Raw genomic sequence first — 53,243 nt, forward strand, 5'->3', positions numbered from 1 at the left:
CGTCGGCCAGCTCCGCCATGCCCACCCGCTCGGCGCCGGCCAGCCGGTGCCCCTCGGGGACCAGCCCGACGAGCCGGTCGGTGAGCAGCGGCCGCACCACGAGGTCCTCCCACTCCGCGCTGGATCCGGAGGCCCCGCCGTAGCGGAAGGCCAGCGCGAGGTCGCAGTCGCCCTCGCGCAGCATCTCCACCGAGCGCGGCGGTTCGGCCTCGACCAGCGAGATACGGGTCCCCGGGTGCTCGGCGCGCATCGCCGCGAGGGCGGTGGGCACCAGGGTGGAGCTGCCGCTGGGGAAGGACACCAGCCGGACCCGTCCCGCACGCAGCCCGGCGATGGCCGCGACCTCCTCCTCCGCGGCGGTCAGCCCGGCCAGGATCCCCGCGGCGTGCCGGACCAGGGCCTCGCCGGCCTGGGTCAGCCGCATCTCCCGGCCGGTGCGGATGAGCAGCGGGGTGCCGGCCGACTGTTCGAGGGCCTTCATCTGCTGGGAGACGGCGGGCTGGGTGCAGCCGAGCTCGCGGGCGGCGGCGGAGAAGGAGCCGGTCCCGGCGACGGCGCGCAGAACCCGGAGATGACGTGCTTCGATCACCCTTTGAGCATAAGCCCTGCTTTGATCACAGCACGAATACTCCGATGACACTTTGGGATCGGTCGGGCTAGCGTGCTCCCATGGGCCCCATTCATGTGACCTCCGTGAACCTCGGCCGCGCCACGGCCGTCGACTACACCGACGCCGAGGACGGGATGACCGGCCACGGCAAGCGCCCCGTCCCCGGGCCGGTCCGCGTCTTCGCCCCCGGCCCCAAGGCCACCGGCCTCGGCAGCGGCCTGGAGGGCGACGCCGTCTGCGACCGCCGCCACCACGGCGGCGACCACCAAGCCGTCTACGCGTACGCCCGCGAGGACCTCGACTGGTGGGAGGGCGAGCTGCGCCGCGAACTGCCCGCCGGGATCTTCGGCGAGAACTTCACCACCTCCGGCATCGACCTGAACACCGCGCGCCTCGGCGACCGCTGGCGGGTCGGCGCCGACCTGGTCCTCGAAGTGGCCTCGGCCCGCATCCCCTGCCGGACCTTCCAGGGCGCCCTCGGCGAGAGCTCCTGGGTCAGGCGGTTCACCCGGGCCGCCCGGCCGGGCGCGTACCTGCGGGTGATCGAGGAGGGCCGGGTCTCCCCCGGCGACACCGTCGAGGTCGTCCACCGCGCGGACCACGACGTGACGGTGGAACTGTGGTTCCGCGCCTTCACCACCGAGCGCGCCCTGCTGCCGCGCACCCTGGCGGCGGGCGCGGCGATGGAGCCGGCGGCCCATGAGACCGTGCGCCACTACCTGGAGAAGTACGGGGCCGGGGCAGGGGCGTAGGAGGACCGCCACCCGGGGCGGCTAGGTTGCGCCTATGACGACTGCGTTGATTACGGGATCCACGGCGGGCATCGGCGCCGCCTTCGCGCGGCGGCTCGCCGCCCAGGGGCACAACCTGGTGCTGGTGGCACGCGACACCAAGCGGCTCGGGGAGCAGGCCACCGAACTCCACGACCGGCACGGCATCGAGGCCGACGTCCTGGTCGCCGACCTCTCCACCGAGGAGGGCATCGCGGCGGTCGAGCAGCGCCTCGGCGACCGTACGCACCCGGTGGACCTGCTGGTGAACAACGCGGGCTTCGGCAACAAGGGCCGCTACCTCGAAGTGTCGATGGCCGACGAGCTGACCATGCTGAAGGTGCACATCGAGGCGGTGCTGCGGCTCACCTCGGCGGCCGGCGAGTCGATGCGCTCGCGCGGCCGGGGCGGCGTGATCAACGTGGCCTCGGTGGCCGCCTTCGTACCGCGCGGCACCTACGGGGCCAGCAAGGCCTGGGTCGTGCAGTTCACCCAGGGCGCGGCGAGGGACCTGGCCGGATCCGGGGTGCGGCTGATGGCGCTGTGCCCCGGCTTCGTACGGACGGAGTTCCACCAGCGCGCCGGCATGGGCACCGACAACATCCCCGGCTGGATGTGGCTCGACGCCGACAAGCTGGTGGCGGCGGCCCTGGCCGACCTGGCGCGGGGCAAGACGGTGTCCATCCCAGACCCGCGGTACAAGGCGCTGATGGGCGTGGTGAAGCTGACGCCGCGCGGGCTGCTGGGCGGGATGTCCTCGCGTACGGGCCGCAAGTACGGGCCCCAGTAGCGCCGGCAACGCGCCGCTGAACCGGCCAATCGGGCGAAACCTCCCTAAACTGGACGTGCCCCATCGAGCCCGGGAGACCACCATGACATTCGTACAGATAATCGATTACAAGACCAGTCGGCAGGCTGACCTCGATCAGCTGCTCGACCGGTACGTCTCGCAGAGCCAGGGCAAGCGCACGGTCACCCACAGCATCGTGGGCAAGGACCGTGACGACGAGAACCACTTCGTGGACGTGGTCGAATTCCCCTCGTACGAAGAGGCCATGAAGAACTCTCACCTCCCGGAGACGGACAAGATGTTCCAGGAGATGGTGGCGCTCTGCGACGGGATGCCCAGCTTCACCAACCTGGACGTCGTGCGGGACGAGCACCTCAACACGATGCTGGTGAACCGGATGTTCGACGAGCTCGCGATGAAGGGCGACATGTCCGTCATCCCGGAGATCTTCGCGGAGGACTACCACGACCACGACATCAAGAACCCCGAGGACAAGATGGGCCACGCGGGGATGCGCGAGGACGTGGAGGAGTGGCGGAACGCCTTCGACTTCAGCTTCACGAAGGACGCCCAGGTGGCACAGGACGACTACGTCACCACCCTGTGGACCTGGACCGGCAAGCACAAGGGCGAGATCATGGGCATCGCCCCGACCGGCAAGACCTGCACGATGACCGGCACGACGGTCTTCCGATGTCAGGACGGAATGATCAAGGAAGGCTGGTGGCACTACGACACCATGGGCCTGATGCGCCAACTGGGCGCCATGTAGCCCCCGCGCACACGGGAAGGCCCCGCTCCGCAGATGCGGAACGGGGCCTTCCTTCAGCGTGGGACGCGATCAGTGGCTGTGGCCGTGACCGTGACCGTGACCCGCGTCGGCCTCTTCCTCCGCCGGCTTCTCGACGACCAGGGTCTCGGTCGTGAGCAGCAGGGAGGCGATGGAAGCGGCGTTCTCCAGCGCGGAGCGGGTGACCTTCACCGGGTCGATGACGCCGGCCTTGACCAGGTCGCCGTACTCGCCGGTGGCGGCGTTGAAGCCCTGGCCCTTGTCGAGCTCGGCGACCTTCGAGGTGATGACGTAACCCTCGAGACCGGCGTTCTCGGCGATCCAGCGCAGCGGCTCGACGGCGGCGCGGCGCACGACCGCGACACCGGTGGCCTCGTCGCCCGACAGGCCGAGGTTGCCCTCGAGGACCTTGACGGCGTGGACGAGCGCGGAGCCACCGCCGGAGACGATGCCCTCCTCGACCGCGGCGCGGGTCGCCGAGATGGCGTCCTCGAGGCGGTGCTTCTTCTCCTTGAGCTCCACCTCGGTGGCGGCGCCGACCTTGATGACGCAGACGCCGCCGGCGAGCTTCGCCAGGCGCTCCTGCAGCTTCTCGCGGTCCCAGTCCGAGTCGGTGGACTCGATCTCGGCCTTGATCTGGTTGACACGGCCGACGACGTCCTCGTGGCTGCCGCCACCGTCGACGATGGTCGTGTCGTCCTTGGAGATCGTGACGCGGCGGGCGGTGCCCAGCACGTCCAGACCGGCCTGGTCGAGCTTGAGGCCGACCTCCTCGGCGATGACGGTGGCACCGGTGAGGGTGGCCATGTCCTGCAGCATCGCCTTGCGGCGGTCACCGAAGCCGGGGGCCTTGACGGCGACCGCGTTGAAGGTGCCGCGGATCTTGTTGACGACGAGGGTGGAGAGCGCCTCGCCCTCGACGTCCTCGGCGATGATCAGCAGCGGCTTCGAGGCGCCGGCCTGGATGACCTTTTCCAGCAGCGGCAGGAGGTCCTGGATGGAGGAGATCTTGCCCTGGTTGATCAGGATGTACGGGTCGTCGAGGACGGCCTCCATACGCTCCTGGTCGGAGACCATGTACGGGGAGAGGTAGCCCTTGTCGAAGGCCATGCCCTCGGTGAACTCCAGCTCCAGGCCGAAGGCGTTGGACTCCTCGACGGTGATGACACCGTCCTTGCCGACCTTGTCCATCGCCTCGGCGATGAGCTCGCCGACCTGCGAGTCCTGCGCGGAGAGCGCGGCCACGGCGGCGATGTCGGACTTGTCCTCGATCGGACGGGCGGTCGCGAGGAGCTCCTCGGACACGGCCTTGACCGCGGCGTCGATGCCCTTCTTCAGGGCGGCCGGGGAAGCGCCCGCGGCGACGTTGCGCAGACCCTCGCGGACCAGCGCCTGCGCCAGCACGGTGGCGGTGGTGGTGCCGTCACCCGCGATGTCGTTGGTCTTGGTCGCCACCTCCTTCACGAGCTGGGCGCCCAGGTTCTCGTACGGGTCGTCCAGCTCGACCTCGCGGGCGATGGTGACACCGTCGTTGGTGATGGTGGGCGCACCGAACTTCTTGTCGATGACGACGTTGCGGCCCTTGGGGCCGATCGTCACCTTGACCGTGTCGGCAAGCTTGTTGACGCCGCGCTCGAGGGCGCGACGGGCGTCCTCGTCAAACTTAAGAATCTTCGGCATGGGAGCGGTTCAGCCCTCTCGTTGCGATCCCCGGCCGCTCACCGCGACCGCCTAGCTAGAACGAACTACGCCCCTCGCCGCCCGGCATCAGCAGGGGTGACCAGGGGCGTAGCTCAAAGCAAAACTTGAGAAGTGAATTACTTCTCGACGATCGCGAGCACGTCGCGAGCCGAGAGGACGAGGTACTCCTCGCCGTTGTACTTCACCTCGGTGCCGCCGTACTTGGAGTACAGGACGACGTCGCCGACGGTGACGTCCAGCGGGAGACGCTGGCCGTCCTCGAAGCGACCCGGGCCCACGGCGAGGACGACGCCCTCCTGGGGCTTCTCCTTCGCGGTGTCCGGGATGACCAGGCCAGAGGCCGTGGTCTGCTCGGCGTCGAGCGGCTGGACCACAATGCGGTCCTCGAGCGGCTTGATGGCAACCTTGGAGCTGGTGGTCGTCACGATCCGACCTCCCCCTTCGGAGATCCGGGGTTAACTGTCTGAGGTGGCGACCAGGTCGATCCGTCGTCGCGGGTGCCGGATCTGCCTGTCGCTGTGTTGGCACTCACCAGGGGCGAGTGCCAAGTGCGACACTATTCCGGCGATTAGCACTCGGTCAAGCGGAGTGCCAATTCTCCGCCACGGGCGTTGCGCGGACCGGCTCCCCGAACCGGCAAATCCCCGGCGCACGGGCGTTCGATCTCACTACTCTTCCCGTCATGACCAGGACAAACTCCGGTGTGCGGTGGCGACATGGCATCCCGATCGTGATCGGCCTCGCGGCCGGGATCTACATGCTGTGGGCCGCCGTGCCGCGGCTGGCGGCCCAGGTGGCCGGGGTGGAGGGTGCCTTCACCGCCACGCGGTGCGCGGAGGAGCGGGACTCGGACGGGGACCGGCACTGGATGTGCGAGGGCTCCTTCGCCGCCGGCGACGGATCGTTCACGATCCCCCGGGTCGAGGTCGACACTTCTTTCGACACCCGTCCGGTCGGGCCGGTGACCACCTTCGCCCTCGGGCCGTCCGCCGACACAGCCGTGCAGCCCGGCGTCCTCGTCTGGCTGGGGCCCGGGGCGGTGGGCGTGCTCTCCCTCGCCTTTCCCGTGTGGGCCGTCGGCTCGGCCTCCCGGAACGCCCTCGCCCGGCGCCGGAGCCTCGCCGGACAAGCCGGGTAGGTACGGGTAGGTACGGGTAGGTACGGGTAGGTACGGGTACCCGGGCGGGGCGCCACCGGGTCGGGACACCGGCCGGAGGGAGGCCCGAGACAGGGCGCATCACCCGATATGTGACGCTTGAGCGGTGCGCATCCTCGTGGTCGAAGACGAAGAAGGCCTCGCCGGGTCCCTGCGGCGCGGCCTGTCCGCCGACGGGCACCTGGTCGAGGTCGCGCACGACGGCCACCGCGGCCTGGACCTCGCCCTCGCCGGCGGCCCGTACGACGTGGTCCTCCTCGACCTGATGCTCCCCGGGCTGAGCGGCCACGAGATCTGCACCCGCATGCGCGCCCACGGCGACACCACCCCGGTGCTGATGCTCACCGCCCGCGACGGCGACGACGACGAAGCCGAGGGCCTGGACGCCGGCGCCGATGACTACCTCACCAAGCCCTTCTCCTTCGTGGTCCTCGCCGCCCGCATCCGGGCGCTCGCCCGCCGCGCCGGCGCCCCCGACCGCACCACCCTCCAGGCCGGCGACCTCCTCCTCGACCCACAGGGCCGCCGCTGCCGCCGCGGCGCCCACGACATCGAGCTCACCGCCCGCGAACTGGGCGTACTGGCCTGCCTGATGGAGCAGCCCGGCCGGGCCGTCGCCAAACAGGACATCCTCGACGAGGTCTGGGACACCCCGTACGGCATCGACCCGAACATCGTCGAGGTGTACGTCTCCTCGCTGCGCAAGAAGATCGACGCGCCGTTCGGCCGCCGCTCGATCCGCACCGTCCACGGCACCGGCTACCGGATGGCCCCCGACGGTGGCTAGTACGGTCCGCGCGCGTGCGGCGGTGGCCGCCGCCCTCGCGATGGCCGCAGTCCTGGCCACCGGCGGGCTGTGGCTCCACACCCTCCTGCGGGGCAACCTGCTGGACAACACCACGGGCCGCACCGAACTCGCCGCCCGCAAGGCCGCCGCCCAGACCGAAGGCCGGATCCCGCCGCCCGGCGGCCGGCTGCCCGCGCCCGAGGGCGGGGTGGACCTGGTCCTCGTACGGGACGCGCGGGGGCGGACCGTGGCCACCAGCGGGGAACCCGAGGCCGTCCCCGGGCCGGACCTCGCCGGTCTGCGCCCCGGGGCCGACGGCGACTCCCGCTCGGCCGTGCTGCCGCCCGCGCGCCCCGGCGCGCAACGGCGCGTGGTGGTCGCCGTCGAAGCGCCCGGCGCGCACACCGTGTACGCCATGACCGTGCTCGGCGACGTGGACGACGCGACCCGGGCGGTCGCCATCGGGCTGCTGGCCGGCGCGCCCCCGCTCATCGGCTTCGCCGCGGCCCTGGCCTGGTGGGTGACGGGCCACGCGCTGCGGCCGGTGACCGCGATCAGGACCGAGCTGGCGGCCGTCACCGCGAGCGAGCTGGACCGGCGGGTCCCGGACCCGGGCGGCGCGGACGAGATCGCGCAGCTGGCCCGGACCGTCAACGACACGCTGGACCGGCTGGAGCGTTCCGACGCCCGGCAGCGCCAGTTCACCGCGGACGCCTCGCACGAGCTGCGCAATCCGCTGGCCGCCGTCCGGTCCCGGCTGGAGGTGGCGCTGGCCATGGGCCGCCCCGACCGGGAGTCGGTCGAGGCCGCGCTGGCCGACACCGAGCGGCTCCAGCGGATCGCGGCGGACCTGCTCCTGCTGGCCCGGCTGGACGGCGGCCCGGGACCGCGGACCGAGCCGGTGGACCTGGCCCTGCTGGCCGCGGAGGACGTGGCCCGCCGGGGCGGCTCCCGGGTGGCGATACGGCTGGACGCGCGGGCACCCGTACCGGCGGCCGGGGACCCGGCGCGGCTGGAGCGGGCCCTGGCCAACCTCGTGGACAACGCCCTGCGGTACGCCCGCGAGGAGGTCGTGGTGCGGGCCGGCGCGGCGGACGGCTGGGCGCTGCTGGAGGTAGCGGACGACGGCGCGGGCATCCCGGAGGCGGACCGGGACCGGGTGTTCGAGCGGTTCGTACGGCTGGACGCGGCCCGGGGGCGGGCAGGCGGCGGGACGGGGCTTGGCCTGGCCATCACGCGGGAGATCGCGCGGGCGCACGGGGGCGACGTACGCGCGCTCCCGGCACCCGCCGGGGGCGCGCGGCTGGTGCTGCGCATCCCGTCACCGTGACCGGGGCGACTTCCTCCGCGGGATTTCCCCTCGGGCTTCCTCCTCGGGCTTCCCCTCAGAGTGCCTCCTCAGGATTCCTTCAGCGCCCCTCCCCCACCATCGACAGGCATGAGCGCGCACCGGAGGAAGACGACCGCCCCGGGCCACCGGCCCTCCCGCCGACGCCGGCTCGGCCGCACCCTGCTGATCACGGGCTGCGCGCTGGCGGTCATGGCGGGCGGCGGCGCCTGGTACCTGTACCGGGACCTGGCCGCCGGCATCGGCAGTTCCAAGGCGCTGGAGGGCGCCGAGAAGTCGAGGTTCGGCGATGTGAACATCCTGCTCATGGGGCTGGACAGCCGAAAGGACCAGAACGGCGAGGACCTGCCGGACGACATCCTGGAGAAGCTGCACGCCGGCAGCTCGGACATCGGCGGCTACAACGCGAACACCCTGATCCTGCTGCACGTGCCCGGCGACGGCGGCCAGGCGAAGGCCTTCTCGGTCCCGCGCGACGACTTCGTCGACATATCGGGCGGCCACGGCAAGGACAAGATCAAGAAGGCGTACGGGCTGGCCAAGGAGAAGGAGCAGGAGCGGCTCGTCGCCCAGGGGGTCAAGGACCGCCGGCAGCTGGAGCGGGAGGGCCGGGAGGCCGGGCGCAAGGCGCAGATCGCCACGGTGCGGAACTTCCTGGGGGTCCCGATCGATCACTTCGCCGAGCTGAACCTGGCCGGTTTCTACCACCTCGCCGACGCGCTGGGCGGCGTACCGGTGTGTCTGAACAAGGCGGTGAAGGACAAGTACTCCGGCGCCGACTTCCCGGCGGGACCGCAGACCCTCGACGGCCGGCAGTCGCTGGCCTTCGTGCGCCAGCGGCACGGCCTGGACATGGGGGACCTGGACCGGACGAAGCGGCAGCAGGCCTTCCTCGCGGGCGCGACGAAGAAGCTGAACTCGGCCGGGACCTTCACGGACCCGGTGAAGCTGATCAAGCTGATCGACGCCGCGAAGCAGGACGTGGTGACGGACGAGGGATGGGATCTGCTGTCGTTCGTGCGGCAGGCGAAGAACCTGTCCGGCGGCAAAGTGCAATTCACGACACTCCCCGTCGAGCGCTTCGGAAGGAACCATGGGGAGGACATCAACGTCGTAGATGATATGAAGATAAAGCGCCTCATTGCCGAGCAGATCGGGCCCAAGGCCACCGCGAGCCCGAGCGCACCGGGCGCCGCTTCCGCCTCACCCTCACCCTCACCTTCGCAGGGGGCGCCGTCGACGCCCGCCGCGTCACGCGAGGCGTCCCCCTCGCCCGCCCCCACGTCCACGGACGGCGGCGGCATCCCGTGCGTGGACTGAAACCCCTGACGGCGGCGGGCGCCCGCCGCCGCACCGAGGCGCTGCTCCTGGTCTTCGTCGTCACCATCGCCGTCTTCGGCCACACCTGCGCCGGCCTCGCCATGAACGGCGAGCTGCCGCCCAACCTCACCGGCTTCACGATCAGCATGTCGCTGCTCTCGCTGGTGGGACACCTGGGCATCCGCCGGTTCGCGGCGTATGCGGATCCGCTGATCTTCCCGCTCGCCATGCTGCTGACCGGGCTCGGACTGGTGCTGATCCACCGGCTCGACCAGGGGTACATCGAGCGGTACAACTCCGACGCCAACGCGCCCGGCCAGCTGATGTGGACGGTGGTCGGGGTCGCCGCCTGCATCCTGGTGGTGGCGCTGCTGCGCGACCACCGGCTGCTGCAACGCTTCATCTACATCACGATGGCCGTCGCGCTGGTGCTGCTGATCGCACCGGCGTTCTTCGGCGCGGACACGTACGGCGCGAAGCGCTGGATCATCCTCTTCGGCTTCTCGCTGCAGCCCGGCGAGTTCGTGAAGATCATGATCGCGATCTTCTTCGCGGGGTATCTGGTCATCCACCGGGATTCCCTGGCCCTGACGGGCCGGAAGTTCCTCGGCATGCGGCTGCCCCCGATGCGCCAGCTCGGTCCGATCATCACGGTGTGGATCGTCTCCATGCTGGTGCTGGTCTTCGAGCGCGACCTCGGGACCTCGCTGATCTTCTTCGGCGTCTTCGTGGTGATGCTCTACGTGGCCACCGAGCGCACCAGCTGGATCGTGTGCGGCCTGTTCATGGCGGCGGTGGGCGCCTTCGCGGTGGGCTCGACGGAACCGCACGTCAAGGCGCGCGTGGCGGCATGGCTGGAGCCGCTGTCCTATTACTGGGAGAACCGCCCGGCGGGGGTCACCTCGGACCAGTCGGCCCAGGCCCTGTTCAGCTTCGGCACGGGCGGCATGTCCGGGACGGGGCTGGGGATGGGCCACCCGGAGCTGATCAAGTTCGCGGGCCGCAGCGACTTCATCCTCACGACGGTCGGCGAGGAACTGGGCCTGGCCGGGGTCATGGCTGTCCTGATCCTCTACGCACTCCTCGTGCAGCGGGGCCTGCGCATGGCACTCGGCGCCCGCGACCCCTTCGGCAAACTCCTGGCGGTGGGCCTGGCCTCGGCCCTGGCCCTCCAGGTCTTCGTGGTCGCGGGCGGCGTCACGGGCCTGATCCCCCTGACGGGCAAGGCCCTGCCCTTCCTGGCCAAGGGCGGCTCGTCCCTCCTGGCCAACTGGATCATGATCGCCCTCCTCCTCCGCATCAGCGACAGCGCGGAACGCCAACGCGAGGCGGACGCGAGGGACCCGGCGGAAACAACGATCACGCCGGTGGGGGTGGGGGCGCGGGTGGGGTAGAGCCCGCAACTCGGCAATCCGGCGAGCGGGGTCGGCCTCACCGGCATTTCGCTCGGGCAGGTCGGGCGGTGGACGCGTCAGATCGCTACGCGGCTGAGGTGAGTGGGCGGCGATCAGCGCGGCATGGGGGAGGGGCGGAGACGCAAATGCCCGCGGTTGTCAGGGCACAACCGCGGGCAGTGGGCTATGCCGCTGGGCTGCGGCACCCCCTCCTCAACCCTTCAGGGCACCCACGAGCTGCGCACGCTCGCGGAGAGTGCGGACCGCTCTGACGTTGCCGTGCGGGCGGAGTCTCAGGTTCATCACCTCAAAGTGCTCGTCACCACGTGCGGAGCTGAGGCACTCGTATTCGTCGAGGAACCGTTGCCACGTCTCGCACGCGGCTTCCACATGGCCGATGGACAGCTGTCGCTGGGCGAGCAGGCCGTACGCGTGGAGGCGCCCCTGCCGCTCGTGTGCAGGCTGCATTCGGATCGACTCCCGCAGTGTCCTGGTGGAACCTGCGACGTCTTTCGTCTCGTTCTGCACGTGCGCAACGTGGAAGAGGTACCCGGCGCGGTCGTAGCCGCCCACGCTTTCTCGGCGGTCGTCCGCCCGCGAAAGCGCCTCCTCCGCCTCCCGTAGACGGGCGAAAGCCTGCCGTTTGTCACCGACCATCGCGGCCCCGTGGGCCTGCTGGCCTCGTAGGAACGCGATGAGTCGAGGCCCTGCCACGGGTGCGGAGCCGGGCAGGAACGTCCGCGCGAAAACCGGGCTCAATCGGTCGATCAGCGCCGAGGCATGGGGACGCACTGTCACCCTGCTCACGTACAAACTCGCCGACCGGGGCGGGCACCTGATCAAGGTCCCCGCCCCTCACACCTCGAAGCGGTGCCACGTCTGCGGCTTCATCACCGAAGGCAACCGTGAGAGCCAGGCCCGGTTCGTGTGCAAGAACTCGACGTGCGGTTGGTCCGGCAATGCCGATACCAATGGCGCATGCAACGTCGAGGCCGCCGCAAAACAGCAAGCGCCCCAGGACATTGTGGGTGTCAGGACGTGGAGCCTTAGCCAGTGGGCAGGCAGTGAAGCGTCAACCACCGGAGTCCCGCACCCACGGGACGAAGGATTCCCTCGCCCTTCGGCGAGGGGGGATGTCACAGGTAGTCCTCCAGCCGCCCGATCTTGTAGCCCTGCTCCTGTATCCGCTGGAGCATGCGCGTCGTCATCTGGGTTTCCGTCGAGCCCTTGAGCTCGGACGGGCCGCGGAAGTGGGCCAGGATGATGTCGCCCGGTTTGAGGGCGGAGCCCTCGGCGTACTGGAAGTTGTTGATCTGCATCGAGACCCGCCACAGCACCAGGGACGAGACTCCGCACTCCGAGGCGGCCCGGAGGGTGTCGTCGTTGTAGTTGCCGAAGGGCGGGCGGAAGAGGGGTGGGCGCTTGCCGAAGCGCTTCTCCAGGCGGTCCTGCTGGTCGCATATCTCCTTCTTCTGCGCCGCGAAGGGCAGAGTCCGGAGGTTCGGGTGCGTCAGCGTGTGGTTGTTTATCGTGCTCGCCGAGCCGTTGTCGCGAAGCTTCTCGAAGTGGCCGTAGTCCGACGAAGCCACGTTGTCCGTCAGGAACATGCTGATCGGCAGCTTCAGGTCGGCCGCCATCTTCAGGAACTCGGGGTCCTTCTCGGCTCCGTCGTCGAAGGTCAGGAAGACTATTTTCTCCCCGGCCGGGACGGGTATTCGGTCGATGACGGGGACCTTGCCCGGGCCCGCCTTCGGGATCTGCGGCTTCTGGGCGGGCTTCGGCGCGTACGCGAGAGGGGCCGTCAGGCCCCATTTCCTGTATGCCTCGTCCGACGCGTTCCCCGAGGCGTTCCCCGACGCGTTCCCCGCCGAGGGAGCGGGCGACGGAGTCGCCGAGCCCTCCGCCGTCCCGGCCCCCTGCGTCGTCTTGCGCCCCATCCGTTCGATGGGGTCCACGCTGTCCCCACACCCCGTCAGGGACAGCGCGAGCGCGCCGGCCGCCAGCGTTCCGGCTACCAACCGGCGCGCATGCTTCACAGATAGTCCTCCAAGCGAGCCACGGCGTACCCCTTGGCCGTGACGGTTTTCATGACCTGACGGATCATGTCAGGCATTGTGCCCTTCCAGTCCTCCTTGCCCCGGAAGTGCGTGAGGATGATGTCACCGGGGTGCAGGTCGCGGTCCCACTCCCGGTAGTCCATCCGGTTCGTGAACGCCTCCGCGTTCCACAGCGGTACCGCCTTGATCCCGCAGGACTTCGCCGCCTTCAGGGTGTCCTGGTTGTAGTTCCCGTACGGCGGCCGGAAGAGGGTCGGGCGCTTGCCGAACTGCTTCTGGATCGTGTCCTGCTGACCGCAGATCTCCTCGCGCTGCTTCTCGTACGAGAGCGCAGGCATGTAGCGGTGGTTGAGCGTGTGGTTGTTCAGGGTGACGCCCGCGGCCTGCATGTCCTTGAAGTACGGGTAGTTGTCCCGCACCAGGTAGTCGCTGAGGAAGGCCGTGTACGGGATCTGGAGCTCCTGCATCATCTTCAGGAACTGCGGGTCCTTCTCCGCGCCGTCGTCGATCGTCAGGAAGACGACCTTCTCCTCGGTCGGGACGGTGGTGAAGACCGGCGGGTACTCCTCCTGGTCCTCGACCTCGAAGCCGTCCCGGGTGGTGATCTCGGGCTTCTCCTTCGGCGCGGCCGGGGCGGTCAGCGGCACCTTGAGCAGGCCCCACTTCTTCGCCGCGGCGACGCGCGCCTGCTGGGCCGCCTTGGCCTTCTCGGCGGCGCTGAGCGCGCCCGCCGCGCCCGACTCCGCGCCCTTGGCCGCCTTCGCCTTCTCCGCCTTGTCCGGTGCTCCGGATCCCCCGGAGCAGGCCGTACCGAGTGCGGCTACCAGCAGGGCGGCCACGGCCACCCCGAACCGGCCGCGCGGACCCGCCGCGTACCGGTGACCCTGTTGCGTCTTATCTTCCTTTTGTCGGACTAGCTGCATAGCTGCGCATCCTGGCATCCGACACGCGGGCTCCCCGGAAGACACCGCGAGCGGAGTTCCACCTTCCTTCGACTGGCCCACACCGCTTGACGTGGCCGCCCGGAGCGGCGTCCCTCCCGCCCCGTCGCCGACAATGGGTCCGTGACCCCCGAAGACTTCGCCGCCCTCCTCACCCCCGAGGGGCGCGCCCTCCTCGACTCGCTCCGCGACTACGACCCCGCCCAGGAGCTGGCCGTCGCCACCCGGCTGCGCCGCGAGCACCCCGCCGGGCTGGTCTCCGCCGCGCTCGGCCAGGCCCGGCTGCGGCAGCGCGCGGTGGCGAAGTTCGGCGCCGAAGACGCGTTCCGGATGTACTTCACGCCGGGCGGCGGGGAGATGGCCACGCGGGCGTCCGTCGCCGCGTACCGGGCCGGGCGCCTCGCCGAGCTGGGCGTACGGTCGCTCGCCGACCTGTGCTGCGGCATCGGCGGGGACGCCCTCGCGCTGGCGCGGCTCGGCATCCGGGTGCTCGCGGTCGACCACGACCCGCTGACCGTCGCCGTCGCTCGGGCCAACGCCGAGGCGCTGGGGCTGGCGGACCTGATCGAGGTGCGGGAAGCGGACGTGACCGAGGTGGACACCTCCGGCTACGACGCCGTCTTCATCGACCCGGCCCGGCGCGGCGGGCGCGGCCGGATCTTCGATCCGGAGTCCTACTCGCCGCCGCTGTCGTGGGCCGTGGAGACGGCCCGTGCCGCGAAGTACGCCGCCATCAAGATCGCGCCCGGGATCCCGCACGAGGCGGTGCCGGAGGAGGCCGAGGCCGAGTGGATCTCCGACCAGGGGGACGTGAAGGAGGCGGTGCTCTGGTTCGGGACCTCGCCCGGGACCGTGCGCGCCACCCTGCTGCCGGGGCCGCGCGCGCTGCACACCGCCGATCCGCTGCCCGACCCGGAGGCCGGGCCGGTCGGCCGCTGGCTCTACGAGCCCGACGGGGCGGTGATCCGGGCCCACCTGGTCGCCGAGGTCGCCGAGCAGCTGGACGGGCGGCTCATCGACCCGACCATCGCCTACATCACCGCCGATGAGCTGCGCGAGACGCCGTACGCGACGGCGTACGAGATCACCGATGTGCTGCCGTTCGGCCTGAAGAAGCTGAAGGCGCTGCTGCGGGAGCGGGGGGTGGGGATCCTGACGGTGAAGAAGCGGGGGTCGGCGATCGAGCCGGAGGAGCTCCGCAGGAGGGTCAAGCCGTCGGGGCCGAACTCGGCGACGGTGTTCCTGACGCGGGTGGCGGGGGCGCCGTCGATGCTGATCGGCTCGCCGGCCGGGTCGCCTGCCGGGTCGCCTGCGGCGAAGCCCGTACGGTAGTCCGCTGGTCGGCGGCCCGGGGTGCCGGCCCTGCCGGGGCGTCGGGCGTTCGGGTGCGGCGCCGCTGCGCGGAGCGGCCCCGGGCTGCCGCCCGGGCTTCCCGGGGCTCCGCCCCGGACCCTCCCCCAGACTCCGTCCGGGGGGACCCCCACGCCTCAAACGCCGGCGGGGCTGACTTGGCTCCGCCCAGGCGGAGGCGAGGTTGGCCCGCGCCCGCGGAAGGCGCGCAGCAGCCGGCGACGGCGCGGCTGAAGTCAGGACCGGCGGAAGGCGCGTAGCGCCCAGTGGTAGTGGGCGGCGGCCTTGGCCGTGCCCAGGAGGGCGGTGATCCAGAGGATCATGCCGAGGCCCATGTAGTACGTGACCTCGCCGTACGTGTCCTCGCCCGCGCGGGCCGACAGCGCGGTGCCGAAGGTCAGCCACAGCCCCAGTGCGCCCAGGACGAAGGAGGACAGGAGCCAGGTCAGGCTCCGGCCGGGCGCTCGCAGGCGGGAGTCCGCCGCCGGGTCCCGGTCCGTCTCCGCCCACGCGGACAGCAGCCGCCGCACCTGGCGGTCGCGCCGGGCGCCCCAGGCGAACCAGAAGCCGGCCGGGATCAGCACCCCCGCGCCGAGGACGGCGAAGACCAGGCCGAAGACGGCGGAGAACGGGTCGGGCGCCTCGAAGGCCATCAGCGCCATGCCGACGAAGGACCAGCCGAGGGCGAAGACCGCCGAGACGGCCCAGAGCAGCAGCAGCCGCCCGAGGCCCAGGCTGTGGCGGCCCAGGTCGCTCAGGAAGCGCGCACGGTCGGCCCGTACGACGGTGTCGTCCATCCAGGCACGCAGGTGCGCGGGAGGCGGCGGAGGAGGCAGGTCGCGGGGCATGAACATGACCATATCCGCATCCCCGCCCCGGTCCGGCCCCGGGCGGAACCGGTCAGGCCCCGGTGACCTCGACCGACTCGAACCGCCAGCGGTGCACCGCCCGCGTGATCAAGTCGGCAGCGGGCTCCGGCAGTTCGGGGAGGTCCGCCGAGACCCCCTCGGCCGTCTCCCACCACGTGATCACGAGCACCCGGTCCTGCGGGGCCCGGAACACCTCGCGGCGCACCGGCTCCCGGGCGAGGATCTGGGCGCGGGCCCACTCCAGCAGCTCGTTGCCCCGGCCGGCGGCGGCCCGGGCCTCCCACATCAGCGCGACCAGTCCCGGCCCGGGTCCCACGGTGTTCACGAGTAGAGGTTGTCCTTGCTCAGTTCGTGCACGTGGTCGTGGGACTGGGCGTGGCCGTGGCCGTGTTCGTGGCCGTGTTCGTGGGCCGTACCCGGAACGTGCGGGTCCGTCACCGGCAGCGAGGAGTCCGCCGACAGGTCCCAGTCCGATGCCGCCCGGTTCCGCTTGACCATCTCCGCGCCCAGCGCCGCCACCATCGCGCCGTTGTCGGTGCACAGCTTCGGCCGCGGCACCCGCAGGATGATCCCCGCGTCGTCGCACCGCTCCTGCGCCAGCGAGCGGAGCCGGGAGTTGGCCGCCACGCCGCCGCCGATCATCAGGTGGTCGACGCCCTCGTCCTTGCACGCCCGGATCGCCTTGCGGGTGAGGACGTCCACCACCGCCTCCTGGAAGGAGGCCGCCACGTCGCGCACCGGAACCTCCTCGCCCGCCTTCCGCTTCGCCTCGATCCAGCGGGCGACCGCCGTCTTGAGCCCGGAGAAGGAGAAGTCGTACGCGGCGTCGCGCGGCCCCGTCAGGCCCCGCGGGAAGTGGATCGCCTTCGGGTCGCCCTCGCGCGCGAGCCGGTCGATGACCGGACCACCGGGGAAGCCCAGCTGCAGCACGCGCGCGATCTTGTCGAAGGCCTCGCCCGCCGCGTCGTCGATGGTCGCGCCCAGGGGGCGTACGTCGGACGTGATGTCCGGGGCCAGCAGCAGCGAGGAGTGCCCGCCGGAGACCAGCAGCGCCATGGTCGGCTCCGGCAGCGGCCCGTGCTCCAGCTGGTCCACGCAGATGTGCGAGGCCAGGTGGTTCACCCCGTACAGCGGCTTGCCGAGCGCGTACGCGTACGCCTTGGCCGCCGAGACGCCCACCAGCAGCGCCCCCGCCAGGCCGGGGCCGGCCGTGACCGCGATGCCGTCGAGGTCGCGGGCGCTGACGCCCGCCTCCTTCAGGGCGCGCTCGATGGTGGGGACCATGGCCTCCAGGTGGGCCCGCGAGGCGACCTCGGGCACGACCCCGCCGAAGCGCGCGTGCTCGTCGACGCTCGACGCGATCGCGTCCGCGAGGAGGGTGGTGCCGCGGACGACGCCGACGCCGGTCTCGTCGCAGGAGGTCTCGATGCCGAGGACGAGAGGTTCGTCAGCCATTGCTCTCACTGCTCTCAGTTCGTGCTTGTGCGGGGTCGGTCAGTCGCATGACGAGCGCGTCGACGTTGCCGGGCTGGTAGTAGCCCCGTCGGAAGCCGACGGGCTCGAAGCCGAAGCGTTCGTAGAGCCTCTGGGCGCGGGTGTTGTCCACCCGCACCTCCAGCAGCACCTCGGCGCACTCGAAGGCGGTGGCGGCGCGCAGCAGTTCGGTCAGGAGCCGGGCGCCGAGCCCGGTCCCCCACTGGTCGCGGGCGGCCGCGATGGTCTGTACGTCGGCCAGGTCCCCGGCGGCGGCGAGGCCGGCGTAGCCCACCAGCCGGCCGGTGGCGGGGTCTTCGGCGACGACGTACCTGCGCGTGGCGCGCGGGCCGCGGGCGTGGGCGAGCTCGGACCAGAACATCCCGGCGGACCAGGCGTCTTCGGGGAACAGCTCGTGCTCCAGTTCCAGCACGGGCGCGATATCCCACCAGCGCATCTCGCGCAGCACGGCATCGGGGACGGGCGTCACTGCGGGGTGACCACCTTGTAGTTCTTGGGCACCTGCGCGTCGGGGCGGCGCAGGTAGAGCGGGGTCGGAGGCAGGAACTCCAGGCCCGCCGCCAGCCGTTCCGCGGCCAGGGAGGCCAGGGCCGCGGCCGACTGGTGCTCGGGGTCCCGGGCGTCCGTGAAGACGTCCGGGTAGAGCAGCGCGCCCTGGCCCACCGCGGGGACTCCCGCGACCTGCTCGGCGATGTCGGCCGGGCGGTCCACGGCGGGCTCGCCGACGCGCGTGCGCGGGTCCTCGTAGCGCGCCCAGTAGACCTCCTTGCGCCGTGCGTCGGTGGCGACGGTGAAGGGGCCCTCGATCCCGGCGGCCCCGGCCGCGTAGGCGAGGCCGTCGAGGGTGCACAGGCCGTGCACGGGCACGCCCAGCACGGCGGCGAAGGTGGAGGCCGTGACGAGGCCGACGCGCAGCCCGGTGTAGGGGCCGGGGCCGACGCCGACGACGATGCCGGTGACGGCTTCGAGCTTCACCCCGGCCTCGGCGAGCACCTTGTCCACGGAGGGCAGGAGCAGCTCCCCGTGGCGGCGGGCGTCGACCTGGTTCGACTCGGCGAGGACGGACTCGCCGTCGTGCAGGGCGACGGTGACGGCGGGCGTGGCGGTATCTACAGCGAGCAAGAGCACGCGAACAGCCTACGACTCCTTGAACCCGAGCCCTTGCGCCCGGGCGTGGAGCGGGCCGGCTGCTACCTTTCGACCAGGAAATCCAGGTGGCGCGGAGAGGTGGAGCAAGGTGGCACGCAGCAGCTCGGGAATCGTGGCCGGGCTCACCGCCGCGGCACTCGCCGCCGTCGGCTTCCTCGGCTACCAGGCGTCCGCGACGGCTCCCGCGCACCCTCCGAAGGCGGCCGCGCAGGAGCCGGCCCCCGCCCCGAGCCAGTCCGCGGCGAAGCAGGACCCGGCGAAGCCGGTGCCCGTGCCGGAGGGCTCCGGCACCGGGGTGCGCGTCGTGTACTCGGTGGGCCAGAAGCGGGTCTGGCTGGTGGGCGACCCCGCGGCCGGCCAGCAGCCGAAGTCCTTCACGGTGATGCCGAGCACGGTGCACCCGAAGGCCGGGAGCTACGCGGTCGGCTCCCGCTCGGGCGCGGTCACGGGTTCCGACGGGGTGCCGATCGAGCACGTCGTACGGTTCGCCGGCACGGAGGGCGTGGCGATCGGCTTCAGCGCCCGCGCGGACGGCGCGACGCCGGAGCCCGACCCGAACAAGAAGACCGGCGGCATCCGCATGACGAAGGCCGACGGCGACGCGATGTGGGCCTTCGCGACGATCAACTCGAAGGTCGTCGTCGTTCCCTGACGGCGGGACTTTCACCCGTACGTGCGACTCAGGCCGCTTCGGACTCCGAAGCGGCCTCTTCGCTGTCTGCGACCGCGGCACCCTCCGCGCCGCCCTCCGGCTCGCTGTCCTGCGGCGCGTGTTCTCGGCCGGGCGGGGTCGAGACGGCGGTGGCGGCCACGCCCGCGGCGAGCAGCGCCCGCATGGACACGGCGGACGGACGTGGGTCGCGCGGTACTCCCGCTGGTGCCGACATGGTGCCTCCTGGGCCCCGGAACGCCGAACTTAGGCATACCTAAGAAACTCTCGGTACCATGTGACCACGCCCACCACCAAGGGCGCAATATCTTGCCGACGAGTTGTCGGTACGTTTACTCCGAGAGGGCGCCCGCGAGCGCGTCCAGCCCGGCCCCCTCGACCCAGCGCGCCCCGATCCCGCGCACGGAGACCTCCCGTACGTCGTCCAGGACCTCCTCGTGGCCGACCGCCCGGGCGATCACCACGTGCAGCCGGTCGTCGGAGAGCTCCTCCACCTTGCCGTCGCCCCACTCCACGACGACCACGGACTCGGGCAGCGAGACGTCGAGGTCCAGGTCCTCCATCTCGTCCAGCCCGCCGCCTAGCCGGTACGCGTCCACGTGCACCAGCGCCGGCCCGCCGGTCAGCGAGGGGTGTACGCGGGCGATCACGAAGGTCGGCGAGGTCACGGCCCCGCGCACGCCCAGACCCTCGCCGAGGCCGCGGGTCAGCGTGGTCTTGCCCGCGCCCAACTCGCCGGTGAGCAGCACCAGGTCGCCGGGGCGCAGCAGGCGGGCGAGCCTGCGGCCCAGCTCCTGCATGGCGTCCGGGGAGTCGACGGTGATCCGGGTCTCGACCGCGCCCTCAGGCGCCGGTCCCTGCGCTGCTGCCGGCGCTGCCGCCTGTGCTTCTGCCGGTGTCGGTGCCTGGCTGCGCTGTGCTTCCAGCGGTACTTCTTCCATGCCCGCCAACGTTAGTCGGTGCGGCGCCCGGGACCGCCCCGGTGCGCGCCAGCAGCTCGGTCAGCAGACCGGTCACGGTCTCCGGGCGCTCCAGCATCATCAGGTGCCCGGTGGACTCCAGGACCACCAGCTCGGCGCCGGGCAGCGCCTCCTTGATGGCCACGCTGTGCTGGGACGGGGTGATCATGTCCCTGTCCCCGGCGATGACGGTGACGGGGATGTCCGCGAACCGCTGCAGCGCGGCGGTCTTGTCGTGGGTCTGGAAGGCCGGGTAGAACTCGGCGACCACGTCGATCGGGGTGGCCTCGATCAGCCGCTCGGCGAAGCGCGCGACGGCCGGGTCCACGTCCCGGGAACCGAACGAATACATCTTGATCATGCCGGCGAAGAGGTCGGCGGTGGCCCTGCGGCCCTTCTCGACCAGCTCCACCTGCGATCCGAGCGCCTTCAGCACGCCCGGCAGCAGCTTGCGTACGGCTCCCACACCGACGGAGGGCAGCCCGTACGTCACCTCGTCGAGGCGGCCGCTGGAGGTGCCGACCAGGGCGACGCCGACGACGCGGTCGCGCACGAGGTCGGGAAACTGCTCGGCGAATCCCATGATGGTCATTCCGCCCATCGAGTGACCCACCAGGATCAGCGGGCCCTCGGGGGCGGCCGCGTCGATGACGGCCTTCAGGTCGCGGCCGAGCTGGTCGATGGTGACCGGCTCGCCGTCCGCCTGGGCCAGCCCGCGGGCGCTGCGGCCGTGGCTGCGCTGGTCCCAGTAGACGGCGCGGACCATGCCGCGCAGGGCGGCGCGCTGGAAGTGCCAGGAGTCCTGGCCGAGGCAGTAGCCGTGGCAGAAGACGACGGTGGCCGGGGGCGCGGGCTTGCGGCGCATGCGGCGCCGCTTGCCTTCTTCCGGCAGCTCGTCGACCTCGTAGTGGAGCAGGGTGCCGTCCTCGGCCCGGCAGGTCCCCTCGGCGCCGCGCAGGGACCCGTAGTCCCCGGCCGCGTCGAGGGCAAGGCGCGCCTTCATACGCATGCCCCGTCCGACGGTGATCCGTTCGACCGCGACACCGGCCGCCGCACCAGCGGCTATCACGCCGATGGCGGCGCCGGCCCAGCCGGCCTTGCGCCAATTCTCGCTCACGCCGCTCACACCGCCACCCCCGCTCGTGTCAGGCGCCCAGGTACACCCGGGGCACGCGCGCTCCGATACGGGTGACGATCTCATACGCGATCGTGTGTGCCGCTTGAGCCCAGTCCTCGGCGGTGGGCTCGCCGCGCTCCGCGTCCCCGAAGATGACGGCCTCGTCGCCGACGCGGGCCCGGTCACCGCCCAGGTCGACGACGAACTGGTCCATGGCCACGCGCCCGGCGACGTGCCGGACCTTGCCGCCGACGAGGACCGGCCCGCTGCCGGAGGCGTGCCGCGGGATGCCGTCGGCGTAGCCGGCCGGGACCAGCGCGAGGGTGGTCTCGTCGTCCGTGACGTAGTGGTGCCCGTAGCTCACGCCGTGCCCGGCCGGGACGGTCTTGACCAGCGCGAGGGAGGCCTTGAGGGCCATGGCGGGCTTCAGGCCCAGCTGGGCCGGGGTGCCGAGCTCGGGCGCGGGCGAGACCCCGTAGACGGCGAGGCCCGTGCGGACCAGGTCGAAGTGGGACTCGGGCAGGGTGAGGGTGGCGGCCGAGTTGGCCATGTGCCGGACCTCGGGCTCGACGCCCTCCTTCTGGGCGTAGGCGAGCATGTCGCGGAAGGCGGAGAGCTGGAGCTGGATGGACGGGTGGCCCGGCTCGTCGGCGCAGGCGAAGTGCGACCAGACGCCGGTGACGTTGACGGTCCCCTCGGCCTGCGCGGCGACCGCGGCCCCCACGAGCTCGGCCCAGTCGCCGGGCTGGCAGCCGTTGCGGCCGAGGCCGGTGTCGGCCTTGAGCTGGATGCGGGCGGTCCGCCCCGCCGCGCGCGCCGCTTCCCGGACCTCGTCCAGGGCCCAGATCCCGCTGACCGAGATGTCGACATCGGCCTCGACGGCCTCCCGCCAGGGCCCGCCGGGGGTCCACAGCCAGCACATGATCCGGCCTTCGACCCCGGCGGCGCGCAGCGCGAGGGCCTCGTCGGGCGTGGCGGTCCCGAGCCAGGTGGCGCCGGCCTCCTGGGCGGCCTTGGCGCAGGCCAGGGCCCCGTGCCCGTAGGCATCCGCCTTGACGACGGCCATCAGCCCGGCCCGGGGCGCCCGCTCGCGCAGCGCGCGCACGTTCCCCCGTACGGCGTCAAGATCGATCTCGGCGTACACGCGCGTCGGTGTCTCGTTCATCCCGCACAGTCTCTCAGACCCCGCTGGTCGGGCCGCTGCGGCGCCGTCGCCGGGCGCGGCTCAAGACCCGGGGCTCCGCCCCGCACCCCGCGCCTCAAACGCCGGCGGGGCTGAAATTGCCCTGCGGGCAATCCAGCCGCACCAGACGGGCGGCATGAGCCAAATCCAGCCCCGCCGGCGCTTGAGGCGCGGGGGGTTCGGGGGCAGAGCCCCCGACAGCGGCGCCGCACCGAGCACAACCAGCCCCGCCGGCGTTTGAGGCGTGGGGGTCCCCCCGGACGGAGTCTGGGGGAGGGTCTGGGCGGAGCCCCAGCGGCGGCGCCGCACCCGACCGGGTCACGGACGGCGGACGTCCCGCCAGGCGGACGGGAGGGCCTCGGCCACCTGTTGCGCCAGCAAGGGACCCCCCGCGAGCCTGGCCGCCAGGCCGTGAAGGTACGCCGCCACCGCCCCGGCGTCCGGGCCCGACAGGCCCGCGGCCAGGAGGGATCCGGCCAGGCCCGACAGGACGTCACCGCTTCCGGCCGTCGCAAGCCAGGGCGTCCCCGTCGGGTTCACCCGGACGGGCGAACCGCCGGAGGCGACCAGCGTCGTCGAGCCCTTCAGCAACACCGTCGACCCGTACAGCCCCGCCAGCTCCCGCACCGCGCCCAGCCGCCCCGCCTCCACCGACTCCCGCGGGACCCCCCGCAGCGCCGCCGCCTCCCCCGCGTGCGGGGTCAGCAGGGTCGCGGCCGTCCGGGCCCGCAGGACCCCCGCGTCCAGTCCCCGCAGCCCGTCCGCGTCGACCAGCACCGGGACGTCCTGCGCGAGCAGCTCCGCGACCTCCCCCGCGCGCCCCTCCCCCAGCCCCGGGCCGACCACCCACGCCTGTACCCGCCCCGGCCCGATCAGCGTCTCCGGGTACCGGGCCAGCACCGCGTCCGCCACCGGTCCGGGCCCCACGTACCGCACCGCGCCCGCCCCGCCCCGCAGCGCGCCGGCCACGGCCAGCACCGCCGCCCCCGGGTACTGCGCGGACCCGGCGACGATCCCGACCACGCCCCGCCGGTACTTGTCGCTCGACGCCGTCGGCGCCGGCAGCAGCCCCGCCACATCGGCGTGCTGGAGCGCCTCCACCTCCGGCGCCGGCAGTTCGAGCCCGATGTCCACGAGCCGCACCACGCCCGCCCGCGAGGCCCCGGGGTCGATCAGCAGGCCGGGCTTGTACGCCCCGAAGGTCACCGTCACATCGGCCCGTACCGCGGGCCCCGCCACTTCGCCGCTGTCCGCGTCCACCCCGCTCGGCAGGTCCACGGCGACGACCGGCACCCCCGGCGGGATCCGCTCCACCAGCGCCGCGGCCGCCGGCCGCAGCCCGCCCCGCCCGCCGATCCCGAGCAGTCCGTCCAGTACGAGGTCCGCCCGCTGCGGGACGGCCTGCGCGACCCGCCCCCCGGCGGCCCGCAGCGCGGCGAGCCCGCCCGCGTGCATCCGCTCCGGATCCAGCGGCACCGCCGTCACCCCGGCCCCGCGCCGCGCCAGCCGCGCGCCCGCGTACAGGGCGTCCCCGCCGTTGTCCCCGGGCCCCACGAGCAGCACGACGCGCGCCCCGTACACCCTCCTCAGCAGCCCCGCGCAGACGGCGGCCAGCCCGGCCGCCGCCCGCTGCATCAGGGCGCCCTCGGGCAGCCGCGCCGTCAACTCCCGCTCGGCGGCCCGTACGGTCTCCACGCTGTAAGCAGTACGCATGCCACCACCCTGCCCCACGGCAGGCGTCATCCCTCGGCGATCACCACGGCCGACGCGACACCGGCGTCGTGGCTCAGCGAGATGTGCCAGGACTTCACGCCCAGCTCCAGGGCCCGCGCCTGGATCGTCCCGGACACCCGCAGCCGCGGCTGCCCCGAGTCCTCGACGTACACCTCGGCATCGGTCCACAGCAGCCCGGCGGGCGCGCCCAGCGCCTTGGCCAGGGCCTCCTTCGCCGCGAACCGGGCGGCGAGCGAGGCGGTTCCGCGCCGCTCGCCGCTCGGCAGGATCAACTCGGAGTCGACGAACAGCCGCTGCGCCAGGTTCGGCGTGCGCTCCAGCGCGGCACCGAACCGCTCGATCTCCGCGACGTCGATCCCCACACCGATGATCACAACGACAACCCCAACTACTCCACGGTGACTACTGCGCCCAATGGTCGGCGAACTGCTCCGCTCGCTTCGCTCACTCCACAGTCACCGACTTGGCGAGGTTACGCGGCTGGTCCACCTCGTTCCCCCGCGCCGTCGCCAGCTCGCACGCGAACACCTGCAGCGGCACGGTCGCCACCAGCGGCTGGAGCAGCGTCGGCGTGGCCGGGATCCGGATCAGGTGGTCGGCGTACGGGACGACCGCCTCGTCGCCCTCCTCCGCGATGACGATCGTGCGCGCCCCGCGCGCCCTGATCTCCTGGATGTTCGACACGATCTTGTCGTGGAGCACCGAGCGGCCGCGCGGCGACGGGACGACCACCACCACCGGCAGGTCCTCCTCGATCAGCGCGATCGGCCCGTGCTTGAGCTCGCCCGCCGCGAAGCCCTCGGCGTGCATGTACGCCAGCTCCTTGAGCTTGAGCGCACCCTCCAGCGCCACCGGGTACCCGACGTGCCGCCCCAGGAACAGCACCGTGTTCTTGTCCGCCAGCGACCGCGCGAGCGCCCGTACCGGCTCCATCGTCTCCAGTACGGTGTCCACCGCCGCGGCGATGTCCGACAGCTCCCGGATCACCGACCGGATCTCGTCGCCCCACTTCGTGCCGCGCACCTGGCCGAGGTACAGCGCGACCAGGTAGCAGGCCACCAGCTGCGTGAGGAACGCCTTGGTCGAGGCGACGGCCACCTCCGGACCGGCGTGCGTGTACAGCACGGCATCCGATTCGCGCGGGATCGTCGACCCGTTCGTATTGCAGATGGCCAGCACCTTGGCGCCCTGCTCGCGCGCGTGCCGCAGCGCCATCAGGGTGTCCATGGTCTCGCCGGACTGCGAGATCGCGACCACCAGCGTCCGCTGGTCCAGGATCGGGTCGCGGTAACGGAACTCGCTCGCCAGCTCCGTCTCGCACGGGATGCGGGTCCAGTGCTCGATGGCCAGCTTCGCGATCATGCCCGCGTGGTACGCCGTACCGCACGCCACGATCACGACCTTGTCGACTTCCCTGAGCACCGAGTCGGGGATGCGCACCTCGTCCAGGGTCAGCGAGCCGCTCGCGTCGATCCTGCCCAGGAGGGTGTCGGCGACGGCCTTCGGCTGCTCCGCGATCTCCTTGAGCATGAAGTAGTCGTATCCCCCCTTCTCGGCCGCCGAGGCGTCCCAGTCCACGTGGTACGCCCGCACGGACGCGGGCGACCCGTCGAAGTTGGTCACCGTGACCCCGTCGCGGCGGAGCTCGACGACCTGGTCCTGCCCCAGCTCGATCGCGGCCCGGGTGTGGGCGATGAAGGCGGCCACGTCCGAGGCGAGGAAGTTCTCCCCCTCTCCAACGCCCACCACCAGGGGCGAGTTCCGGCGCGCGCCGACCACCACGTCCGGCTCGTCGGCGTGCACCGCGACCAGCGTGAAGGCGCCCTCCAGGCGCCGGCACACCAGCCGCATCGACGCCGCCAGGTCCGCGGTGGCCGAGAACTCCTCGGCGAGCAGGTGCGCCACGACCTCGGTGTCCGTCTCGGACTCCAGCCGGTGCCCGCGCTCGGCCAGTTCGGCGCGCAGCACGGCGAAGTTCTCGATGATCCCGTTGTGTACGACGGCCACCCGCCCGGAGTTGTCCAGGTGGGGATGGGCGTTGGCGTCGGTGGGCCCGCCGTGGGTGGCCCAGCGGGTGTGCCCGAGCCCGGTGGATCCGGCCGGCAGCGGGTTGCCGACCAGCTCCTTCTCCAGATTGACCAGCTTCCCGGCCTTCTTGACGGCGGCCAGCCCCCCGTCGGCGAGCACGGCGATCCCCGCCGAGTCGTAGCCGCGGTACTCCAGCCGCTTGAGTCCGGCGATGACCACATCGAGCGCCGACTGCGCTCCCACGTAACCCACAATTCCGCACATAGGCCGCAGCGTACGCCGAAGTTGGCCCTCTGCCCGGTACCTGAACCAGACGAAAACCCCGCCCCGGCGAATGCGCCGGAGCGGGGTTGACGTGTCACTGCCCCGGGGTTCAGCCGAGCTTCTTGACCTGCGCGTCCACGACGGCCTTCGGCTGCTCGGCGGTGCCGGTCAGGCTCACGGCGGAGAAGGTCGCGAGGGTGTTGCCCTTGCGCACGACCACGAGCTCCATGGTGAGCGGCTCGCCGTCCGCGTCGCCCACCACCGTGTAGGCGAGTGCGCCGTCGCCGGCGGTGACGGAAGCGCCCGGAGCCACCTTGGTGATCTTCAGCGAGTCGCCCGACTGGCTGCCCGTGTAGCCGCCGGCGCAGGCCGTGCCCGCGGTCTTGATGGCGGTGAAGGCCTCCTCGGCGCCCTTGCCCTCGTACGAGGCCAGGGTGACGGCGGTGGCGGTGGCGCCCAGGGCGCCCATCGCGGCCTTCGCCTTCTCCTCGGGGCTGGCGTTCTCCGCCGGCTGCGCGGGCTTGGCGACGGCCTTGGTGCGGGCGGTGCCGGCAGCGGTGCCGATCGCGGCCATGGACTGCGCCTTGACCAGCGGCAGGCACTCGGCCTTGTCGCTGGTGGCACCGGCCGCCGCAGCGGCCTCGGCCGGGGTGGCCGCCTTGACCACGTGCTCGGGGAGGTCGGCCTGGACCACGATCACGCCGGCGAGCTCGGCGTCCGTCTTCGCCTTCCCGGCGGGCGCGGCCGCGGAGCTCGAAGCGGCGCCCGCGGACGGCTTGGCGTCCGGCTTGGTGTCGGCCTTGTCGGCGCCGCAGGCGGTGCTCAGCAGGGCCAGGGACACCGCGGACGCGGTCAGGACGGTACGACGGACAAGAGCGGTACGCACGAAAGGACTCCCCCACGAACAATGAGAACAGGAACCGCAGGAGCGGCGCCCCCGCACAGCGGGGCGCATGCTGCATGACTGCGGTATCCGGCAATCTACTGCCGAAACGATCACCCCTCCGGCATTTTTCGGTGCCCGCGGCCAATCGTGACCGGCACGAGACCCCAGGAACCTCGAATCGGTACCGCCTCCGTGCAACCGCGCAGAGCGGGCCCTGCCCGGACCTGACGTACGTGACCGACCACACCACCCACGACGGCCCCCGAGCCCCGACAATGGCGGTGTGATCACTTCGCCGCCACGAAGCAGCACGCCGGACGACGCAACGGAGCGCGCCGGCCAGGAGGGGCACCCCACGCGCCCCGCCGCCCACCGCCGGGGCCCCGAGGCCTCGCCGTACGTCGACCTCACCCGCGCCGAGTGGAGCGCCCTGCGCGAGCGCACCCCGCTGCCGCTGACGGCCGACGAGGTCGAGCGGCTGCGCGGCCTCGGTGACGTCATCGACCTCGACGAGGTCCGCGACGTCTACCTCCCGCTCTCCCGCCTGCTCAACCTCTACGTCGGTGCCACCAGCAACCTCCGCGGCACCCTCAACACCTTCCTCGGCGACGCGGGCAACGGCCACGGCGCCCAGCAGGGCACCCCCTTCGTCATAGGGGTCGCCGGCTCCGTCGCCGTCGGCAAGTCCACCGTGGCCCGTCTGCTCCAGGCCCTCCTCGCGCGCTGGCCCGAGCACCCCCGCGTGGAGCTGGTCACCACCGACGGCTTCCTCTACCCGATGAAGGAGCTCCAGCGGCGCGGGCTCACCTCCCGCAAGGGCTTCCCCGAGTCCTACGACCGCCGCGCGCTCACCCGCTTCGTCGCCGACATCAAGGCCGGCAAGGACGAGGTCAGGGCCCCGGTCTACTCGCACCTGATCTACGACATCGTCCCGGGCGAGGAGCTCGTCGTACGCCGCCCGGACATCCTCATCGTCGAGGGCCTCAACGTGCTCCAGCCGGCCCTCCCCGGCAAGGACGGCCGCACCCGCGTCGGCCTCGCCGACTACTTCGACTTCAGCGTGTACGTGGACGCCCGCCCCGAGGACATCGAGCGCTGGTACCTCAACCGGTTCCGGAAGCTGCGCGAGACGGCGTTCCAGAATCCTTTCTCCTACTTCCGCAAGTACACCCAGGTCTCCGAGGAGGAGGCCCTGGCGTACGCGCAGACGATGTGGCGGACCATCAACAAGCCCAACCTGCTGGAGAACGTGGCCCCCACCCGCGGCCGGGCCACCCTGGTCGTCCGAAAGGGCCCGGACCACAAGGTGCAGAAGCTGAGCCTCCGCAAGCTCTAGGGCCCGCCTGGCTAGGGTGCGGGCATGATGCATCTGCGGATGATCACCCCGCACCACCTCACGGACCGGGTGGTCACGCTGATCGACCAGACGGTCGGCACCACCCACCTGGTGCTGCTGCCCGGCGCCGCCCGCAACCCCGAGGGCGACCTCGTCCTGTGCGACGTCGCCCGCGAGGCGGCCGACGAGCTGCTCGTGGAGATGCTGGCGCTCGGCATCGACAAGACCGGGTCGATCGCCGTGGAGCACATCGACCTGTCCATCTCCGAGCGGGCCGACAAGGCGGAGCAAGAGGCTCCGGGCGAGGCCGCCGACGCCGTGATCTGGGAGCAGCTGGCCGAGGCGACCCATGACGAGTCCACCCTCACGATCACCTACGCCGCATTCATGATCGTCGCGACGATGATCGCGGCCTGCGGTGTGGTCCTGGACAACGCGATCCTGATCGTGGGCGCCATGGCGGTCGGGCCCGAGTTCGGACCCCTCGCCGGCATCTGCACGGGCCTGGTGCAGCGCGCCCCGAAGCTCGCCGGGCGCTCGATGGTCGCCCTGCTGGTCGGCTTCGCCGCGGCGATCGTGGCGACCACGGTGTTCAGCCTGGTGATGGACGCGCTCGACCTGTTCCACCCGGGCATGCTGGACCGGCCCCGCCCGAACACCAGCTTCATCTGGCAGCCCGACCCGTTCTCGTTCGTCGTGGCCCTGCTCGCCGGCGTGGCGGGGGTGCTGTCGCTGACCTCGGCGAAGGCCGGGGCGCTGGTCGGGGTCGCCATCTCGGTCACCACGGTCCCCGCCGCCGCCAATGCCGCCGTGGCACTCAGCTACGGCGAGTTCGGCCAGATGTGGGGCTCGGCCGTGCAGCTGCTGCTCAATCTGGCGGGCATCGTCCTCGCGGGCACGCTCACCCTGGTGTTCTGGAAACTGCTGTGGCGCACCCAGCACGACCGGATGATCCGGCCACCGGGTGCGCCACGCACCTGAACGAACTGCCTACGGACTAGCCGAGCGCCGACTTCACGACGTCCGCCAGCCGGCCCGCGACCGCGCGGGCCTGCTCGATGTCGGCGGCCTCCACCATCACCCGTACGAGCGGCTCGGTACCGGACGGACGGAGCAGCACGCGCCCGGTGGTGCCCAGCTCGCGCTCGGCGTCGGCCACGGCCGCGGCCAGCTCGGCGGAGGTGGTGACCCGGGACTTGTCCACGTCGGGAACGTTGACCAGCACCTGCGGCAGCCGCTGCATGACGCCGGCCAGCTCGGCCAGGGACTTGCCGGTGGCCGCGACCCGCGCCGCCAGCAGCAGGCCGGTCAGCGTGCCGTCGCCGGTCGTCGCGTGGTCGAGGATGATCACGTGGCCGGACTGCTCGCCGCCCAGCGCGTAGCCGTGCTCCTTCATCGACTCCAGCACGTACCGGTCGCCGACGCCGGTCTGCACGACCTGGATGCCCTCGGCCTCCATCGCCAGCTTGAACCCCAGGTTCGACATGACGGTGCCGACGACGGTGTTCTCGCGCAGCTGCCCGGCCTCGCGCATGGCCAGTGCCAGCACCGCGAGGATCTGGTCGCCGTCGACCTCCGCGCCGGTGCCGTCCACGGCCAGGCAGCGGTCGGCGTCGCCGTCGTGCGCGATGCCGAAGTCGGCGCCGTGCTCGACGACGGCCGCCTTGAGCAGGCCGAGGTGGGTGGAGCCGCAGCCGTCGTTGATGTTCAGGCCGTCCGGCTCGGCGCCGATCGTGATGATCTCCGCGCCGGCCCGCGCGAAGGCCTCGGGCGAGACGTACGCGGCGGCGCCGTGGGCCTCGTCGAGGACGACCTTCAGGCCGTCGAGGCGGTTGGGGAGGACCCCGATGAGGTGGGCGACGTACTTGTCGAAGCCCTCGGTGTAGTCGGAGACGCGGCCCACGCCGGAGCCGGTGGGCCGGTCCCAGGGAGCGCCGGTGCGGTGCTCGTCGTAGACGGACTCGATGCGGTCCTCCAGCTCGTCGGCGAGCTTGTGGCCGCCGCGGGCGAAGAACTTGATGCCGTTGTCCGGCATGGCGTTGTGGCTGGCGGAGAGCATCACGCCGAGGTCGGCACCCAGCGCACCGGTGAGATACGCCACCGCCGGGGTGGGCAGCACACCGACGCGCAGGACGTCCACGCCCGCGCTCGCGAGGCCGGCCACGACCGCCGCCTCGAGGAATTCGCCGGAGGCCCGGGGGTCCCGGCCGACCACGGCCGTGGCCCGGTGGCCCGCGAAGGTGCCTGCCTCCGCCAGTACGTGGGCTGCCGCCACGGAGAGGCCGAGCGCGAGCTCCGCCGTCAGATCCGCGTTGGCAACGCCGCGTACACCGTCCGTCCCGAAGAGTCGTCCCACTGTTGTCCTCCCGAGTTTCCGCTTCGTCTGTGACCGCTTGTGACAGGTATTTGCCGCTTGTGGCGGTAAACGAACCGCCCCGACAGCACGGAGAGTGCTGCCGGGGCGGTTTCGTTGCTGAACAGCAGGCGCAGATTAACGCTTGCTGTACTGCGGAGCCTTACGGGCCTTCTTGAGACCGGCCTTCTTGCGCTCGACCGCACGGTCGTCGCGGGAGAGGAAGCCGGCCTTCTTCAGCGCCGGGCGGTTGTTGTCCACGTCCGCCTCGTTCAGCGCACGGGCCACACCGAGGCGCAGGGCGCCGGCCTGGCCGGAGACGCCGCCACCCGAGATGCGGGCGATGATGTCGTAGCGGTTGTCGAGCTCGAGCAGCTTGAACGGCTCGTTGACTTCCTGCTGGTGCACCTTGTTGGGGAAGTAGTCCTCAAGGGTGCGACCGTTGATCTTCCACTTGCCGGTGCCCGGAACGATCCGGACGCGGGCGATGGCGTTCTTGCGACGGCCCAGGCCGGCGGCCGGCTGGGGGTCGCCGAAGCGACCGGCAAGGGACTCGGAGGTGTAGTCGCCCTCGACGACGACCTCAGACTCGCTGGTGTACTCCTCGACGTTGCCCTCGAACTCGTCGACGGGGGTCGTCTCGGCGGTGGTCTCGGCCACGATGCTCCTCAGAATTTTCTACGTCTTAGGGGGTGGCCGGAACTACTGCGCGACCTGGGTGATCTCGAACGGCACCGGCTGCTGGGCAGCGTGGGGGTGCTGGTCGCCCGAGTAGACCTTCAGCTTCGAGAGCATCTGACGGCCCAGGGTGTTCTTGGGGAGCATGCCCTTGATGGCCTTCTCGACGGCCTTCTCCGGGTTGTTCGCCAGGAGGTCGTCGTAGCGCACCGAGCGGAGACCACCCGGGTAGCCGGAGTGGCGGTACGCCATCTTCTGCGACGCCTTGTTGCCGGACAGGTGAACCTTGTCGGCGTTGACGATGATGACGAAGTCGCCCATGTCCATGTGGGGGGCGTAGGTCGGCTTGTGCTTACCCCGCAGGAGGGCAGCGGCCTGGGTCGCCAGACGGCCGAGGACAACGTCCTGGGCGTCGATGACGAGCCACTGGCGCGAGATGTCGCCGGGCTTGGGGCTGAACGTACGCACGCGTATGCCTTCGCTTCTTCAGTGGTGGTATCCCAAGGGCGCAAGCCCCACGGGAAGGTCCTGACAGGGTCACCACGGACGATCACGACAGCCCTCGTTCACAACGGGGACGCAACCCGGTGAACTGTGCGAACTGCTGGTCATCGGTCCGGTGGACCGGCGCAAGGCCCTTTCACGTGAGAATGAGAAAGCCAATACGCATAACAAACCAGCAGGGTACCCAAGCAGACCCGTACGGGTCAAAACGCGGTCCGCGATGCCGATTCTGCTGGCGTCGCGGCGCACTCCGGTTCGGTCCTGGGTGGGGACCCCGCAGTTGTTACGGGCTCCAGAGTAACCCGTCCGGAGCGCAGTGCACGACGCGCCAGCAGAACGGCGAGCCCGCACAGGGTGGCGCAGTCCTTGAACGCACGCCGCTTGTGGGCCAGCTCCGAGGGCCACGGGACCAGGACCACCTGGGGCGTCAGGGCCAGCCAGAACCAGGGCGAGCGGGGCATCGAGCCGGGCCGCACCCCCGAGGCCAGCAGCAGCGGAAGCACCACCAGGAGGTAGTGGTCGAAGGAGGGGCGCGAGACCAGGAATGCGGCGAGCATCACCATGCAGGCCGTCTCCACGAGCCGCAGCTGCCCCTGGTCGGACTCGTCCGGCCGCCGCCACCGCGTCCAGGCGCCCCACAGCCCGGCCCCGGCCCCCGCGAACGCGACCAGCATCGCCAGCGGCTCCGGCACCCCCAGCCGCGGCAGCACCGCGATCGGCGAGGCGTCCCACGGCAGCGCGTAGGAGTCCTGCCCCTGGAACAGGAACGGCAGGGTCTTGGTGAAGAACAGCGACGGGCTCGGCATCATCAGCGCGCCGGCCAGCGAGATCCCCAGCGGCACCAGCACGGCCGCGGCCAGCCCCCGCCACTGCCTGGCCAGCAGGAACAGCAGCCCGATCGGCACCAGCATCGGCTTGCAGGCGATCGCCAGCCCGACCACCAGCCCGGCCGCCCCCCACGCCCTGCGGTGCGCGAGCAGCAGCGCCACCGGCAGCGCGGCCGCCGAGATGGCCGTCCAGTTGCCGATCAGCACGAGGTTCACGTACGGCTTGTAGGCGATGGCCAGGACCGCGAACCCGCCGACCGCCAGGCGCGAGCGCAGCGGCACGGAGAACAGCCGCAGAGCGGCCACCCAGCCGGCGCCCAGCAGCCCGGACATCCCGACCGGCAGCACCCACCTCAGGAGCGTCTGCGGCAGCATCGCCTCGGGGACCGCCATGAGCACCGCGCTCGGCAGGTACAGGAAGCGCTTGTCCTCGTACGGGGAGCCGCCCGCCAGCAGCGTCTGCGCGGCCTTGACGACGAAGGCGTTGTCCGAGCCCCAGTTCTCCCGCAGGCTCGTGGAGACGCAGATCCCCAGGACCACCGCGAGGGAGACGAGCTGCAGGGGGCGCGAGGACGGCCGCAGCAGCCGGTCGACCAGGCGGTTCCCGGCGTCGGGGCCGTCCCACTTCATGAGCCAGATGCTAGGCCGCAGGCCCACAACGCCTCCCCCTCGCTCCTACCGCTTACCGCTGCCGTTCGACTCTACGTTCGTCCCAGACGGGCTCCGTAGTCTCCCGCACCACACCGTCCGAACCGAAGACCAGGTAACGGTCGAAAGTGCGCGCGAACCAGCGGTCGTGCGTGACGCACAGCACAGTGCCGTCGTAGGCCTCCAGGCCGTCCTGGAGCGCCTCCGCGGACTCCAGGTCCAGGTTGTCCGTCGGCTCGTCCAGCAGCAGCGCCGTGGTCCCGGCCAGCTCCAGCAGCAGGATCTGGAACCGCGCCTGCTGGCCGCCCGAGAGCTTCTCGAACGGCTGGTCGCCCTGCCGCTCCAGCTCGTAGCGGCGCAGCACGGACATCGCCGCGCCCCGGTCCTTGGCGCTCTCCGTCCACAGGATGTCGACGAGCGTGCGGCCGAACAGCTCGGGGTGCGCGTGCGTCTGCGCGAAGTGGCCGGGGACCACGCGGGCGCCCAGCTTCCAGGTGCCGGTGTGCTCGACGTCCTCGCCCGCCAGCAGCCGCAGGAAGTGCGACTTCCCGGAGCCGTTCGAGCCGAGCACCGCGACCCGCTCCCCGTAGAAGACCTCCAGGGAGAAGGGCTTCATCAGGCCCGTGAGCTCCAGGTTCTCCACGGTCAGCGCGCGCACGCCGGTGCGGCCGCCCTTGAGCCGCATGGTGATCTCCTGCTCGCGCGGCGGCTCGGGCGGCGGGCCGGCCTCCTCGAACTTCTTCAGCCGGGTCTGCGCGGCCGCGTACCGGGAGGACAGCTCGTGGCTGATCGACGCCGCCTGGCGCAGGCTGAGCACCAGCTTCTTCAGCTGGGCGTGCTTCTCCTCCCAGCGGCGCTTGAGCTCCTCGAAGCGCGCGAAGCGCTCCCGGCGCGCCGCGTGGAAGGTGTCGAAGCCCGCTCCGTGCATCCACACGTCGGAGCCGTCCAGGCCCGGCTCGACGCTGACGATCTTCTGGGCGGACCGGGCCAGCAGCTCGCGGTCGTGGCTGATGAACAGCACCGTCTTGCGGGTCGCGCGCAGCTGCTCCTCCAGCCACCGCTTGCCGGGGACGTCGAGGTAGTTGTCCGGCTCGTCGAGCAGCAGCACCTCGTCGGGCCCGCGCAGCAGGGCCTCCAGCACCAGCCGCTTCTGCTCGCCGCCCGACAGGGTGCGCACCTCGCGGAACTGCGCGGAGTCGTACGGCATGCCCATGGCGGCCATGGTGCAGACGTCCCAGAGGGTCTCCGCCTCGTAGCCCTGGACGTCGGCCCAGTCGCTGAGCGCCTGCGCGTAGGCCATCTGGGCCTTCTCGTCATCCACCGTCAGGATCAGCTCCTCGGCCCGGTCCACGGCCTTCGCGGCCTCCCGGATGCGGGGCTGGGACACCGAGACGAGCAGGTCCCGGACGGTGCTCTCGTCCCGTACGGAGCCCACGAACTGCGACATCACGCCGAGGCCGCCGCTCACGGTGGTCCCGCCGCCGTGCGGCTGGAGCTCACCGGAGATCAGCTTGAGGAGGGTGGTCTTGCCGGCGCCGTTCGCCCCCACCAAGGCGACCACGGACCCCTCCCCCACCCGGAAGGAGGCGTCCGACAGGAGGACCCGCCCGTCGGGAAGGTAGTACTCCAGGTGGCTGGCTTCGAGATGTCCCATGCGGGGCATTGTCCAGGTCCGGCCGCGATCCGCCCAAACGGATTAGCCCCCGGCAGGTCAGCAGCAGCCGGCCCCCGGCAGGGTGCGCATGTTCCGCGCCTCCTTGCTGCGCGCGGCCAGCAGCTCGTCCGCCGGGTAGCCGACCTCCTCCAGGGTCAGCCCGTGCGGCTTGACCACGTGCACCGAGGAGTCCCGTACGGCGGCCCGCAGCACCTTGCCGGGCCAGTCGGTCGGCCGGTGGCCGTCCCCGACGTGCAGCAGGGCGCCCACGAGCGAGCGGACCATGTTGTGGCAGAAGGCGTCGGCGCGGACGGTCGCGGTGATGATCCCGTCCGCTCCGCGCTCCCAGCTGAGCTGCTGGAGCGTACGGATGGTCGTGGCGCCCTCGCGCTTCTTGCAGTACGCGGCGAAGTCGTGCTCGCCGAGCAGCGGGGCCGCGGCCTCGTTCATGGCGTCCACGTCCAGGGGCCACTGGTGCCACAGCACGTGTCCGCGGCGCAGCGGGTCGACCCCGCCCTGGTGGTCGCCGACGCGGTAGGCGTAGCGGCGCCAGATGGCGGAGAACCGGGCGTTGAAGCCCTCGGGGGCCTCGGCGACCTTCCACACCCGTACGTCGTGCGGCAGCCGGCCCGCGAGGCGGCGCAGCAGCTTGTCGTGGTGTTCGGCCCACACCTCTTCGGCCAGGTCGAACTGCGCGACCTGCCCGCGGGCGTGCACGCCCGCGTCGGTACGCCCGGCCACGGTCAGCTCGACCGGCTCGGACAGCCGCATGACGGTCTGCAGGGCCGACTCCAGCTCGCCCTGGACGGTGCGCAGCACGCGCTGCTTCGCCCAGCCGGAGAAGTCCTTGCCGTCGTAGCTCAGGTCCAGCCGCACCCGGACGTGCCCGGGCTCCACCTCGTCACTCACGTGACAGATCCTCTCAGAGTCACCGAAATGCAGAACGGGCCCGCCCCGGGAAGGGGCGGGCCCGTTCAGAGCCGATCAAGCAAGCTCGATCCCGAAGCGGGATCAGGCCTCCTTGGTCTCCTCGGCGGGGGTCTCGACAGCCTCCGCCTCCTTGACCGCGCGCTTGGTGGCGGCCTCGGCCTCACCAGTGGCCTGCTGGGCGACCGTAAGGGCCTCGACCAGCTCGATCACGGCCATCGGGGCGTTGTCGCCACGACGGTTGCCGATCTTGGTGATGCGCGTGTAACCACCGGGGCGGTTCTCGTAGCGCGGGGCGATCTCGGTGAACAGCGTGTGCACGATGCTCTTGTCCGTGATCGTCTGCAGCACCAGGCGACGGTTGTGGATGTCGCCCTTCTTGGCCTTGGTGACCAGACGCTCGGCGTAGGGACGCAGGCGGCGGGCCTTGGCCTCGGTGGTGGTGATGCGGCCGTGCTCGAAGAGCGCCTTCGCGAGGTTCGCGAGGAGGTGCTTCTCGTGCGCGGCGGAGCCGCCCAGGCGGGCACCCTTTGCGGGACGCGGCATTGTTACTCCTTCAAATCTGCACCGGCCGTGTCAGGTACCGGAGTCAGTTCCCTCAGGCGGTCGCGAGAGGGGGTGTGGGGGGCGCGAGCCCCCCACAAGCTTTTCTAGTACTGCTCGGTCTCGACGAAACCGGCGTCCGCGTCGTCGTCGGCGCCGAAGGCGTCGGCGGCGGCGGTCGGGTCGAATCCGGGCGGGCTGTCCTTGAGGGCCAGGCCCATGCCGGCCAGCTTCGCCTTGACCTCGTCGATCGACTTCGCACCGAAGTTGCGGATGTCGAGCAGGTCGGCCTCGGAGCGGGCGACGAGCTCACCCACGGAGTGGATGCCCTCGCGCTTGAGGCAGTTGTACGACCGAACGGTGAGCTCCAGCTCCTCGATCGGCAGCGCCAGGTCGGCGGCCAGGGCCGCGTCCGTCGGCGAGGGGCCCATGTCGATGCCCTCGGCGTCGATGTTGAGCTCGCGGGCCAGACCGAACAGCTCGACCAGGGTCTTACCGGCGGACGCCATGGCGTCACGCGGGCGCATGGCCTGCTTGGTCTCGACGTCGACGATCAGCTTGTCGAAGTCGGTGCGCTGCTCGACTCGGGTCGCCTCGACCTTGTAGGTGACCTTGAGGACCGGGCTGTAGATGGAGTCGATCGGGATGCGACCGATCTCCTGGCCCAGCTGCTTGTTCTGGACGGCGGAGACGTAGCCGCGACCGCGCTCGACGGTCAGCTCCATCTCCAGCTTGCCCTTGCCGTTGAGCGTGGCGAGGACCAGGTCCGGGTTGTGCACCTCGACACCGGCCGGGGGCGCGATGTCAGCGGCGGTGACCAGGCCGGGACCCTGCTTGCGCAGGTACATCACGACCGGCTCGTCGTGCTCCGAGGAGACGACCAGCTGCTTGATGTTGAGGATGATGTCGGTGACGTCTTCCTTGACACCCGGCACGGTGGTGAACTCGTGCAGGACGCCGTCCACGCGGATGCTGGTGACAGCGGCACCCGGGATCGAGGACAGCAGGGTGCGGCGGAGCGAGTTGCCGAGCGTGTAGCCGAAGCCCGGCTCCAGCGGCTCGATCACGAACCGCGAGCGGTACTCGTCGACGACCTCTTCGGTCAGCGAAGGACGCTGAGCGATAAGCATGTCTGTGTTCCTTCATTCGTGGACGCCCACTATTTGACGCCCGACGGATGCCGTACCGGAGTACGGCTACTGCAAGGGTACGGGCGGCACGGCCCCCGAAGGGGTCGTACCGCCCGGACACTCAAGAACGCACAGGTGCGTCCGCTGCGTCAGACGCGGCGGCGCTTCGGCGGGCGGCAGCCGTTGTGCGGGGTGGGGGTGACGTCCTGGATCGAGCCGACCTCGAGGCCGGTGGCCTGGAGGGAGCGGATCGCGGTCTCACGGCCGGAGCCGGGACCCTTGACGAAGACGTCGACCTTGCGCATGCCGTGCTCCTGCGCGCGGCGGGCGGCCGACTCGGCGGCCATCTGCGCGGCGAAGGGGGTGGACTTGCGCGAGCCCTTGAAGCCGACGTGGCCGGCGGAGGCCCAGGAGATCACGTTGCCCGAGGGGTCGGTGATCGAAACGATGGTGTTGTTGAACGTGCTCTTGATGTGGGCGTGCCCGTGAGCGACGTTCTTCTTTTCCTTGCGGCGCACCTTCTTGGCAGCGCCCTGACGACCCTTGGGGGGCATCTAAATCTCCTACGGGAGGTGGTCGGTCCTACAGCGCAAGACCGCTGAACAGGACTACTTCTTGCCCGGCTTCTTCTTACCGGCGATCGCGCGACGCGGGCCCTTGCGGGTACGCGCGTTCGTGCTGGTGCGCTGACCGTGCACCGGGAGGCCACGACGGTGGCGAATACCCTGGTAGCACTGGATCTCGATCTTGCGGCGAATGTCGCCCTGGATCTCGCGGCGGAGGTCACCCTCGGTACGGAGGTTGGCGTCCACGTACTCGCGGATCTTGACGAGGTCCTCTTCGGCCAGGTCACGAACGCGGGTGTTCGGGTTCACGCCGGTGGAGGCGAGGATCTCCTTGGACCGGGTGCGCCCGATACCGAAGACGTAGGTGAGTGCGATCTCCACACGCTTTTCGCGCGGGATGTCAACACCGGAAACGCGTGCCATTCAATGGCTCCTGTGTGTTCGGGGGTCTTCCACAGAACCGACCCCGACCGCCGACCAACCCGAAGTGGGTGGTGGTACGCCCGGGTCCCCGGCCCCCGCCGGAGGTGCCGCCGGCCCTGATACGGGCTGGGCGGGTTCTGCGTATGTACGTTTTCTTACGTCGCGCGAAGAACTGCGTTAAGGCAGGTCGGTCGGCGTGCGTCAGCCCTGGCGCTGCTTGTGGCGCAGGTTGTCGCAGATGACCATGACCCGACCGTGACGGCGGATCACCTTGCACTTGTCGCAGATCTTCTTGACGCTCGGCTTGACCTTCATGTTGGTGAGGTTCTCCGGGTCAGTGCCACCACCCGCACCGGGACGGACGCCCAGGCAGGAGTGAGGACAAGATCTACTTGTATCGGTAGACGATCCGGCCACGCGTCAGGTCGTACGGAGACAGCTCCACGACGACCCGGTCATCAGGGAGGATGCGGATGTAGTGCATGCGCATCTTGCCGCTGATGTGCGCGAGGACCTTGTGACCGTTCTGGAGTTCCACCTTGAACATCGCGTTCGGGAGGGACTCGATCACGGTGCCCTCGATTTCGATGGCACCTTGCTTCTTGGCCACGCTTCGCCTTTCGAATCGGCTACCTTGATCGGCTTCGTGCGCCATGCAGGCATGGAAGTGCACGAGAGCCGACGAGTCAGTCTACGTCAGGGCACCCAGAAAGACGAATCCGGAAAGTTTGCCCCAGAGTGTAGATCATTAACCGGCCAGGTCGAGGGGGTCGGGGGCCGTGGTGACCCCGTACTCCGCCAGCTTGGCCTTACCGCAGTCCGGGGAGGTCAGGACGATGGGCCCCGCCTCCGTCAGCGCGATGGAGTGCTCCCAGTGCGAGGACCAGGTGCCGTCCGTCGTGATGACCGTCCAGTCGTCCGCCAGGACCTCCGTCTGGGCCGTGCCCAGGGAGACCATCGGCTCGATCGCCAGGCAGACGCCGGGGACGAGCTTGATCCCCTTGCCCCGCTTGCGCGAGACGTAGTTCAGCAGGTGGGGGTCCATGTGCATCTCGGACCCGATGCCGTGGCCGCCGTAGTCCTCGATGATCCCGAACTTGCCGAGGCTGTGCTCACCGGTGGTGGGGCGGGGCTGGCGCTTGATGTACGTCTCGATCGCCTTCGAGATGTCCACGAGGCGGTTGCCGAGCTTCATGGCGGCGATGCCGGCCCACATGGACTCCTCGGTCACCCGGGAGAGCTCCAGGAGCTCAGGGGAGTGCCCAGTGCCCACGAAGGCGGTGTAGGCGGCGTCGCCGTGCCAGCCGTCGACGATCGCGCCGGCGTCGATCGAGATGATGTCGCCGTCCTTGAGGACCGTCTTGTCGTCCGGGATGCCGTGGACGACGACCTCGTTCACCGAGGTGCAGATGGTCGCGGGGAACCCGCCGTAGCCGAGGAAGTTCGACTTGGCCCCGGCGTCCGCGATCACCTTGCGGGCCACCATGTCCAGATCCCGCGTCGTGGCGCCCGGAACGGCCGCCTCACGGGTCGCCGCGTGGATCGCCGCGACGACCAGCCCCGCCTCGCGCATCTTCGCGATCTGCTCGGGGGTCTTGATCTGGACCATGAAAAACGCCTTCCCCTCTTTGCGGCTAAACCGCCGCCGCTCTCGCGGAGGTGGTTGCTCTCCGCTGTGGTGCCTCAATTATTGGCTGATGTCGTCCCGCCCGCTTCATGCAGACGGCCGCGGCGCCCCGAGGGACACCGCGGCCGGAACCTGCACAGCAGGGGTACTACTACTTCTTCAGGGCGTCCATCGCACGCTTGGTGACGTCCGCGACCTCACCGAGGGCCGGGATGGTCACCAGCAGGCCCTGGGCCTTGTAGTAGTCGATGATCGGCTCGGTCTGCGTGTGGTAGACCTCCAGCCGGTTGCGCACCGTCGCCTCGGAGTCGTCGCCGCGCTGGTACAGCTCGCCGCCGCAGGTGTCGCAGACACCGTCGGCCTTCGGCGGGGCGTACGTCACGTGGAAGACGTGCGAGGAGTCGTTGCGGCAGATCCGGCGGCCGGCGATGCGCTTGACGACCTCGTCCTCCTCGACCTCCAGGTCGAGGACGGCGTCGAGCTTCATGCCCTCGGCCTTGAGCATCACGTCGAGCGCCTCGGCCTGCGAGACGTTGCGCGGGAAGCCGTCCAGCAGGAAGCCGTTCGCGGCGTCCGGCTGCTCCATCCGGTCCTTGGCCATACCGATGGTGACCGAGTCGGGGACCAGGTCGCCGGCGTCCATGTACGCCTTGGCCTGCTTGCCGAGATCGGTGCCCTGGCTGATGTTGGCCCGGAACAGGTCGCCCGTGGAGATGTGCGGGATCGACAGGTTCTTGGCAAGGAACGCGGCCTGCGTTCCCTTGCCCGCACCGGGCGGTCCGACGAGGACGATTCGCATCAGCGGAGGAACCCTTCGTAATTGCGCTGCTGGAGCTGGCTCTCGATCTGCTTCACGGTTTCCAGACCGACACCCACGATGATGAGGATGCTCGTCCCGCCGAACGGGAAGTTCTGGTTCGCTCCGAAGCCCGCCAACGCCATCGTCGGCACAAGAGCGATGAGACCCAGGTACAGCGACCCCGGCCAGGTGATCCGGTTGAGTACGTAGCTCAGGTACTCGGCGGTGGGTCGACCGGCACGAATACCCGGGATGAACCCACCATACTTCTTCATGTTGTCTGCAACTTCCTCGGGGTTGAAGGAAATCGCCACGTAGAAGAACGCGAAGAAGACGATCAAGAGGAAGTACGCCGCGATGTAGTACGGGTGGTCGCCCTTGACGAAGTGCTTCTGGATCCAGGTGGCCCAGCCTGCCTGGGACCCGCTGAACTGAACGATCAGCGCCGGGATGTACAGCAGCGACGAGGCGAAGATGACCGGAATCACACCAGCCTGGTTCACCTTGAGCGGGATGTAGGTCGAGGTGCCGCCGTACGCGCGGCGACCGATCATGCGCTTCGCGTACTGGACCGGGATCCGGCGCTGCGCCTGCTCGACGAAGACCACCAGGGCGACCATCGCGAGGCCGACGAGGATGACCACACCGAACTCGACCCAGCCGTCGGCGATCTTGCCCTGGAGCTTGATCTGCCAGAGGGCGCCGATGAAGCCGGCGGCGATCGAGATGAACATGAGGATCGACATGCCGTTGCCGATGCCGCGGTCGGTGACGAGCTCACCGAGCCACATGACGACACAGGTGCCGGCGGTCATGGTGACCACCATGACGATCGTGGTGAAGATGGACCGGTCCGGGACGATCTGGCTGGCGACCTGGCAGCCCTGGAACAGGGCACCAGTGCGGGCGGTGGCGACGAGGCCGGTGCCCTGCAGGATCGCGAGTGCGACCGTCAGATAGCGCGTGTACTGAGTGATCTTCGCCGTGCCGGACTGTCCCTCTTTTTTGAGGTTCTCCAGCTTCGGGATGACCACGGTCAGCAGCTGCAGGATGATGCTCGCCGTGATGTACGGCATGATGCCGAGCGCGAAGATCGTGATCTGCAGCAGCGCACCGCCGCTGAACATGTTGACCAGACCGAACAGCCCGTTGCTGCTGCCTGCCTGGTCGACACAGATCTGAACGTTCTTGTAGCTCACGCCGGGTACCGGGATGTGGGACCCGAGCCGGAACAGCACGATGATGCCGAGCGTGAAGAGCAGCTTCTTGCGCAGGTCGGGCGTCTTGAACGCCCGGGCGAACGCGGTGAGCACGGTGCCTCCTGCGACCCCCGCGCTACTGCGTCAGAGGTGACGGTCTGAGGGATCGACGTATACGACAAAGCAAAGGTGCACGCCACCTTACCGGCGAGTGTGCCTTCCGTGGAACGACCAACCGGGGATGCCCCATATGTGAGGCATCCCCGGTCGGGTTTCGAGCTATTTAGCCACTGAATTCGTCTTAGACGAGCTCGGTGACAGTGCCGCCGGCAGCGGCAATCTTCTCCTTGGCGGAGGCGGAGACGGCGTCAACCGAAACCTGCAGCGCCACGGAGAGCTCGCCCTGGCCCAGGACCTTGACGAGGCTGTTCTTGCGAACCGCGCCCTTGGCGACCAGGTCGGCCACCGTGACCTCTCCACCCTCGGGGTAGAGAGCGCCGAGCTTGTCCAGGTTGACAACCTGGAACTCGGTGCGGAACGGGTTCTTGAAGCCCTTGAGCTTCGGCAGACGCATGTGGAGGGGCATCTGCCCACCCTCGAAGCGCTGCGGGATCTGGTAACGGGCCTTCTGGCCCTTCGTACCACGACCGGCCGTCTTACCCTTCGACGCCTCACCACGACCGACACGGGTCTTCGCGGTCTTGGCACCGGGGGCGGGACGGAGGTTGTGGGCCTTCAGCGGGCTGTTCTCAGCCATGTTAGTCAACCTCCTCAACCGTCACGAGGTGGCGGACGGTCTGCACCATTCCGCGGAACTCGGGGCGGTCCTCCTTGACGACCACGTCGTTCAGGCGCTTGAGCCCGAGCGAACGCAGCGTGTCGCGGTGGTTCTGCTTGCTACCGATGTACGACTTCGTCTGCGTGATCTTGAGGCGGGCCATTACGCAGCACCCGCCCCGGCACGCGCACGGAGCAGAGCCGCGGGGGCGACGTCCTCGAGGGGCAGACCACGGCGAGCCGCGATCTCCTCGGGACGCTGCAGGCCCTTGAGCGCTGCCACGGTCGCGTGCACGATGTTGATCGCGTTCGACGAGCCGAGCGACTTCGACAGGATGTCGTGAACGCCGGCGCACTCCAGAACGGCGCGCACCGGGCCACCGGCGATAACACCGGTACCGGGGGCGGCCGGCTTCAGCAGCACGACGCCCGCGGCACGCTCGCCCGTGATCGGGTGAGGGATGGTGCCCTGGATGCGCGGAACCTTGAAGAAGTTCTTCTTGGCTTCCTCGACACCCTTGGCGATGGCCGCGGGAACTTCCTTGGCCTTGCCGTAACCGACACCTACAGTGCCGTCACCGTCGCCCACCACGACCAGCGCGGTGAAGCTGAAGCGGCGACCACCCTTGACAACCTTGGCGACGCGGTTGATCGCGACAACGCGCTCAACGTAAGCGGTCTTCTCGGCGGCAGGGCCACCGTCGCGACCCTTCCGGTCCCGCCGCTCGCCGCCACCGGCACCGCTTCCGCGGCGCTGGGGTCCAGCCATTGGATTACCTCTCTCTGTTACGTCCGTGAGTCCCGGAACCGGGGCTTAGAACTTCAGCCCGGCTTCGCGGGCGGCGTCAGCCAGAGCGGCAATGCGCCCGGCGTATCGGTTGCCACCGCGGTCGAACACGACGGTCTCGACACCCGCAGCCTTGGCACGCTCGGCGACGAGCGCGCCGACAGCCTGGGCCTGGGCGCTCTTGTCGCCTTCGCCACCGCGGATCGAAGCGTCCAGGGTCGACGCCGACGCCAGGGTGTGACCCTGGAGGTCGTCGATGACCTGAGCAACGATGTTGCGGTTGGAACGCGTCACGACGAGGCGCGGACGCTCCGCCGTACCCGAGACGTTCTTGCGGATGCGGATGTGGCGGCGAGCCTTGGCAGCGCGCTTGTACGCGTCGCCCTTGGCGATCTTCACACCGTATGCCATGGCTACTTACCAGCCTTTCCGACCTTGCGGCGGATGACTTCGCCGGCGTACTTGACACCCTTGGCCTTGTACGGGTCGGGCTTCCGCAGCTTGCGGATGTTGGCGGCGACCTCGCCGACCTTCTGCTTGTCGATGCCCTCGACCGAGAACTTGGTCGGCGACTCGACCTTGAAGGAGATGCCCTCGGGCGCCTCCACCAGGATCGGGTGGCTGTAGCCGAGCTGGAACTCCAGGTTGGAGCCCTTCGCGGCCACGCGGTAACCGACACCGCTGATCTCGAGAGCCTTGACGTATCCCGTGGTCACACCGGTGATCATGTTCGCCACCAGCGTGCGGGACAGGCCGTGCAGGGCCTTGTTCTGACGCTCGTCGTTCGGGCGGGTGACGTTAAGAACGCCGTCCTCACCCTTGACGACTGCGATGGGCGCCTTAACGGTGTGCGTGAGGGAACCCTTGGGGCCCTTCACGGCAACCGTGCTGCCATCGATGGTGACGTCCACACCGGCGGGAACCTGGATGGGGAGCTTGCCGATTCGCGACATTGCTTTTCCTCCGTTCCCGACTACCAGACGTAGGCGAGGACTTCCCCACCTACGCCCTTCTTGCCTGCCTGCTGGCCGGTCAGGAGACCGTGGGACGTGGAGATGATCGCCACGCCCAGGCCGCCGAGGACCTTCGGCAGGTTGGTGGACTTTGCGTACACGCGCAGACCGGGCTTCGAGATCCGCTTGATGCCCGCGATGGAGCGCTCACGGTTCGGCCCGAACTTCAGCTCGAGGACGAGGTTCTTGCCGACCTCGGCGTCCTCGACCTTCCAGCCGGTGATGAAACCCTCCTGCTTGAGGATCTCCGCGATGTGCGACTTGATCTTGCTGTGCGGCATCACGACGGTGTCGTGGTACGCCGAGTTAGCGTTACGCAGACGGGTCAGCATGTCTGCGATCGGGTCAGTCATGGTCATGAAGTGGCCTTCGGCCTCTCTCGCCGGGGTTTCCTGTATGCGCCATCCCTCTCCCCACTCAGTGGCGGGACGGGTGCGGTGCGGGGACCTACGGCGTAGTAAGTCGTTATGGGCGGCGGACGCCCAACCACACAAGCCTAAGGCATGCGCGGCCGGGCACCCACCGTCCAGATGCTTACCGAGAGTGCCTGGTACCGCTCAAGTCCTTACGGACGAGAGGGAATTACCAGGAGCTCTTGGTCACGCCCGGCAGCTCGCCACGGTGAGCCATCTCACGAAGGCAGACGCGGCACAGGCCGAACTTGCGGTACACGGAGTGGGGGCGACCGCAGCGCTGGCAGCGGGTGTACGCACGCACACCGAACTTGGGCTTGCGGGCAGCCTTCGCGATGAGAGCCTTCTTCGCCATCTCGCTTACGCCTCCTTGAAGGGGAAGCCGAGGTGACGAAGGAGCGCGCGGCCCTCAGCGTCGTTGGTCGCCGTGGTGACCACGGTGATGTCCATACCCCGGGTACGGTCGATCTTGTCCTGGTCGATCTCGTGGAACATGACCTGCTCCGTGAGACCGAAGGTGTAGTTGCCACGGCCGTCGAACTGCTTCGGCGACAGACCACGGAAGTCACGGATACGCGGCAGCGCGAGCGACAGCGTACGGTCCAGGAACTCCCACATGCGGTCACCACGGAGGGTGACGTGGCAGCCGATCGGCTGACCCTCGCGCAGCTTGAACTGCGCGATGGACTTGCGGGCCTTCGTGACGGCCGGCTTCTGACCGGTGATCGTCGTCAGGTCGCGGATGGCGCCGTCGATCAGCTTGGAGTCGCGGGCGGCGTCGCCCACACCCATGTTGACCACGATCTTCACGAGGCCGGGAATCTGCATGACGTTCTCGTAGGAGAACTCCTCACGCAGCTTGCCCGCGATGTCCTCGCGGTACTTCGTCTTGAGACGCGGAGTGGTAGCCATCAGATGTCCTCACCCGTCCGCTTGGCAACGCGGATCTTGTTGCCCTCGTCGTCGAAGCGGTAGCCGACGCGGGTGACGACCTTCTTGCCGTCCTTCTCCACAACCAGCTGAACGTTGCTGACGTGGACCGGGGCCTCGGTGATCACGATGCCACCGGCCTGGTTCTGCGCAGCCTTGGTGTGCTTCTTGACCCGGTTGACACCCTCGACGAGGACGCGGTTGTCGGCGGGGAAGGCGACGATGACCTTGCCCTGCTTGCCCTTGTCCTTACCGGTGATGACCTGAACCAGGTCGCCCTTCTTGATCTTCATGCTTACAGCACCTCCGGCGCGAGCGAGATGATCTTCATGAACTTCTTCTCGCGCAGCTCACGGCCCACCGGGCCGAAGATACGGGTGCCGCGAGGGTCGCCGTCGTTCTTCAGAATGACGGCGGCGTTCTCGTCAAAGCGGATGTACGAGCCGTCCTGGCGGCGACGCTCCTTGACGGTGCGAACGATGACCGCCTTGACGACGTCACCCTTCTTCACGTTGCCACCGGGGATCGCGTCCTTGACGGTGGCGACGATGACGTCACCGATGCCCGCGTAGCGGCGACCGGAACCACCGAGAACACGGATGCAAAGGATTTCCTTGGCACCAGTGTTGTCGGCGATACGCAGTCGCGACTCCTGCTGGATCACGTGTATCTCCTGTTTGTCTGCCGGTTCCCGGCGGGGGCCTCACTCCGAAGAGCTACCGCCCCCACCGAGCCTGGCGGAACGAACCTAAGGGAAACCCCTCAGGTGCTTACTTGGCCTTCTCGAGGATCTCGACGATGCGCCAGCGCTTGCTCGCCGACAGCGGACGCGTCTCCATGATGAGGACGCGGTCGCCGACGCCGGCAGCGTTCTGCTCGTCGTGCGCCTTGAGCTTGTTCGTACGGCGGATGACCTTGCCGTACAGGGCGTGCTTCACGCGGTCCTCGACAGCGACGACGACGGTCTTGTCCATCTTGTCGCTGACGACGAGACCCTCACGGGTCTTGCGGAAACCGCGCTCGTTCGTCTCAGTCACGTTCTTCTCGCTCATCAGGCGCTCTCCACCGTCTCGATACCGAGCTCACGCTCGTGCATCAGGGTGTAGATGCGAGCGATGTCCTTACGGACCGACCTGAGCCGACCGTTGTTCTCCAGCTGGCCGGTGGCCGCCTGGAAACGGAGCTTGAACAGCTCTTCCTTGGCCTCGCGCAGCTTGGCGACGAGCGCCTCGCCGTCGAGCTCGCGCAGCTCAGACGCCTTCGTTCCGGTCGCCATCACGACTCACCTGCCTCGCGCCGAACAATCCGGCACTTCATCGGAAGCTTGTGAGCAGCGCGGGTGAGCGCCTCACGAGCAATCTTCTCGTTCGGGTAGGACAGCTCGAACATGACCCGACCCGGGTGCACGTTGGCAATCCACCACTCGGGAGAACCCTTACCGGAACCCATGCGGGTCTCGGCAGGCTTCTTCGTGAGCGGGCGGTCCGGGTAGATGTTGATCCAGACCTTGCCGCCACGCTTGATGTGGCGGGTCATCGCGATACGAGCCGCCTCGATCTGGCGGTTCGTCACGTACGCCGGGGTCAGCGCCTGGATGCCGTACTCGCCGAACGAGACCTCAGTACCGCCCTTGGCCATACCGCGGCGCTTCGGGTGGTGCTGCTTGCGGTGCTTGACCCTACGAGGGATCAGCATGTCGGTCAGGCCTCCGTTCCGGTGCTCTCGGCCGGAGCGGCGGCGGGAGCGTCGGCCTTGGGGGCCTCGACACCAGCAGCCTGCTGCGGCTTGCGGCCACCACGGCCGCCGCGCTCGCCACCACGGCCACCACGGCCGGCGGGACGGTCGCCAGCGCCCTGAGCACCACGGGCCGGGCGGTTACCCGCACGGGCCGCAGCGTTCTCGGCGCGAACCTCGGCGATGTTCTTGACGTCGCCCTTGTAGATCCAGACCTTCACACCGATACGGCCGAAGGTGGTCTTGGCCTCGAAGAAGCCGTAGTCCACGTTCGCGCGCAGCGTGTGCAGCGGCACACGACCCTCGCGGTAGAACTCGGAGCGGGACATCTCGGCGCCGCCGAGGCGACCGCCACACTGGATCTTGATGCCCTTGGCGCCGGCCTTCATCGTGCCCTGCATGCTCTTACGCATGGCGCGACGGAAGGAGACGCGGGAGGAGAGCTGCTCGGCAACGGCCTGGGCAACCAGCTGAGCGTCAAGCTCGGGGTTCTTGACCTCGAGGATGTTCAGCTGGACCTGCTTGCCCGTGAGCTTCTCGAGGTCACCGCGGATGCGGTCGGCCTCGGCGCCACGGCGGCCGATGACGATGCCCGGACGAGCGGTGTGGATGTCCACACGCACGCGGTCACGGGTGCGCTCGATCTCAACCTTCGAGATGCCGGCGCGCTCCATGCCGGACGTCATCATCCGACGGATGGCGACGTCTTCCTTGACGTAGTCCTTGTACAGCTTGTCGGCGTACCAACGCGACTTGAAGTCGGTGGTGATGCCGAGCCGGAACCCGTGCGGGTTTACCTTCTGGCCCATTACCGGGAACCTTCCTTGCTGCTGACGACCACGGTGATGTGGCTGGTCCGCTTGCGGATCCGGTAGGCACGGCCCTGCGCACGCGGACGGAACCGCTTCAGGGTCGGGCCCTCGTCCACGAACGCCTCGCTGATGACCAGCGTGGAGGCGTCCGGGTGGTTGTAGTTGTGTGCGGCATTGGCAATGGCGCTGTCCAGCACCTTGCCAACCGGCACGCTCGCGGCCTGCGGGGCGAAACGCAGGACCGCCTGAGCCTCCGTGGCATCCATGCCACGGATAAGGTCCACCACTCGGCGGGCCTTCATGGGCGTGACGCGGATGTACCGCGCCTGGGCCCTGGCTTCCATGGTTGTCCCTTCGGTGTAAGTCATAGTCGTAACCACCCCGCCTTTAGCGGCGCTTCGACTTCCGGTCGTCCTTGACGTGGCCGCGGAAGGTGCGAGTCGGCGAGAACTCGCCGAGCTTGTGGCCGACCATCGACTCGGTGACGAACACCGGGACGTGGGTCTTGCCGTTGTGCACCGCGATGGTGTGACCCAGCATGCTGGGGATGATCATCGAGCGACGGGACCAGGTCTTGATGACGTTCTTGGTGCCGGCTTCGTTCTGGACGTCCACCTTCTTTACGAGGTGGTCGTCGACGAAGGGCCCCTTCTTGAGACTGCGCGGCATCTAAACCCGCTCCTAGCGCTTCTTGTTCGTCTTGCGGCGGCGGACGATGTACTTGCTCGAAGCCTTCTTCGGCGAGCGAGTACGACCCTCCTTCTGACCCCACGGGGAGACCGGGTGGCGACCACCACTGGTCTTGCCCTCACCACCACCGTGCGGGTGGTCAACCGGGTTCATCGCGACACCGCGGACGGACGGGCGAACGCCCTTCCAGCGCATGCGGCCGGCCTTGCCCCAGTTGATGTTCGACTGCTCGGCGTTGCCGACCTCGCCGACGGTGGCGCGGCAGCGCGCGTCGACGAGACGGATCTCACCGGACGGCATACGAAGGTGGGCCATGGTGCCCTCCTTCGCCAGCAGCTGCACGGAGGCACCGGCGGAGCGGGCGAACTTGGCGCCGCCACCGGGACGGAGCTCGATCGCGTGGATCGTGGTACCGACCGGGATGTTGCGGAGCGCCAGGTTGTTACCGGGCTTGATGTCGGCCGTGGGGCCGTTCTCAATCCGGTCGCCCTGCTTCAGAGCCTTCGGCGCGATGATGTAGCGCTTCTCGCCGTCCGCGTAGTGCAGGAGCGCGATGCGCGCAGTGCGGTTGGGGTCGTACTCGATGTGCGCGACCTTGGCCGGCACGCCGTCCTTGTCGTGACGACGGAAGTCGATCACACGGTAGGCGCGCTTGTGGCCGCCACCCTGGTGTCGAACCGTGATCCGACCGGTGTTGTTACGGCCGCCCTTGCTGTGCAGGGGGCGGACCAGCGACTTCTCCGGCGTGGACCGCGTGATCTCGACAAAGTCGGCGACGCTGGAGCCACGACGGCCCGGGGTCGTCGGCTTGTACTTGCGGATACCCATTTCTCAGTCCTCGTCCGATTCCGGACGACTAGACCTCCGTTAGGAGGCCTGGCCGCCGAAGATGTCGATTCGGTCGCCCTCAGCGAGGGTCACGATGGCGCGCTTGGTGTCAGCGCGCTTGCCGAAACCGGTCTTGGTGCGCTTGCGCTTACCCTGACGGTTGATCGTGTTGACCCCGGTGACCTTGACCCCGAAGACCGCCTCGACGGCCTGCTTGATCTGGGTCTTGTTGGAGCCAGGCGCGACGATGAACGTGTACTTGTTCTCGTCCAGCAGCGCGTAGCTCTTCTCCGAGACAACCGGCTTGATCAGCAGGTCGCGCGGGTCGGTGAAGGTCTTGCTGGTAACGGTCGCCTCAGACATCAGGCGTCGCTCCCTTCGGTCTCATCGGCCTTGGGGCCAGACACGAAGGACTCGAAAGCGGCCTGAGTGAAGACCACGTCGTCAGAGACGATCACGTCGTACGTGTTCAGCTGGCCCGGCTCCAGGATGTGAACCTGGGGCAGGTTGCGGGCGGACAGCCACGCGGCCTCTTCGGCGCGGTCGACGACCAGGAGCAGGTTCTTGCGCTCCGAGATCTTGCCGAACAGCGTCTTGGCGGCCTTCGTGGAGGCGGCACCCTCGACCACGCCGGTGACGACGTGGATGCGGGAGTGACGCGCACGGTCCGAGAGGGCACCGCGGAGGGCGGCAACCTTCATCTTCTTCGGGGTCCGCTGGGAGTAGTCACGCGGCTGCGGGCCGTGGACGACGCCACCGCCGACGAACTGCGGAGCGCGGGTGGAACCCTGGCGAGCGCGGCCGGTGCCCTTCTGGCGGTACGGCTTGCGGCCACCACCACGGACTTCGCCACGACGCTTGGTCTTGTGCGTGCCCTGACGGGCAGCTGCCAGCTGGGCGACAACGACCTGGTGGATCAGCGGAACGCTGGTCTTCGCGTCGAAGATCTCCGCGGGGAGCTCGACGGTACCGGCCTTGTCGCCTGCCGGCGAAAGGATGTCAATGGTGCTCATTACCTCAAGCCCCCTTGGCCGCGGTACGGACCAGGACGAGGCCGCCGTTCGGACCGGGGACCGCGCCCTTGATGAGGAGCAGACCCTTCTCCGCGTCAACCGCGTGGATGGTCAGGTTCTGGGTGGTGACGCGCTCGTTGCCCATACGACCGGCCATGCGCATGCCCTTGAAGACACGCCCAGGGGTGGCGCAGCCACCGATCGAACCGGGGGAGCGGTGCTTGCGCTGCACACCGTGACCGGCGCCGAGGCCCCGGAAGTTGTGCCGCTTCATGACACCGGCGAAGCCCTTGCCCTTGCTGTTGCCCGTGACGTCAACCTTGACGCCGGACTCGAACACCTCAGCAGTGATCTCCTGGCCGAGCGTGTACTCGCTGGCGTCGGAGGTGCGGAGCTCCACCAGGTGGCGGCGGGGGGTCACGTCGGCCTTGGCGAAGTGGCCCTTGAGGGGCTTGTTCACCTTGCGCGGGTCGATCTCGCCGAAGGCGATCTGGACCGACTCGTAGCCGTCGATGTCGTTCGTACGGACCTGGGTAACGACGCAGGGTCCGGCCTTGACCACGGTCACCGGGACGACACGGTTGTTCTCGTCCCAGACCTGGGTCATGCCGAGCTTCTCGCCCAGGACGCCCTTGATCTGCTTTGCCATCTTCTCGACGCCTCTCAGAGCTTGATCTCGATGTCAACGCCGGCCGGAAGGTCCAGGCGCATCAGCGAGTCAACGGTCTTGGGGGTCGGGTCGAGGATGTCGATCAGGCGCTTGTGCGTGCGCATCTCGAAGTGCTCGCGCGAGTCCTTGTACTTGTGCGGCGACTTGATGACGCAGTACACGTTCTTCTCAGTGGGCAGCGGCACCGGGCCCGCGACCGACGCACCAGTGCGCGTCACCGTCTCGACGATCTTCTTCGCCGAGGAATCGATGACCTCGTGGTCGTAGGCCTTGAGCCGGATGCGGATCTTCTGTCCCGCCATGGCTACTCCGTAGTCCTGTCTGTATGTGGAAACGCTCTGGCTCTCGGTCGGCTGCGGGACGGATCCCACGGCTTCTCTCCGACCCACGCGGTCGGGCGTGTCGCACTCCCTCTACAGAAAATTCCCATACGGAAATTCCCTCATCCAAGGGGGTGCGGTCCCTGTGACCGCGTTTCGGGGGAGAAACACCCACCGAGCGCCTGGTGGGCACCGTGCTGACACTTCCCAGAAGATTCCCGTACGTCCGCCCCCATTGCTGCCCCGAAAGGCAGATTAAGGACGACGAGTACTGTGGGACTCGCTTCCGGTCCTCCCGGCGGGAGGCGCGCAGCATCGGCACTCAGCCGAGCAACTTGAGTAGTCTGCCATACGAGGCACGTACCTGGCCAATCGGGCGGAAGAGAATACCCCGCCACGGTGAGTGGTCAAACTGCACCACGCGCGTCACCCCGGCGGAGTCTCCCCCGGTCAGGTGCGGGACACGACTCCGCAGCCGTCCTGGCCGGCCTGATCGATGGTCTTGCTCCGGTCGTACGGGTCCACGGGCGTCCCGGAGGGCGTCGGTCCGCTCGGCGCGTCATCGCGGAAGGACGGGTGGACGTAGCCGTCGTACCGGTCGCACGCACTGTTGGCGATGTCCCTCTGGTACGTGACGAGCCACAGGGCGCCGGGGGTCGAGTCCCACTTCCGCGG

The 53,243-nt window shown here is 69.7% G+C and carries 68 protein-coding genes and 1 pseudogene (2 of these 69 cut by a window edge); 13 read left to right on the forward strand and 56 right to left on the reverse strand.

Annotated elements, in window-relative coordinates:
• Positions 1 to 589, reverse strand: the 5' portion of a protein-coding gene (locus tag ACFWBN_RS15830; RefSeq protein ID WP_385176794.1) for a LysR family transcriptional regulator. The gene continues 311 nt to the left of window position 1, outside the view; the window shows 589 of its 900 coding nt (coding positions 1-589); it begins with the start codon at positions 587 to 589; its stop codon lies beyond the left edge, outside the window.
• Positions 590 to 678: 89 nt separating this feature from the next.
• Here ACFWBN_RS15830 and ACFWBN_RS15835 point away from each other — a divergent pair, with 89 nt between their 5' ends.
• The 3 genes from ACFWBN_RS15835 (at position 679) to ACFWBN_RS15845 (ending at position 2,942) form a co-directional block, all read left to right on the forward strand.
• Positions 679 to 1,362, forward strand: coding sequence for an MOSC domain-containing protein (locus ACFWBN_RS15835; protein ID WP_385176978.1), 684 nt, complete (start codon positions 679 to 681; stop codon positions 1,360 to 1,362).
• 34 nt (positions 1,363 to 1,396) lie between these two features.
• On the forward strand, positions 1,397 to 2,170 hold the full coding sequence (locus ACFWBN_RS15840) for an SDR family NAD(P)-dependent oxidoreductase (RefSeq protein WP_385176797.1): 774 nt from the start codon (positions 1,397 to 1,399) through the stop codon (positions 2,168 to 2,170).
• An 82-nt stretch (positions 2,171 to 2,252) separates the two neighbouring features.
• Positions 2,253 to 2,942 carry an ester cyclase gene (locus ACFWBN_RS15845; protein WP_385176801.1) on the forward strand — a complete coding sequence of 230 codons (690 nt, stop codon included), beginning with the start codon at positions 2,253 to 2,255 and terminating at the stop codon, positions 2,940 to 2,942.
• A gap of 69 nt (positions 2,943 to 3,011) precedes the next feature.
• Here ACFWBN_RS15845 and groL read toward each other — a convergent pair whose 3' ends face one another.
• Both groL and groES read right to left on the reverse strand, forming a co-directional pair.
• Positions 3,012 to 4,640 carry a chaperonin GroEL gene (gene groL / locus ACFWBN_RS15850; protein ID WP_385176804.1) on the reverse strand — a complete coding sequence of 543 codons (1,629 nt, stop codon included), beginning with the start codon at positions 4,638 to 4,640 and terminating at the stop codon, positions 3,012 to 3,014.
• Between the two features lie 137 nt (positions 4,641 to 4,777).
• Positions 4,778 to 5,086: a co-chaperone GroES gene (groES, locus tag ACFWBN_RS15855; RefSeq protein ID WP_008739621.1), complete on the reverse strand. Its 309-nt coding sequence runs from the start codon at positions 5,084 to 5,086 to the stop codon at positions 4,778 to 4,780.
• A gap of 257 nt (positions 5,087 to 5,343) precedes the next feature.
• On the opposite strand from groES, the gene ACFWBN_RS15860 reads away from it, so the two are divergent.
• The 5 genes from ACFWBN_RS15860 to ACFWBN_RS15880 all read left to right on the forward strand — a co-directional run bounded on the left by ACFWBN_RS15860 (position 5,344) and on the right by ACFWBN_RS15880 (position 10,666).
• Positions 5,344 to 5,799, forward strand: a complete 456-nt coding sequence (locus ACFWBN_RS15860) for a hypothetical protein (protein ID WP_385176807.1) — start codon at positions 5,344 to 5,346, stop codon at positions 5,797 to 5,799.
• 124 nt (positions 5,800 to 5,923) lie between these two features.
• A complete protein-coding gene (locus tag ACFWBN_RS15865) occupies positions 5,924 to 6,604 on the forward strand; it encodes a response regulator transcription factor (protein ID WP_385176810.1) in 681 nt (226 codons plus the stop codon).
• Positions 6,597 to 7,934 carry a sensor histidine kinase gene (locus ACFWBN_RS15870; RefSeq protein WP_385176814.1) on the forward strand — a complete coding sequence of 446 codons (1,338 nt, stop codon included), beginning with the start codon at positions 6,597 to 6,599 and terminating at the stop codon, positions 7,932 to 7,934. Before ACFWBN_RS15865 ends, ACFWBN_RS15870 begins: the two co-directional genes overlap by 8 nt.
• A gap of 108 nt (positions 7,935 to 8,042) precedes the next feature.
• Positions 8,043 to 9,272 carry an LCP family protein gene (locus ACFWBN_RS15875; protein ID WP_385176817.1) on the forward strand — a complete coding sequence of 410 codons (1,230 nt, stop codon included), beginning with the start codon at positions 8,043 to 8,045 and terminating at the stop codon, positions 9,270 to 9,272.
• The gene (locus tag ACFWBN_RS15880; protein WP_385176820.1) at positions 9,260 to 10,666 is read left to right on the forward strand and encodes an FtsW/RodA/SpoVE family cell cycle protein; all 1,407 of its coding nucleotides are present in this window, start codon (positions 9,260 to 9,262) and stop codon (positions 10,664 to 10,666) included. The genes ACFWBN_RS15875 and ACFWBN_RS15880 overlap by 13 nt, the downstream gene beginning before the upstream one ends.
• Positions 10,667 to 10,879: 213 nt before the next feature.
• On the opposite strand, the gene ACFWBN_RS15885 is transcribed toward ACFWBN_RS15880, so the two are convergent.
• Complete coding sequence (locus tag ACFWBN_RS15885) at positions 10,880 to 11,464, reverse strand: hypothetical protein (protein WP_385176988.1); 585 nt, start codon at positions 11,462 to 11,464, stop codon at positions 10,880 to 10,882.
• Here ACFWBN_RS15885 and ACFWBN_RS15890 point away from each other — a divergent pair.
• Positions 11,385 to 11,654, forward strand: a pseudogene (locus tag ACFWBN_RS15890) (zinc ribbon domain-containing protein); the annotation flags it as partial. The gene ACFWBN_RS15885 and the pseudogene ACFWBN_RS15890 sit on opposite strands and share 80 nt — an antisense overlap.
• A 148-nt stretch (positions 11,655 to 11,802) precedes the next feature.
• Here the strand turns inward: ACFWBN_RS15890 and ACFWBN_RS15895 are convergent.
• Positions 11,803 to 12,684 (reverse strand): polysaccharide deacetylase family protein, encoded by an 882-nt coding sequence (locus ACFWBN_RS15895; protein ID WP_385176980.1) that lies wholly within the window; start codon positions 12,682 to 12,684, stop codon positions 11,803 to 11,805.
• Between the two features lie 14 nt (positions 12,685 to 12,698).
• On the reverse strand, positions 12,699 to 13,646 hold the full coding sequence (locus ACFWBN_RS15900; RefSeq protein WP_385176823.1) for a polysaccharide deacetylase family protein: 948 nt from the start codon (positions 13,644 to 13,646) through the stop codon (positions 12,699 to 12,701).
• 141 nt (positions 13,647 to 13,787) lie between these two features.
• Here ACFWBN_RS15900 and ACFWBN_RS15905 point away from each other — a divergent pair, with 141 nt between their 5' ends.
• A complete protein-coding gene (locus ACFWBN_RS15905; protein ID WP_385176826.1) occupies positions 13,788 to 14,996 on the forward strand; it encodes a methyltransferase domain-containing protein in 1,209 nt (402 codons plus the stop codon).
• 254 nt (positions 14,997 to 15,250) lie between these two features.
• Here the strand turns inward: ACFWBN_RS15905 and ACFWBN_RS15910 are convergent, their stop codons facing one another.
• From ACFWBN_RS15910 to tsaB, 5 genes are read right to left on the reverse strand one after another with little or no spacing between them, the layout of a single operon-like run.
• Entirely contained in the window at positions 15,251 to 15,862 is a 612-nt protein-coding gene (locus ACFWBN_RS15910) for a hypothetical protein (RefSeq protein WP_385176828.1), read from the reverse strand.
• A 52-nt stretch (positions 15,863 to 15,914) separates the two neighbouring features.
• Positions 15,915 to 16,169, reverse strand: a complete 255-nt coding sequence (locus tag ACFWBN_RS15915; RefSeq protein WP_385176982.1) for a hypothetical protein — start codon at positions 16,167 to 16,169, stop codon at positions 15,915 to 15,917.
• A gap of 35 nt (positions 16,170 to 16,204) precedes the next feature.
• The gene (tsaD, locus tag ACFWBN_RS15920; protein WP_385176830.1) at positions 16,205 to 17,338 is read right to left on the reverse strand and encodes a tRNA (adenosine(37)-N6)-threonylcarbamoyltransferase complex transferase subunit TsaD; all 1,134 of its coding nucleotides are present in this window, start codon (positions 17,336 to 17,338) and stop codon (positions 16,205 to 16,207) included.
• Entirely contained in the window at positions 17,331 to 17,813 is a 483-nt protein-coding gene (gene rimI, locus ACFWBN_RS15925) for a ribosomal protein S18-alanine N-acetyltransferase (RefSeq protein ID WP_385176984.1), read from the reverse strand. Before rimI ends, tsaD begins: the two co-directional genes overlap by 8 nt.
• Positions 17,814 to 17,842: 29 nt before the next feature.
• Positions 17,843 to 18,505: a tRNA (adenosine(37)-N6)-threonylcarbamoyltransferase complex dimerization subunit type 1 TsaB gene (gene tsaB / locus ACFWBN_RS15930; RefSeq protein WP_385176832.1), complete on the reverse strand. Its 663-nt coding sequence runs from the start codon at positions 18,503 to 18,505 to the stop codon at positions 17,843 to 17,845.
• A 109-nt stretch (positions 18,506 to 18,614) separates the two neighbouring features.
• Between tsaB and ACFWBN_RS15935 the strand changes: the two genes are divergently transcribed.
• On the forward strand, positions 18,615 to 19,178 hold the full coding sequence (locus ACFWBN_RS15935; RefSeq protein WP_385176834.1) for a hypothetical protein: 564 nt from the start codon (positions 18,615 to 18,617) through the stop codon (positions 19,176 to 19,178).
• A 28-nt stretch (positions 19,179 to 19,206) separates the two neighbouring features.
• On the opposite strand, the gene ACFWBN_RS15940 is transcribed toward ACFWBN_RS15935, so the two are convergent.
• From ACFWBN_RS15940 to ACFWBN_RS15975, 8 genes are all read right to left on the reverse strand, one after another.
• Positions 19,207 to 19,413 carry a hypothetical protein gene (locus ACFWBN_RS15940; protein WP_385176836.1) on the reverse strand — a complete coding sequence of 69 codons (207 nt, stop codon included), beginning with the start codon at positions 19,411 to 19,413 and terminating at the stop codon, positions 19,207 to 19,209.
• Positions 19,414 to 19,528: 115 nt separating this feature from the next.
• Complete coding sequence (tsaE, locus tag ACFWBN_RS15945; RefSeq protein WP_385176838.1) at positions 19,529 to 20,137, reverse strand: tRNA (adenosine(37)-N6)-threonylcarbamoyltransferase complex ATPase subunit type 1 TsaE; 609 nt, start codon at positions 20,135 to 20,137, stop codon at positions 19,529 to 19,531.
• On the reverse strand, positions 20,040 to 21,356 hold the full coding sequence (locus ACFWBN_RS15950) for an alpha/beta fold hydrolase (protein ID WP_385176840.1): 1,317 nt from the start codon (positions 21,354 to 21,356) through the stop codon (positions 20,040 to 20,042). The genes tsaE and ACFWBN_RS15950 overlap by 98 nt, the downstream gene beginning before the upstream one ends.
• Positions 21,301 to 22,437 (reverse strand): alanine racemase, encoded by a 1,137-nt coding sequence (alr, locus tag ACFWBN_RS15955; RefSeq protein ID WP_385176842.1) that lies wholly within the window; start codon positions 22,435 to 22,437, stop codon positions 21,301 to 21,303. The genes ACFWBN_RS15950 and alr overlap by 56 nt, the downstream gene beginning before the upstream one ends.
• Before the next feature lie 336 nt (positions 22,438 to 22,773).
• Positions 22,774 to 24,168 carry an NAD(P)H-hydrate dehydratase gene (locus ACFWBN_RS15960; RefSeq protein WP_385176844.1) on the reverse strand — a complete coding sequence of 465 codons (1,395 nt, stop codon included), beginning with the start codon at positions 24,166 to 24,168 and terminating at the stop codon, positions 22,774 to 22,776.
• A 26-nt stretch (positions 24,169 to 24,194) separates the two neighbouring features.
• Positions 24,195 to 24,563, reverse strand: a complete 369-nt coding sequence (locus ACFWBN_RS15965) for a holo-ACP synthase (RefSeq protein WP_385176846.1) — start codon at positions 24,561 to 24,563, stop codon at positions 24,195 to 24,197.
• A 70-nt stretch (positions 24,564 to 24,633) separates the two neighbouring features.
• Positions 24,634 to 26,481, reverse strand: a complete 1,848-nt coding sequence (gene glmS, locus ACFWBN_RS15970) for a glutamine--fructose-6-phosphate transaminase (isomerizing) (RefSeq protein ID WP_385176848.1) — start codon at positions 26,479 to 26,481, stop codon at positions 24,634 to 24,636.
• Positions 26,482 to 26,590: 109 nt separating this feature from the next.
• Positions 26,591 to 27,367: a hypothetical protein gene (locus tag ACFWBN_RS15975; protein ID WP_385176850.1), complete on the reverse strand. Its 777-nt coding sequence runs from the start codon at positions 27,365 to 27,367 to the stop codon at positions 26,591 to 26,593.
• A gap of 283 nt (positions 27,368 to 27,650) precedes the next feature.
• Between ACFWBN_RS15975 and coaA the strand changes: the two genes are divergently transcribed.
• Complete coding sequence (gene coaA / locus ACFWBN_RS15980; RefSeq protein WP_385176852.1) at positions 27,651 to 28,703, forward strand: type I pantothenate kinase; 1,053 nt, start codon at positions 27,651 to 27,653, stop codon at positions 28,701 to 28,703.
• Positions 28,704 to 28,727: 24 nt separating this feature from the next.
• Positions 28,728 to 29,684: a DUF389 domain-containing protein gene (locus ACFWBN_RS15985; RefSeq protein ID WP_385176854.1), complete on the forward strand. Its 957-nt coding sequence runs from the start codon at positions 28,728 to 28,730 to the stop codon at positions 29,682 to 29,684.
• A 16-nt stretch (positions 29,685 to 29,700) separates the two neighbouring features.
• Here the strand turns inward: ACFWBN_RS15985 and glmM are convergent, their stop codons facing one another.
• The 37 genes from glmM to ACFWBN_RS16170 form a co-directional block, all read right to left on the reverse strand.
• Entirely contained in the window at positions 29,701 to 31,059 is a 1,359-nt protein-coding gene (gene glmM, locus ACFWBN_RS15990; protein WP_385176857.1) for a phosphoglucosamine mutase, read from the reverse strand.
• A gap of 135 nt (positions 31,060 to 31,194) precedes the next feature.
• Complete coding sequence (gene rpsI, locus ACFWBN_RS15995) at positions 31,195 to 31,716, reverse strand: 30S ribosomal protein S9 (RefSeq protein ID WP_150518302.1); 522 nt, start codon at positions 31,714 to 31,716, stop codon at positions 31,195 to 31,197.
• Positions 31,717 to 31,758: 42 nt separating this feature from the next.
• The gene (gene rplM / locus ACFWBN_RS16000) at positions 31,759 to 32,202 is read right to left on the reverse strand and encodes a 50S ribosomal protein L13 (protein ID WP_008739660.1); all 444 of its coding nucleotides are present in this window, start codon (positions 32,200 to 32,202) and stop codon (positions 31,759 to 31,761) included.
• A gap of 239 nt (positions 32,203 to 32,441) precedes the next feature.
• Positions 32,442 to 33,695, reverse strand: coding sequence for a glycosyltransferase family 87 protein (locus ACFWBN_RS16005; RefSeq protein WP_385176861.1), 1,254 nt, complete (start codon positions 33,693 to 33,695; stop codon positions 32,442 to 32,444).
• A 52-nt stretch (positions 33,696 to 33,747) separates the two neighbouring features.
• Entirely contained in the window at positions 33,748 to 35,376 is a 1,629-nt protein-coding gene (locus ACFWBN_RS16010) for an ABC-F family ATP-binding cassette domain-containing protein (RefSeq protein ID WP_385176863.1), read from the reverse strand.
• 48 nt (positions 35,377 to 35,424) lie between these two features.
• Entirely contained in the window at positions 35,425 to 36,276 is an 852-nt protein-coding gene (truA, locus tag ACFWBN_RS16015; RefSeq protein WP_385176865.1) for a tRNA pseudouridine(38-40) synthase TruA, read from the reverse strand.
• A 102-nt stretch (positions 36,277 to 36,378) separates the two neighbouring features.
• On the reverse strand, positions 36,379 to 36,840 hold the full coding sequence (rplQ, locus tag ACFWBN_RS16020; RefSeq protein WP_030154710.1) for a 50S ribosomal protein L17: 462 nt from the start codon (positions 36,838 to 36,840) through the stop codon (positions 36,379 to 36,381).
• A gap of 104 nt (positions 36,841 to 36,944) precedes the next feature.
• Complete coding sequence (locus ACFWBN_RS16025) at positions 36,945 to 37,967, reverse strand: DNA-directed RNA polymerase subunit alpha (protein WP_008739666.1); 1,023 nt, start codon at positions 37,965 to 37,967, stop codon at positions 36,945 to 36,947.
• A gap of 149 nt (positions 37,968 to 38,116) precedes the next feature.
• Positions 38,117 to 38,521 carry a 30S ribosomal protein S11 gene (gene rpsK, locus ACFWBN_RS16030; protein WP_003956432.1) on the reverse strand — a complete coding sequence of 135 codons (405 nt, stop codon included), beginning with the start codon at positions 38,519 to 38,521 and terminating at the stop codon, positions 38,117 to 38,119.
• A 54-nt stretch (positions 38,522 to 38,575) separates the two neighbouring features.
• Entirely contained in the window at positions 38,576 to 38,956 is a 381-nt protein-coding gene (gene rpsM, locus ACFWBN_RS16035) for a 30S ribosomal protein S13 (protein ID WP_007265919.1), read from the reverse strand.
• A 201-nt stretch (positions 38,957 to 39,157) separates the two neighbouring features.
• Positions 39,158 to 39,271 (reverse strand): 50S ribosomal protein L36, encoded by a 114-nt coding sequence (gene rpmJ, locus ACFWBN_RS16040; protein ID WP_003956441.1) that lies wholly within the window; start codon positions 39,269 to 39,271, stop codon positions 39,158 to 39,160.
• Between the two features lie 73 nt (positions 39,272 to 39,344).
• Complete coding sequence (gene infA / locus ACFWBN_RS16045) at positions 39,345 to 39,566, reverse strand: translation initiation factor IF-1 (RefSeq protein ID WP_003956442.1); 222 nt, start codon at positions 39,564 to 39,566, stop codon at positions 39,345 to 39,347.
• A 138-nt stretch (positions 39,567 to 39,704) separates the two neighbouring features.
• Entirely contained in the window at positions 39,705 to 40,565 is an 861-nt protein-coding gene (gene map / locus ACFWBN_RS16050; RefSeq protein ID WP_385176871.1) for a type I methionyl aminopeptidase, read from the reverse strand.
• A gap of 169 nt (positions 40,566 to 40,734) precedes the next feature.
• Positions 40,735 to 41,382 (reverse strand): adenylate kinase, encoded by a 648-nt coding sequence (locus tag ACFWBN_RS16055; protein ID WP_385176873.1) that lies wholly within the window; start codon positions 41,380 to 41,382, stop codon positions 40,735 to 40,737.
• Positions 41,382 to 42,695: a preprotein translocase subunit SecY gene (secY, locus tag ACFWBN_RS16060; protein ID WP_376660048.1), complete on the reverse strand. Its 1,314-nt coding sequence runs from the start codon at positions 42,693 to 42,695 to the stop codon at positions 41,382 to 41,384. The genes ACFWBN_RS16055 and secY overlap by 1 nt, the downstream gene beginning before the upstream one ends.
• A 187-nt stretch (positions 42,696 to 42,882) precedes the next feature.
• Entirely contained in the window at positions 42,883 to 43,338 is a 456-nt protein-coding gene (gene rplO, locus ACFWBN_RS16065) for a 50S ribosomal protein L15 (RefSeq protein WP_008739693.1), read from the reverse strand.
• Position 43,339: 1 nt separating this feature from the next.
• Positions 43,340 to 43,522 (reverse strand): 50S ribosomal protein L30, encoded by a 183-nt coding sequence (gene rpmD / locus ACFWBN_RS16070; RefSeq protein ID WP_053682614.1) that lies wholly within the window; start codon positions 43,520 to 43,522, stop codon positions 43,340 to 43,342.
• Positions 43,522 to 44,127, reverse strand: coding sequence for a 30S ribosomal protein S5 (gene rpsE, locus ACFWBN_RS16075; protein ID WP_362055123.1), 606 nt, complete (start codon positions 44,125 to 44,127; stop codon positions 43,522 to 43,524). The genes rpmD and rpsE overlap by 1 nt, the downstream gene beginning before the upstream one ends.
• Positions 44,128 to 44,172: 45 nt before the next feature.
• Complete coding sequence (gene rplR / locus ACFWBN_RS16080; protein WP_030026334.1) at positions 44,173 to 44,556, reverse strand: 50S ribosomal protein L18; 384 nt, start codon at positions 44,554 to 44,556, stop codon at positions 44,173 to 44,175.
• Positions 44,557 to 44,558: 2 nt separating this feature from the next.
• Entirely contained in the window at positions 44,559 to 45,098 is a 540-nt protein-coding gene (rplF, locus tag ACFWBN_RS16085) for a 50S ribosomal protein L6 (protein ID WP_328927161.1), read from the reverse strand.
• A 20-nt stretch (positions 45,099 to 45,118) separates the two neighbouring features.
• A complete protein-coding gene (gene rpsH, locus ACFWBN_RS16090; protein WP_007265911.1) occupies positions 45,119 to 45,517 on the reverse strand; it encodes a 30S ribosomal protein S8 in 399 nt (132 codons plus the stop codon).
• 223 nt (positions 45,518 to 45,740) lie between these two features.
• Positions 45,741 to 45,926: a type Z 30S ribosomal protein S14 gene (locus ACFWBN_RS16095; protein ID WP_003956452.1), complete on the reverse strand. Its 186-nt coding sequence runs from the start codon at positions 45,924 to 45,926 to the stop codon at positions 45,741 to 45,743.
• Between the two features lie 5 nt (positions 45,927 to 45,931).
• On the reverse strand, positions 45,932 to 46,483 hold the full coding sequence (gene rplE, locus ACFWBN_RS16100; protein WP_030154702.1) for a 50S ribosomal protein L5: 552 nt from the start codon (positions 46,481 to 46,483) through the stop codon (positions 45,932 to 45,934).
• Entirely contained in the window at positions 46,483 to 46,794 is a 312-nt protein-coding gene (gene rplX, locus ACFWBN_RS16105; protein ID WP_030008468.1) for a 50S ribosomal protein L24, read from the reverse strand. Before rplX ends, rplE begins: the two co-directional genes overlap by 1 nt.
• A 2-nt stretch (positions 46,795 to 46,796) precedes the next feature.
• A complete protein-coding gene (gene rplN, locus ACFWBN_RS16110) occupies positions 46,797 to 47,165 on the reverse strand; it encodes a 50S ribosomal protein L14 (protein WP_008739701.1) in 369 nt (122 codons plus the stop codon).
• A 106-nt stretch (positions 47,166 to 47,271) separates the two neighbouring features.
• A complete protein-coding gene (gene rpsQ / locus ACFWBN_RS16115; RefSeq protein ID WP_030026328.1) occupies positions 47,272 to 47,553 on the reverse strand; it encodes a 30S ribosomal protein S17 in 282 nt (93 codons plus the stop codon).
• Positions 47,553 to 47,777 carry a 50S ribosomal protein L29 gene (gene rpmC, locus ACFWBN_RS16120; protein ID WP_385176878.1) on the reverse strand — a complete coding sequence of 75 codons (225 nt, stop codon included), beginning with the start codon at positions 47,775 to 47,777 and terminating at the stop codon, positions 47,553 to 47,555. The genes rpsQ and rpmC overlap by 1 nt, the downstream gene beginning before the upstream one ends.
• Positions 47,777 to 48,196: a 50S ribosomal protein L16 gene (gene rplP, locus ACFWBN_RS16125; protein WP_030026326.1), complete on the reverse strand. Its 420-nt coding sequence runs from the start codon at positions 48,194 to 48,196 to the stop codon at positions 47,777 to 47,779. Before rplP ends, rpmC begins: the two co-directional genes overlap by 1 nt.
• 5 nt (positions 48,197 to 48,201) lie before the next feature.
• Complete coding sequence (gene rpsC, locus ACFWBN_RS16130; protein WP_030230639.1) at positions 48,202 to 49,044, reverse strand: 30S ribosomal protein S3; 843 nt, start codon at positions 49,042 to 49,044, stop codon at positions 48,202 to 48,204.
• A complete protein-coding gene (gene rplV, locus ACFWBN_RS16135) occupies positions 49,044 to 49,391 on the reverse strand; it encodes a 50S ribosomal protein L22 (RefSeq protein WP_037792011.1) in 348 nt (115 codons plus the stop codon). The genes rpsC and rplV overlap by 1 nt, the downstream gene beginning before the upstream one ends.
• Positions 49,392 to 49,434: 43 nt before the next feature.
• Positions 49,435 to 49,716 carry a 30S ribosomal protein S19 gene (gene rpsS, locus ACFWBN_RS16140; RefSeq protein WP_008739713.1) on the reverse strand — a complete coding sequence of 94 codons (282 nt, stop codon included), beginning with the start codon at positions 49,714 to 49,716 and terminating at the stop codon, positions 49,435 to 49,437.
• A 12-nt stretch (positions 49,717 to 49,728) separates the two neighbouring features.
• Complete coding sequence (gene rplB / locus ACFWBN_RS16145) at positions 49,729 to 50,565, reverse strand: 50S ribosomal protein L2 (protein ID WP_008739715.1); 837 nt, start codon at positions 50,563 to 50,565, stop codon at positions 49,729 to 49,731.
• A 39-nt stretch (positions 50,566 to 50,604) separates the two neighbouring features.
• Positions 50,605 to 50,928 (reverse strand): 50S ribosomal protein L23, encoded by a 324-nt coding sequence (gene rplW / locus ACFWBN_RS16150; RefSeq protein ID WP_030154694.1) that lies wholly within the window; start codon positions 50,926 to 50,928, stop codon positions 50,605 to 50,607.
• Positions 50,928 to 51,578, reverse strand: coding sequence for a 50S ribosomal protein L4 (rplD, locus tag ACFWBN_RS16155; RefSeq protein ID WP_385176882.1), 651 nt, complete (start codon positions 51,576 to 51,578; stop codon positions 50,928 to 50,930). The genes rplW and rplD overlap by 1 nt, the downstream gene beginning before the upstream one ends.
• A gap of 4 nt (positions 51,579 to 51,582) precedes the next feature.
• A complete protein-coding gene (rplC, locus tag ACFWBN_RS16160) occupies positions 51,583 to 52,227 on the reverse strand; it encodes a 50S ribosomal protein L3 (protein WP_007265899.1) in 645 nt (214 codons plus the stop codon).
• A gap of 14 nt (positions 52,228 to 52,241) precedes the next feature.
• On the reverse strand, positions 52,242 to 52,550 hold the full coding sequence (gene rpsJ, locus ACFWBN_RS16165) for a 30S ribosomal protein S10 (RefSeq protein WP_003948644.1): 309 nt from the start codon (positions 52,548 to 52,550) through the stop codon (positions 52,242 to 52,244).
• A gap of 468 nt (positions 52,551 to 53,018) precedes the next feature.
• Positions 53,019 to 53,243: the end of a hypothetical protein gene (locus ACFWBN_RS16170; protein ID WP_385176885.1), read on the reverse strand. The gene runs 912 nt beyond the window's last position; only the last 225 of its 1,137 coding nucleotides appear in the window; its start codon lies beyond the right edge, outside the window — the gene reads right to left on this strand; it ends in the stop codon at positions 53,019 to 53,021.

The organism is Streptomyces sp. NPDC059989 (assembly GCF_042736975.1).
Lineage (GTDB): Bacteria > Actinomycetota > Actinomycetes > Streptomycetales > Streptomycetaceae > Streptomyces.

Bases quoted from the DNA above. Each gene is read 5' to 3' on its own strand.
- ACFWBN_RS15840 (WP_385176797.1), top strand. From the start codon at position 1,397: ATGACGACTGCGTTGATTACGGGATCCACGGCGGGCATCGGCGCCGCC.
- ACFWBN_RS15845 (WP_385176801.1), top strand. From the start codon at position 2,253: ATGACATTCGTACAGATAATCGATTACAAGACCAGTCGGCAGGCTGAC.
- groL (WP_385176804.1), bottom strand. From the start codon at position 4,640: ATGCCGAAGATTCTTAAGTTTGACGAGGACGCCCGTCGCGCCCTCGAG.
- ACFWBN_RS15860 (WP_385176807.1), top strand. From the start codon at position 5,344: ATGACCAGGACAAACTCCGGTGTGCGGTGGCGACATGGCATCCCGATC.
- ACFWBN_RS15875 (WP_385176817.1), top strand. From the start codon at position 8,043: ATGAGCGCGCACCGGAGGAAGACGACCGCCCCGGGCCACCGGCCCTCC.
- ACFWBN_RS15900 (WP_385176823.1), bottom strand. From the start codon at position 13,646: ATGCAGCTAGTCCGACAAAAGGAAGATAAGACGCAACAGGGTCACCGG.
- ACFWBN_RS15910 (WP_385176828.1), bottom strand. From the start codon at position 15,862: ATGCCCCGCGACCTGCCTCCTCCGCCGCCTCCCGCGCACCTGCGTGCC.
- ACFWBN_RS15915 (WP_385176982.1), bottom strand. From the start codon at position 16,169: ATGTGGGAGGCCCGGGCCGCCGCCGGCCGGGGCAACGAGCTGCTGGAG.
- tsaD (WP_385176830.1), bottom strand. From the start codon at position 17,338: ATGGCTGACGAACCTCTCGTCCTCGGCATCGAGACCTCCTGCGACGAG.
- rimI (WP_385176984.1), bottom strand. From the start codon at position 17,813: ATGCGCTGGTGGGATATCGCGCCCGTGCTGGAACTGGAGCACGAGCTG.
- ACFWBN_RS15940 (WP_385176836.1), bottom strand. From the start codon at position 19,413: ATGTCGGCACCAGCGGGAGTACCGCGCGACCCACGTCCGTCCGCCGTG.
- tsaE (WP_385176838.1), bottom strand. From the start codon at position 20,137: ATGGAAGAAGTACCGCTGGAAGCACAGCGCAGCCAGGCACCGACACCG.
- ACFWBN_RS15950 (WP_385176840.1), bottom strand. From the start codon at position 21,356: ATGAGATCGTCACCCGTATCGGAGCGCGCGTGCCCCGGGTGTACCTGG.
- alr (WP_385176842.1), bottom strand. From the start codon at position 22,437: ATGAACGAGACACCGACGCGCGTGTACGCCGAGATCGATCTTGACGCC.
- ACFWBN_RS15960 (WP_385176844.1), bottom strand. From the start codon at position 24,168: ATGCGTACTGCTTACAGCGTGGAGACCGTACGGGCCGCCGAGCGGGAG.
- glmS (WP_385176848.1), bottom strand. From the start codon at position 26,481: ATGTGCGGAATTGTGGGTTACGTGGGAGCGCAGTCGGCGCTCGATGTG.
- ACFWBN_RS15985 (WP_385176854.1), top strand. From the start codon at position 28,728: ATGATGCATCTGCGGATGATCACCCCGCACCACCTCACGGACCGGGTG.
- ACFWBN_RS16005 (WP_385176861.1), bottom strand. From the start codon at position 33,695: ATGAAGTGGGACGGCCCCGACGCCGGGAACCGCCTGGTCGACCGGCTG.
- ACFWBN_RS16010 (WP_385176863.1), bottom strand. From the start codon at position 35,376: ATGCCCCGCATGGGACATCTCGAAGCCAGCCACCTGGAGTACTACCTT.
- rplQ (WP_030154710.1), bottom strand. From the start codon at position 36,840: ATGCCGCGTCCCGCAAAGGGTGCCCGCCTGGGCGGCTCCGCCGCGCAC.
- ACFWBN_RS16025 (WP_008739666.1), bottom strand. From the start codon at position 37,967: ATGCTTATCGCTCAGCGTCCTTCGCTGACCGAAGAGGTCGTCGACGAG.
- rpsK (WP_003956432.1), bottom strand. From the start codon at position 38,521: ATGCCCCCCAAGGGTCGTCAGGGCGCTGCCAAGAAGGTGCGCCGCAAG.
- rpsM (WP_007265919.1), bottom strand. From the start codon at position 38,956: ATGGCACGCGTTTCCGGTGTTGACATCCCGCGCGAAAAGCGTGTGGAG.
- rpmJ (WP_003956441.1), bottom strand. From the start codon at position 39,271: ATGAAGGTCAAGCCGAGCGTCAAGAAGATCTGCGACAAGTGCAAGGTG.
- map (WP_385176871.1), bottom strand. From the start codon at position 40,565: ATGGTCCAGATCAAGACCCCCGAGCAGATCGCGAAGATGCGCGAGGCG.
- ACFWBN_RS16055 (WP_385176873.1), bottom strand. From the start codon at position 41,382: ATGCGAATCGTCCTCGTCGGACCGCCCGGTGCGGGCAAGGGAACGCAG.
- rplO (WP_008739693.1), bottom strand. From the start codon at position 43,338: ATGGCTGAGAACAGCCCGCTGAAGGCCCACAACCTCCGTCCCGCCCCC.
- rpmD (WP_053682614.1), bottom strand. From the start codon at position 43,522: ATGGCCCGCCTCAAGATCACGCAGACGAAGTCGTACATCGGTAGCAAG.
- rpsE (WP_362055123.1), bottom strand. From the start codon at position 44,127: ATGGCTGGACCCCAGCGCCGCGGAAGCGGTGCCGGTGGCGGCGAGCGG.
- rplR (WP_030026334.1), bottom strand. From the start codon at position 44,556: ATGGCATACGGTGTGAAGATCGCCAAGGGCGACGCGTACAAGCGCGCT.
- rplF (WP_328927161.1), bottom strand. From the start codon at position 45,098: ATGTCGCGAATCGGCAAGCTCCCCATCCAGGTTCCCGCCGGTGTGGAC.
- rpsH (WP_007265911.1), bottom strand. From the start codon at position 45,517: ATGACCATGACTGACCCGATCGCAGACATGCTGACCCGTCTGCGTAAC.
- ACFWBN_RS16095 (WP_003956452.1), bottom strand. From the start codon at position 45,926: ATGGCGAAGAAGGCTCTCATCGCGAAGGCTGCCCGCAAGCCCAAGTTC.
- rplE (WP_030154702.1), bottom strand. From the start codon at position 46,483: ATGGCTACCACTCCGCGTCTCAAGACGAAGTACCGCGAGGACATCGCG.
- rplX (WP_030008468.1), bottom strand. From the start codon at position 46,794: ATGAAGATCAAGAAGGGCGACCTGGTTCAGGTCATCACCGGTAAGGAC.
- rpsQ (WP_030026328.1), bottom strand. From the start codon at position 47,553: ATGAGCGAGAAGAACGTGACTGAGACGAACGAGCGCGGTTTCCGCAAG.
- rpmC (WP_385176878.1), bottom strand. From the start codon at position 47,777: ATGGCGACCGGAACGAAGGCGTCTGAGCTGCGCGAGCTCGACGGCGAG.
- rplP (WP_030026326.1), bottom strand. From the start codon at position 48,196: ATGCTGATCCCTCGTAGGGTCAAGCACCGCAAGCAGCACCACCCGAAG.
- rpsC (WP_030230639.1), bottom strand. From the start codon at position 49,044: ATGGGCCAGAAGGTAAACCCGCACGGGTTCCGGCTCGGCATCACCACC.
- rplV (WP_037792011.1), bottom strand. From the start codon at position 49,391: ATGGAAGCCAGGGCCCAGGCGCGGTACATCCGCGTCACGCCCATGAAG.
- rpsS (WP_008739713.1), bottom strand. From the start codon at position 49,716: ATGCCGCGCAGTCTCAAGAAGGGGCCCTTCGTCGACGACCACCTCGTA.
- rplB (WP_008739715.1), bottom strand. From the start codon at position 50,565: ATGGGTATCCGCAAGTACAAGCCGACGACCCCGGGCCGTCGTGGCTCC.
- rplW (WP_030154694.1), bottom strand. From the start codon at position 50,928: ATGTCTGAGGCGACCGTTACCAGCAAGACCTTCACCGACCCGCGCGAC.
- rplD (WP_385176882.1), bottom strand. From the start codon at position 51,578: ATGAGCACCATTGACATCCTTTCGCCGGCAGGCGACAAGGCCGGTACC.
- rplC (WP_007265899.1), bottom strand. From the start codon at position 52,227: ATGGCAAAGCAGATCAAGGGCGTCCTGGGCGAGAAGCTCGGCATGACC.
- rpsJ (WP_003948644.1), bottom strand. From the start codon at position 52,550: ATGGCGGGACAGAAGATCCGCATCCGGCTCAAGGCCTACGACCACGAG.